The organism is Caballeronia sp. LZ032, from assembly GCF_031451315.1.
Classification (GTDB): Bacteria; Pseudomonadota; Gammaproteobacteria; order Burkholderiales; family Burkholderiaceae; genus Caballeronia.
This window is the reverse complement of record NZ_JARUXP010000010.1, coordinates 1-57,453: the sequence shown is the minus strand read 5'-3', so window position 1 is coordinate 57,453 and position 57,453 is coordinate 1. Positions and strand designations below refer to the sequence as shown.

Here is a 57,453-nt window from a genome sequence, read left to right as displayed (position 1 = left end):
CACAATCTCGGCCACTTTGGTTCCCGTCAAAACATTTAGTGGGAACCAAATTACCCCCGTTCACTGCTGCCCGGAGAACGGCCGACGTGAGACGCATACCCTCCGTCTCACTAAGCAACGGCTTATGCGTCCACTCGACGGCGATATCATCGGCCCGTCCTTTGAGCCGCGCATACCGCAGAAGTTTGCTGCCATCCTCTTCCGATGACAGCGGCCGTGCCGGCAGAGTCAGTACTTCGCCGATTCGCAGTCCGGTGCATACCATCAGCGTCGCAATCAACACGACGATCCGGTCCGCGCTTGCCGGGTCTGTCGGAGGTAGGCCACGGGGAATGCGTTGATACAGCGTGCCGATGGCCTGTATTGTGTGCTCATCCGGGAGAAGGCCGCGTCGCTTGACGTTGCCGCCGTCACCTTTGCGTCGTCCGTCGCTAGCAAAGCAAGGACGAACTTTCCGACGGTAGCGCCAATCAAGGCGCTGTCGGCAAAGGCCGTTGCGGTCAAGCATATCGGCGAACTCTTCTATGTGGCCGACCACTTTGTAAGCGGACGATTCGCGCTCGCGCTCGAACAGGGCGGCCACTGCCGCGTCGAGATGATCGCCGGTTAGCTCCCCGATCTCATGGGCGCGGTCAGCCAAGGCCTCATAGACGTAGCGCGTGGCGCGGACGAACACCATATGACTGACCGCAGACTGACCGCGTTGCTGATGCCGCACACAAACAAACGACTTCACCACATCGCCGAATGCGCCGGCCAGTGCCGCGCCCAACTCTCGTGGTCGAACACCATGTTGCGTAAACAACAGTCGCTGCACCGGCGCGTCCGCCTTGTAGCTACGCATTCGGTGCCGGTATGCATCTGATACATTCCAGACCGGGCTCTTCCACTCGACACCCGCGAACGGATTAGCAGCTTGGGCGCGTGCGATCAGCGTCGCACGATTGACCAGCCAATTCTTGGAGAGCACCCCCACTACGCAGTACGGTGCCGCCATCGACTTACGCGTTCGTGCCAGCTCCATCGACGTTGCCCTCCACCGCATCGACGACCTGCGCTACTGCGTAGATCACCTCGTCGAGTTGCACAGCAACGCGTGTCCCGAGTTGCTGCATGCGCTGCTCACGGCCTATCAACAGCGCATCGAGCACAGCACGATGATCGGCTTGGCGATACGGCTGGAACTTCGGGCAGACGTAGCATGAGAATGGCGGGTCCAGCGCGCATAAGCCGCTCTTGCCGCATGTGCCGACCTCCACCGGCGCTATCGCCGTTATGTCGCCAGCGAAAGCAACACGTTTGTCGGGGCGCTCGCCGTTAGTCGCCTGATCGTTTGATGGGACGATTTTGCCCTTGAACAGATCCATCAACGGCCCGAGCTTCAGGGCTGCGGCGCGATCGAGGATGCGCGTCATGCGCCGTCCCTTGAGCGCGTAATAGACGTGGACGTGTTGCGTATCGGAGTGGTCAAGCATCGTTGCCAGCATGCCTCTGGAAACGCCAAGCTCCACCATCGTCGTCGCGAACGTATAGCGCAATCGACGCGGCGCGATTCGAATGCGACGCAAGGTGCGCGGCGAGACAAGCGACATTCGTTGCGCGAAGCCCTTCACTAGGTCGGAGAACTGGTAGGAAGTTATATGGTAGGCAAACTCACCCATGTCAGTGTCCTGGCGCCACTTGTCTACCCGGTTGCGCATGAAGAGGGGTCTGGGGTAGCGGCCGCAATCGACTGTCTTGTTGACCTGGAGTAACTGCTGCAACAGCGTCAACAATTCTTCACTTACTCGCTCTTCGACGAACGCTTGTCGTGGACCGACGCCACGCTTCTTGATTCTGGGAATAGACAGCATCCATTGCGCGGGCACCGCGAATCCCTCTAGCGAATTGCGCAGGTCGGTCTCGCGCAACAGGCAGAAGTTGGCTGGATTGCGCCCGTAGGCGAGGCTGAGCGCCGTCGCCACGCGCTGCATGACGTCGACGCGCTGCATGGAGGTGTCATCGTTCAACGCTCGACGCAGCAATGTCACCTCTACATCCCACAACGGACCGCAATCTTCGTCTTCGAGGTCTACAGCCAGTTTTGACGGTCGTGCCGGGATTCGTATCTCATCAAGATCCTGTGCGAACGACTTGTCGAATCCAAGGCCAGTGAGCATTTCGGCGCACCAGACGTACCACTGACGGATCACGTAGAAGCTGGCAAGTTGTTTCGACTCGCGCAGCGTTTGGATCGAGCTTTCTACTACCGCACGCAATGCCGGGCGAAGATCCTGAGGATGGCCTATGTCGCCGAGTTCCTTCCAGAGACTCGCCCGACGCGACGAGACGACTCTTCGACTTTCTATTGCCCTCCCAGCAAGCACGCTCGCTATTGTCTTTACAGCTTGCCCGACACTAGCTCCGGATTTTTGCGTCGTGAGCATGATGGCCCAGCGACGGAGCGCGTAATTCACGATGACGTTGCTTACTTCTAGACGCGGCCAATTGATGGCCACGTGAGCGGTTGCAGCGTTACATCGCCAGCTAACGCCACTCAGATCCACTCGTCTACCATCTCGGTCGATCTCGCCTTCGGGCAATCGAGGCAGTCCATAACGCCACAGGTGTGTAGCCATTGCCCGATTCACTTCGTCGTTGGTCATGATTTCCCCTCCGATCGCGCGAACAAGGTGACCTGATAGCGCAGCCCGATTTCGTACGCCTCTCGTCGCACGGCCGCGTCGATATACGGCTTAACTGAGTCCGCTGAGCGCCATCCAAAGAAGTACATCATGTTTCTCGTCACGCGTTCGTCGTCGAGACCATTAGCGAACCCGGCTGCCCTAAATTCGGTGGCACATGTGCTTCTCAACTGATGGGGGTGGAGATGCTCGAACTCGGGATGAGACGCGGTAACTTGGCTCAGAATCCCATTGACACGTACAAGGCTCAACGGGCCGCCGTTGCGATTCAAGAACAAGAAGGGCGTGCGCGAAGCACCGGCTATTCGCCGACGAGAGCCACAAATGTAGTCGTTGAGTATCCGTGCCAGAGACCGGTCGCACGGTACGTGTCTTGGCTCTGTTTTGACTTGGGGCTCGGCCACCCGCGGATCCGTAGGATCATCGGGTGCCCGCACAATACGCACGGTGGGCGCATCGCCGGACAGCAAACAGTCTGAAACCCGGAGCTTGAGCAATTCTCCTCGCCGCACACCAAGCATCGCTAAGAGCAGAACAATGAGGTAGTTGCGCTGCCGATATGGTGGCTTCCAGGGATTTTCGGGAGAGTCTGGATGGCAGAGCTTGATGAGTCTGTCCAACTGCTGCGACGATAAGGAAGCGGCATGCTCGGCAGAGGTTCGTCCGGCTTGGGCAAGCGTCGCGAAGCAACGCTGCGTAAAACTCACCCTCGACTGGATGTCCGCGATCTCGGGCGCGCCGACCGGCAAGGCTGACATCGCGCATTCGAGGTGCCAGGTGATGCATTTCGCGACGACATTGAGTCGAAAGGCGACGGTGCTCGGCGCGACGACGAGCCTAGTCACTTTGCCCGAGCTCTGGAAGCTACGCCGCAACCACGGGTACAGGCGGCTCACGATTTCATCCTGACTCAAGCCTTGGCCAGAAACGAGTCGCGCTTGCAGCGGGAAGCGCTCGGATATCGACCAGGCCCACAACTGTCCGAGCACGTACAGCGTCTTGACCAAGCTATTCGTTGATAGCCGCAGGCGCAGGCGCTTGATCAGGTAGACGTTGATCCATGGGACGGGTTGTCGATCACCGTCGACCAATGCGGGCAGGCGCTCCCCGCCTGGATGCCGAATCACGATGATGTGAAATCGTGCACTCATGGAGGCCTCCGCTCACGCGTGCCAATCCAAGGTAGGCAATGTTTACGCCATTTTCAATGAAAAGGCGCAATAAGGCCGCCCGGCTTGGGTCGGCGAGCGAAGTGGACCATCGTGGCTTACGAGAACAAAAAACCGGGAGCCGCGGTACCCCTTCGTTTACTGTTGCAAACTGTCAACTTCCCGCAGGCCCTTGTAGAAAAAGAAAAACCCCGCACTAAGGCGGGGCTGATCTTTACACTCTCGGTTGCGGAACTTCAGAACGGAATATCATCGTCCATGTCCCCGAAGCCACCGCCTCCGCCATATGAAGTTGATTGCGGTTCGCGGTTCGCCGACGCGGGATTGCTCGGTCGCGGTTGCTGAGACCGTTCCTGACGCGCGGGGCGCTGACTTTCGAAGCCGTCGTTCGACGAACGGTCGCCAGGGGCCCGGCCGCCGAGCATCTGCATCTGCTCAGCCACGATCTCGGTCGAATACCGCTCTTGCCCGGCTTGGTCCGTCCACTTGCGCGTGCGGATTCTGCCTTCGATGTACACCGACGAGCCCTTTTTCAGGTACTCGTTGACGATCTCAGCCAATCGGCCGAAGAACGAAACACGATGCCATTCGGTTTGCTCCTTCATCTCGCCCGAGGACTTGTCCTTGTAGCGATCTGTCGTTGCTAGTCGGATATTTGCGACCGCATCGCCGCTCGGCAGATGACGCGTTTCGGGGTCGGCTCCGAGGTTGCCCACGAGAATCACCTTGTTTACTGATGCCATAAAAAGCTCCTTTAAGATTTCTTGGAAATCGCCCAAAGCCACTTGTCCCAGAGCACTTGCGCGCCGCTGGAATCGAGCTTTGGTCGACCACGTTTATCGACGGCAGGTACCTTGATCTTGCCAAGGCGCCTGACCTCTATGCGATCGCCGACTTTGCAATGTGCCTCTGCAATCGCGTCGCGAAGACCCTCGCCTTGCAGCACGTCCACACCTGTACGGTGCTCAAGTGTGATGCAGAAGGATTCGTAGGTCCGCCCCGGTCGCTTGCCGTCCGGGAACTCCCTCTCGCCCCACTCTTTCAGCACGCCATATCGCGCGCGCTCACTGGGTCGATGCGATGGCTCGGCGGCCCGCGCTGGCGACGACGCTACGGTCTCGACGATTTGCTTTGTCGGTCGCGCGTCGCTCGCGGCGGCTGGGCGGGTTGGTGCAACCGAACGCTCGGAAGGCGCCTCTGTCGGCTGAACGTCCCGGACGGCAGCCGCAATCGCTTCTGTGAGCGGACCCTGGTGCTCTCGCAGCACTTCCCAGTGCGGAGCGAGCGCCGGAATCAGCTTCATTCCGACTGCAGTTGGCCGTAGCTCATAGTCGAACGCCGGGCGAAACTGCACCACGACATCGCCCTCGTCGCGAAAGAGCATCGGTTGACCAGCGATCGCGATGTGCCGCTCGTTCGCTCCGCCTTTTCCGACTTCGACGGGGGATGATTGCTTTGCGGGGTAGCTATTCCGGGCCTGCGTCGCCGACTGCACTCCGAAGAGCGTTCCCAGCAGCCGGCCGAATGTTGATGTGCTCATAGTCGACCTCCTAGAGCAGCGTGCCGAAGCACTCGCTACGCACTTCTTCCATGTCGCGTTTGAGCAAAGGGTTGCTCAAGATGACGTCCTGCAGGATCTCAGGATCGACGCCGTTGATCTGGCACACGAACCGATACGGCAAGGCGCCCATCCAGAACTCCATGACCCATCCGAGCGTGGCCCGGTAGTCTTCGAGTTCCATCTTTTTTCGGTTTTTGAGTCGCTCGCTGAACAACGCAGCGCAGTCCATTAACGACTCGGGCATGTTGTCGCCGCGTCTGCTGTCAGTCGCGAGACTGATCAACGCGTCGACCATCTTGTCTTTAACGGCCCCGCTCCACAGGTGCGGATCGGGCAGCGGATCGGGCTTGGCCTGGACGCGTGTGATCGGTGCTTCGGGAGCGCCGAACATGTCCAGTTGCCATGCGGCTACTTCTGCTTGCATGGGAATCTCCGAATGAACGGGAACCCATGCCCGCAACGGGATGGTTTCCCGTTGGGGTGAGGGGTCAAGACCGCCCGTGCGGGCAGTCTTGACATTCAGGCGTAGCGACTAGTTGTCGGTGCCTGTCTTAAGTGGAACGACCACTGCGGACTTGGCGTACTGACGTTTGATGGGCGTGACGTTGGCGTCGGCGGGAGCCGGAGCGACAACGGCGTGCGCGGGCGCCTTCGAATCCTCAGCTTTCTCCTCTTTCAGCGCCGCCTTGATGGATCTCTTGATCCATACAGCGACGGTGGCAGAGACAAACAGAAAGGCGAAGAACGAATGCGCCGCAAACCACAGGGCAAAGCAAACAGCGACCAACCAGCCGGGCGACTTCATCGCCTTCATAACCAACTGCTTCGGCATTTTTCTCTCCAGAAAAAGACGCACTAAGGGATGTCCAGCCAACACAGCGCTGGATGATTTTCGATGCTCGGGTGAGCAGGGAAAAACGGCGCGCGGAGAGACGCTTTCGTCACGGCTCGAATGAAGGCGTGGCGGAAGCAGCTCAAAGCAGGGGAAAGTGGATGCGAGCGCGCGGCCTATCGGTATGCGCAACTCGGGTCGATGCGTCGTGGACGCGGGGATAGATGCGAATTTACGCCCTGCCAGCGAGGTGCGTGCCTTCGAAAGCTCCCGATTTCATACCGCCTTTTGCTTTTTTCGACACATCTGTGACTGCGAGCGGGCGGCCTTGACTTCGCGCATGCCCTGCCATGCTTGGAGCATACATACCAGGGAGCCAGCACATGCTTATCAAATTACTGATCGCCGTCGGCGGCTACTACCTATATAGACGGTCTAAAGCACGGCGTCGCCCGCGCACTTCGCATTCGGCGCGGACAGTGCCACGTTCGGCGGACGCGATCGGCGCTGCGGGCGAGGCTGCGACGCAGGCGAAGCTGCGCAAGACCCTCCGCTGCCTGTGCGGCGAGGAGTTTTATCTGCACGATGGTCCGTTGGTGATCGAACACGCACCGGGGACGGCCTTTCCAACGGCAGAAATCGACCACCTTGCGGTCACGCCCTTCGGGATTTTCGTTTTTGAGACGAAAAATTGGTCCGGGCACATTGCGCCGTCAGCGATGCCCGGGAATCTCACCCGAACTTCGCACAACGGTGAAACGGACGATAGGCGCTCCCCGATAGCGCAGAACCGGACCAAGCTCCGATTTCTTCGTGAACAACTGCCAGGCATGTGGCCGGTTGCCGGTGCCGGCATTTTCACATCGCCCACGGCCGTGCTTCACCGGGACCTGTCGACCGATCTGCTCTCGCTGGAGGAGTTGCCCTACTGGCTGCGACTCAAGCGCGATTCGTTCAAAGAAAGATCGCCGGTGGACGTCCGTCGCGCCACGGCGGCCGTACTGATGTACGCCGACACCTCAGCAAAGGCGCTTACTGCCCACAAGGCGCGGGTGGTCGCGTAACCAGAACTTTCGACCGAAATCAAGCCCTGAATTAGGAAAGGTCTTCCACATAATCGTTAAAGTGTTACATATGTGAACCGTTAAACGATTGCTTACTCGCGCCTGTGCGGCTTTTGTCTGCAAGAGCTTGCGCGAAAGAGGGGGTGAAATATGCGTCTTTTCACCCTCGGAACGTGTAACAAAGAATTTACGATCGGTTACTTAGCCGATCGGTCGTTCGATAGGTTGTGGGGATGACAGCCCCGCGCATGCAGGGCAGCGCCGTCAGCGCTGCACACAACGGAGAGAAGAAATGCTGTCAGGCGAGACGTCCGGAAACGTTCCGAATAAGTTCAATCCCAATCTACCGGTTCCGTTCGGTGACGATTCCATGTCCGATTTCATCGTTCCGCGCGACGATAACAAAGGGATCACCCGAACCACCATCGAAAAAGCCGCTAAAGACGCTTTTGGCGCAGAGGACGAGCTCGTCGCCAGACTGACGGACTCCATGATGGCCGTTTCCGAGTCCCGGGAACGCATCTCCGCAGAGATGATCGCGCTCGGCAATCAACTTTTTCACGCCCACTACCTCATTCGTAACAATCTGGTGGCGAAGGGCGGCGACACGGTCTCGATTCACCGCAAAGCGGCGCGCATGGCGTACGACTTCTTCGAGAACTCGCTGAAGATCAAGGAGTCGGCAGCCCGCCAGTACATGCGATGCTGGGAACGCTTTGGTAACAACGAGGAGGCTATCCGCATCTTCAATGTGGGCGAGCTCGACATGCTGGCCTCCTCCACCGTCAGCGACGCGCACATTACTGAACTAATGGCTCAGAAGCAAGCCAAGCCTGATATGACGCGCGCAGACGTGAAAAAGCTGCTCGACGCGCTGCAGAAGCAAGAAAAGGCGCTTGTCGATAGTCAGAAGCAAGTAGACAACGTCACGTCCGTACTTGAGGACACGAAGACCGCACTCGACCTTGCGCAGCGCGAGGCACAGCATCTCAAGGATGAACTCGACACCAAGGCCCGGGCACTGACCGCAAAGCAGCAGCAACTGGACGGCTTGGATGACCTCTACAACCGTCGTACTGCAGGGATGAGCGACATGCAGAAAGACCTTGCAGACAAAGACAGGGAGATCAAGCGTCTGCTTGACGCGCTCGAGAACAAGAAGCCCGAAGTACAAGTGAAAGAGGTGCTTGTTACGCCTCCCGGCTTCACCTCGCTGGTCGAAGCGCTTGAAGAGAAAACAGCCGAATTTAAGAAGACGACGCAAGCCTTGGACGCACTGAAGCAAGAAGTAACCGAGGTTGAGAAGAACCGCGAGAAAGCCAAGGCTGCGCTCGCTGCCGCAGAAAAAGTGCATAAGACGATGGAAGGCGTTTCCGCCGCGTTCGAGTCCTTCGCTGGAAAGCTCACCGCCGCGCAACTGGCCGTCCAGGCATGCGACAGCCCTGCCGAGCATCGCACGATGCTGGAGACGTTGTCCGCGATGATGCGCAAATCGCAGAGCGAACTCGACGCATGGCTCGCTAAGTAAAAAGGGCTAAGACCGACCACGTGGCTGTGCGCCGTGAGGCGCACAGGAACAAAAATAATGAAAACGACAATGTCGAAGAATACTCTGGACGCGATTGAGACCAACATCGCCTTACCGGCTTTCTTGGCCGAAAAGATCCAGCGCGAAAACTATTCGCTTACTGACGCCATGCACAAGGTGCTTGCGCGGTATCCCGACGCGGAAGGCGTGCTGGGCCTATCGCTGGACAACATGGAACTGTTCGACACGCACGCCGATCCGAAGGCGACGCTGATGAACATGCCGTTCCTAGCGTTGTCCCCTACCCTGCCGGACCCCAGAGACTGGGATACGTTCGTCAACGGCGTCCTGCGTTCGCGAAAGGTGGAAGAGCTGACGGATAAGATGCCCGAAGTCGATGGCATGACCGGCCGGGACATATTTCACAACAACAGCTCCTATGTGACGCTGCTTAAGGACGTGCTGCACATGAACGTTCTGGCGGCACCGCTGCTAGGTCTCTCGCTCGAACTCGCGCACTACCTCAAGGGCCTGCCGATGCGTCGCATCCAATCAGCGATCGGCGAGATCAAGTTCCCGCTCTATAGATGGCGGTTCGACGACAACATGTTCTGGACAGAATACCGCACGGGATGGCTGTCAAACGAGGCGGTCGCCCATTACCTCATGCGTACGGCGCAGCTCCCGCCGTCCACCTTGCCATTCAAGCACGCGTGGTCGGACCTTCGGCTGGACCGGGCTCAACGCGATGTCTACGCGCGGGCGCTTATGACACAAGGCTGCCGCGCTGCGACTGCGACCAATCTGTTCACACTGAACGCAACAAAAGCACGGAACACCTACAGGGAGATCCACGGCGTCAGTTCACCGTGCGGCTGCAACCCGACGTCGCTCATCTGGTACGTCGAGCACCCGACACATCGCCTGCAGGGAACGTTCTTGGCATGGCTTTATCGCGCGGCGCTGGCCAACGGAGGCAACATCCCTGAGGCGCTTATCGCCTCTATCGACGTCGCCGAGAAGATGTTCGGCAAAGAGTTGGTCATTAGCCCCGACCGAGCGATCCACCTCACCCGAGCAATGGCGATCCACTCCCGGCTAACGATGACACCGTGCCGGACCTGTAAGACCGAGTACATCCTCTCCAACGAGCAAGGAAGGATCGAACTGGCGAAAGACTTCTTCTGTCCGGGCTGCAGCTACAGTCTGAAGTCACGCTCCGCCAAAAAGCAGGCGAAGTCGAAGACCGAGTAACGATAACCACAACGGAGGGAGTTCGATCAATGTCCGAACAGTTTAGCGTTGAAGCTGGACTCGTCGTTTTCTCACGCGACGGCCGCGTGCAGTTTGGCTGGCTGGACCTTCAAACCGGCGCGTACTACGGCGAGGCCGATGGTCTGTGCATTGCCGATGCGATCGGCGCGATCGAATTTCACTCTGACGTGACGCACTGAGCCATGCAGGACTTCGCTTACCTCTTTCCAGACAGTGTCGCCGCGTGGCTCGAAGGCCGCGGCGACGCGAGGTTCCAACGGTATGAGAGGCACTACCGCGCCGATCGGGCGACGGCACAACCGAACGAAGCATTCGACCTTGAGCGAAGCAATGTTCGTTTCGCCCAACAGTTCGGCTCAGGCCGGCGGCAATTCGCGGCAATGTCGAAAAGCAAACCGTTCGGCGCGCTCGCGACTTTTCTCATTCTCCTTTGGGGCGGCACTGCACTCCTCTCTTCGGTAGGCGCGACACAGCCCGTCGCCGTTGCTGTGGTGCTCGGCGTCGTCTTTATCGCCTTGCGAGTAAAACACTTTCGAGCCCGCGGACAGCAGCGATAGCAAACGGTTGCGACCAAACAACGGTGCCAAATTCCAACCCCTTTACCGGGTATTACAATGCCTGCGCCGCCAATGGCCAACGGCAATTTCCCAACGAGGAAAGCGGTTTCGCGGCGGACTTCCGAGTCGCCTTGACTTCGAACACCGCTGGATAAGATGAAAGTAAGCAGATCGCGGGGGCGACTGCAACAACTAGGTCGGAAACAACAAATGACGATTCAGAAAAACTTCAAACTTTCGATGGCCGCGATCGCTGCATCGCTGCTGGTGGCTGCTTGCGGCGGCGGCGGTGGTGGCAGCACTTCCGCAGGCACGGCCGCGCCCGCGAGTTCGCCAGACGCAGGGAGTTCGCCGGCCGGCACGCCGAGCGGCGCAAGCACGCCGACCGGAACGACGCCGAGCACTGGCGTTGCGCCCGCAACGACGGTCCCGGCCGCGACTTACGACGGCAGCAGCTTCCAAGCGGCGGCATTCGCTTTGGTCAACAATTATCGTGCGTCGATGGGTGTGGGTACGCTCAAGCAAGACCCTGTGTTGGACACGGCTGCACAGGCCCATGCGCTCTATTTGTTCTCGAACCTGAAAGCGCGCACGATTCCGACCCTCGACCATAACGAAATTGCGGGCAACCTAAATTACTACGCGGATACCCCGCTCGCACGCGCTCAGAAGGCGGGCGCTCCGACGACGGAATACATCGGCGAGAGCATTGCGGCCAATGTTTCGCAACTGACGACGGCGGCGGCAGCAGCAGACTGTATCGGCCAGAACCTTGCCTCGGTGTATCACTTGGCAGGGCTGACATTCACACAAGAGACGGTCGGCATTGGCTACATGCCCGGCGATTCGACGTGGGCTCAGTACACTTGCTCGCTCGAATACGGGACGCTTACCGGCGTCAGCGGTGCGCCTTTGGCGAACGCCAATTCCTACTCGGGCGGCCAGCAGATCGCGACGAACGCCGTCGTGCATTCGCCGTTCACGAACGAGGCTGGCGTGCGGACTGCAATGGTGCCCGAAGCGCCAAATCCGGCGTCAGATCTCACCGCTCCTGGTCGCCCGATCATGGTTCGCGTGAATGCGGAAAACCGCGATACGCTTTCGGTGTCGCAATTTACACTGACGGATGCGGCGGGAACTCAGGTTGCCGCACGAATCTTGGTTCCGGCTTCCGCGCAAGCGAGCTCCACCGCAACGACGGTCGCCGATCCGAACAATGCGCTTCCGAACGGTACTGCTATCCTCCTGCCGCTTTCGCCGCTCCGGGCTAATACCACTTATACGGTGACGTTCAACGGCGCGCGGGACGGTGTTGCGCTGCCTGCGACGACATGGAGCTTCACGACTGCCGCGCAGTAATTGATCGGTTCGTGCTGTAGGACGTACGCCCCTTTCAAGGGGCGTTTTTGTTTTTGCCGTCATTTTGCGTCGCATCCGGGCACGTGAAGTCGTGCGATGCTCGATACCGCTTTCCAACGCTTTTCACGCACTGAAAAAAAACAGCGCCCCGAAGGGCGCTAGTTGCGGTGATGATGGCGCAAATGATTTCGACCGCCTTAACCGCCACAAGTGATGTTCTCCGGTTGCGGCGCAGCGTCCACATGATCTAGAGCACCGCCTGAATTTATAAAGCAGTAAGCAATGTAGGACGTAGTTGTGTCGCCGCAACCGTTGATGGTGACGCGTGGACCCTTGGCGTACCAAGTATTGATCTGTTTGTACGGCGCGGGATTCTGGACCGCCTGGTACCTTGTTAGGCTCGAATATCCGGCGTTTGTTACCGCGGTCATACAGATCGCTATGGGATCGCCGGGGCCGCCACCGCCACCGCCACCGCCACCGCCACCGCCACCGCCCGGCGGAGTACCGCCGACCGGCGCTGGAGCGAGACACGTATAAACTCCCGTGCTCGCACGTTGCCACGTCAGCCCACTAGGGCAGTCCGGCGATATAGGGTTAGGCGTACCAGCGCAGCCCGCGCACGAGGCCGATTGCGCGGACACGGATGCGTTAACGCTGGCCGCGACTAAAAACGCAGCCGTCGTCCACTTCGTGTGCGCGGCGAGTGCAAGAACCGACTTCTTCATGTTGATGTGCTAGTGTTGTTTATCGCTAATGCCGATGTCTTAGTAGCCGGGCGCTGCGCCATTCCCGTACTGACACTGCACGATGGCCGTAGCGGTAAGGCCAAGATCGTTTCCGGTTTCGCCTGCTCCTGTGCCAGCCTGGATCAACGTGATCTGAGGAACCCAATAGCTTCCTCCATCGTTCATGCGGTACACGACGGATTCATAGGGAGGTCCAGCGGTCACGTTCACTCCCGTCGTCTGCGGAACTATGTCGACAACTGGCGTTCCACCGGGACAAGACGGTTTGCTGACCCACGGATAGGTATCGTGGACAATCGTCTTGTAGACAGTCGCGAAGTTGCTAAGCGTCTGAGTCAACGGTGTCATGTAGCCTTCGTAATTGCACACGTAGCCGTTGTTGTTGACGTCTGTATAGAACGAGCCAGCCGGAGCGCAGGCAGCGCCGGGCGCAGCGTTGTTGTTCGCAGAACCGATTGGCTGCCAACGTCCATAGCTACAAAGCAGTAGGGAGCTCCACGTCTGCGCATTTCGGACGATCGCCGCGTCTGGCGAGCAGGCTTGCCCTTGCACCCCGTTGCCTACAACCTGCATGTAGCCGTTAACGGTCGCGTTGCCATTCACCGTGCCACTTCCGTTGACAGTCGTGTTTCCGTTGAAAGTGCCTCCACCGGCGTTAATTGGCGCAGCACCGGACCCGTTATAGTTTTGAACGTAAAAAGCGCCTTTTGTCCGCACTGCCGCGTTTTGCGGGTCGCCGTAGTAACTTGCGCCGTCACCGATCTGCAGCGGGTTAACGCTACCGCCCACCATCTTCAAGACCTTGTTCGCGCCAAGCGTCACGTTGCCGACGTTCTGCATGTCCTGATTGTTTGCGTTCATCGTTCCGGTCAGCGGTAATGCGCCATCCCGCCGGTAGTACGGCGAATTTCCGTCCGCTCCGAAGCCGTTAATCGCGAGCACCATTCCTGGCTTGCTTCCAGCAGGATTTGGAAACGACCACTGTCCGTGGATGCCGGTAATGGTGGCAGGCGTGCGGTTGGTCGAGTAGCCGAACTGCGCGCCTCCTGCAGCAGCCAGCACGCCCGCACCGGCAATGTCAGCAGTTTTGTCCTTCATGCTGATGAGCGGCAAGCTCGGATAAATCTGCGAGGCGATATGGCAATTGCCCGCTGCGGTCGAACAGTTGTCGGGTACAACGGACAGGGCGATCTGGTAAGCGCCGCCCCAGAACGGCCCGTTCTTGAACGCGACCTTGTTGTTTGATTGCGCGCTCAATTGATCGAGTGTCGGTGCAGTAATCGCAGTGGAGGTCGTCTGCGAAAAACCCGCTGGAATAAGCAACGCGTAGTTATTGGTAATGAAGCTGCCAAGCGCCGAGTTGATCGACGCTATGTTCTGCCCTTCGACCTGGAGTAGGTTCTGGCGCTTAGCAGAAATGTCTTCCTTGATTCCCTGTACCGTCAGCAACGCCGCGCCGATCAGGACGATCAACATCTCGAGAATGCTTCCCATATCGGCGCCCCGCGATTACGTGCGAGTGGTCCACAGCGCCATCGACGCCATTGCGCCGTTGGACGCGCACGCGGTCGCGACCGTTGCGGGATTGAACGTCGTCGTCGGCGAGAAAATCGTCGTGCCGTTCACCGTTACCTGGGTGTAGACGGTCACCAGCGCTGCGGCACTCAGCGAGCAAACCGTCGAAGTGACGGGGTAGGTGAGAATCAATGAATCATTGGAGGTAACGAGCGTGCCAACGGCAGCCGTCACGGTGCCATTGAACATGCCCTTAACCGACGATTTGTCCGATGCCACGCGCGAACCGGCCGAATCGAAGGCGTGGTTCTGCGCGAGCACGGTGAGCGTCTCTGCGGAAAAATCGGCGTCGTTCTGCGTCGCGTTCAACAGGCCCGTGTGGAACATCTGCGCTTCGCTCTTGAACTGGGACGCGTGAATCAGATCGAGCACGTACTTGCCGCCCGCGTAGACAGCCAGCGCGAGCAACGCGGCACCAGCCATCACCGCCCCTGCTTCAATCATGGACAACTCGCCTGACTGCTTAGTCGCACGCGCCATCTTGAGCATCCGTGCGCGGCGCGCCTTAATCGGGTTCATCTCAATCGGGTCGGTCTGGACTGCTTGCGTGTTTTCGTTGGTCATTTTGTGTTTTCCTTAGTAGCTAGATGCGGCGGGATTCCCCGATGTCAGGTTGACGGCACCCGTCACGACGTATGAGCCGATGCCGAGGGTCAGGAACAGTGCAGCGGCAAAGCCGAGCAGCATGAAGTGCGTCATTCGGGCGTTGCGCTTGACTGCTTCAACGACGCGATCAAGCGACTCGCGGCCAAGGCTCTTGATCGCGGCTTCAAACTGATCGCGGCCCGCGGCGTCGGTGATCGTGTCGACGATCGTCACCGAGAAGATGCCGGTGTCGAGCGCGCGCATCGGCTCGTCCGAGCGAGCCGTTAGGCGTCGATCCATGATCTTCAGATGCCAGCGCAGCCACGGATCGGCAGTCTTCAACAGCCGCTCGAGCGCCGCGCGCAGTGTCAGATTTGAATCGAACAGACCGGCCAGCGAGACGATCAACAGTGCAGCTCGCAGGTCGCGGCGATTGCGCCAAAGAAGCGGCATGCGGTCGAACTTGTCCCGCAGAGGCCCGGACCAACGCTTCAGGCTCGAGAAGTAAGCGAGCACGAGGCCGATGATCGCCGTGAGCGTGAGCCACCAGTACTCGTAGCAAAACGTGTCGACGTGATAGAGAAACCGGCCAAGATCCGGCCATTGGTCGAGCGGCCGGACATCGAGCACCTGCGGGAAGATGACGCCGCCAAACAGCATGCAGTATGCGTACATGTAGACCAGCAGCAACGCTGGGTAGGCCATCTGCACCGAAGTCGTCGACGACAGCACGCGCTTAGCCTTCGCCGCCATTTCCGCCAGTTCGAAGCCACGGACGACCGAGTCTTCGCGTGATGATTCATCGGCAATGTCCAGCAGCGCGTACTCGTCGCCAGGGATGAATGGCTTGATAGCGAGCGAAAAGCTCTCACCGCGCTGCATCGTTTCCCGGATGCTGGCAAACACGCGCCACTCGATCTTGCCGCGCGTGCGGCTGCGCTTTTCGTACGTTTCAAGCCGGTCGAACAGCGTCTCGGTGTTGCGCAGGCCCTTTGCGGCGATATCGAGACGCGTCTCGCGGTAAAAGTCCTCGCGGACTTTCTGAAACCGCCAGCGCGCGACGACCAACTGCTGCCGCTTGGGCAACATCTTTGCGAACGTGGTGAACATGGGAGACCAGGGTTAGACCATCAAACCATCGACGCCGGGCATTACGCGGTACTGCGCGAACGACTGCATCGAGCGATTAATGAATTGTGGGTCAATCAAACCGCGCGAAGCCTTGAAAAGAGCGTGTTCATATAGCGTCTTTCCATTCATATCCGCGTTATCGAACCCGGTACGCCGCGCACCGCGCCAAACTTTGCGGGCACCGGCCCAGTCGCGCTCGGCTACGCGCTCTAGAAACTCGGGCGTCGGACGATAGAGTTCGGCAGCCAACGAGGGGCGCGTGGTACCACCCGCTGCTTTCCCATTGCGCGTGAACAGCCCTTTCAGCCGGCAGTGCTCGCAGCCGTCGTAGTTGCGGCACGCCATCGTCGACGTATCGAGGCCAAACTTCGTGCGCAGCAAATCGAGGTCGGCTTTCGGCATCACGTCTTCGGCCGGCAGCTTGCAGTGCTCGCAAAGCGTCGGAATCAGCTTCTGGTTACCGACCGCATTGATAAACCCTTCCGAAGCCAGCTCGTCGATCGGCAGTTGCAGCCGCCCGCCCGCCATACGCATGACGGCCGCGATGATGTCGCCGGCGTGCAGCGAGAAACGCACCGGGTGCCCGGTCAACGCCAGTTCGGCCACCAGCCCCATCACAACGCGGTCACGCACTTCGCCGATGGTCAAGTCGTCCGGGTCCTGCCGCATCAGCGTGCGGATCACTTCTGCGTACTTGCGGTTCGCTTCGTCGTCAGTCTCGTCCGGGCGGCGAATGATCGAGTAGTCCGACAGCCACGGCATCGGATACTCGGACGGCTCGTTCACCGCGAACTGCTTCTTAAGTTCACGATCCGGCAGCATGTATGAGAGCGCGCGCAGCGTCGTCGTCTTGCCCGATCCGGTTTCGCCAGTGAGCGCCGTAATGCCGCCGCTCACATAGTTGAGCGTCTCGATCAGCTCAAGCTGGCTCTTCTCGAATCCCATGTCCTTCGGCAACAGAACCGAATAGTTCTTGAAGTTGCCGTCGAGCAGACGCAGCGTCACGTCGTAGCCGCCTACCAGCGGCGACGACTGCCAGCGCAAGTTGACCGTGTCGGTCTTGACGACCAGCGGGATCATTGCCGACTGCGGCGCGCTCGGCTGAAAGCTGTTGCCGGAGTTGGTGTTGCGCTGAACAAGATCGCTGTACGCCGCAAACAACGCGCGACGCACGATCGCCTTTGGCATGCGGCTGAACGTGTACATGTCGCCGTTCACACGGAACCGAATTTCGACCTCGTTGTGAAATTCGCGCGGTTCGAAATGGATGTCGCTCGCGCCGTATGCGTGTGCGGCCTCGACGATATCGCGGAAGTTGCCGATCGCACGGCTGGCTTCGCGGACTGTGGAGTTGGCAGACACCGCGGCCTTACCGGAGTAGATGGCGACAATCACTGCTTCCGTCGCGATCATCTCCTCACGTACGAGGATGTCGTTGTTGCCGAGATCCTTGATGAACGTTGCGTATTGCGCCTTCTCCGCAAACCGTGCGGTGGCCACCGCGATCGCCACGCCCGGTTGCAATTCGACGGCGACGAACTCCTTGCGTGCTGCCGCCGGAATGCGCAGCGCGGCGTCGTCGTCCGCGACAGTGAGAACGCGCTTGAAGTCAGGAAGCGAGTCGGGCGACACCAGTTCTGGCCGACCGGAAGCCAGTCCACCGCCCTCGTTCTGCGCGTCGTCGTCCGGTGCGTGTTCCTGCGCAGCCATCGTCGGCGTGGAGGCGGCGTTACGTTCGCTGGGACTTGCTGGTCGTTGTGGCGCGGGTTCCGGTTGCTCAGGGAACCGCTCCGCACTAGCGTCGCTGCCGGCGACACTCGCGTCCTTGCTCAATTCAACTGGCGCAGCCGCCGAATGTGGCTGCGGCTGCGGGTGCGGCTGTTCAGTGTGCAGATTGGCCCGCGCTTCAGATCGTCGTTGCGCACCAGACGGCGCCGCTTGCGCCGTCACGGCTTCGTCGTTCACCGGCTGACCGCCATCCCTAGCCGCCATCGCAGCGGACATGCTCGCGTAGCTCGGGCGCTCAAAGCTCGGCGGAACGAACGGGCGATAGGCCGGCTCCTCGTCGGCCGCGTCACCTTCAGGCTCCGACTGCGTCGGCACATGCTGCACCGGCGCGCGCCAGTCATCGTCGAGCTCAGTGCTCTCGACGTCTTCGACATCCCCGCCCGATAGTGCGCGACCAAGAAACATGACTTGGGGATTCACCGCACGCGTGCTCAGCGGCGACTCATCACTCGTCGGTTCTACAGACGCTCTGCCTGCCGCTTTTCTCTTCGCCGCAACCGCCTCCGGAGCGGGGAATTTCGGCTCCGCACTACTGCCCGGCTCGATGAAGCTTGAGCGCGGCGCGCGAAAGCGCTTCAGGAAGCCACCGCGGGGGGCGTCTGGCGCGCCCTGTTCTTCTTGTGCAAACAGACCCATTGCTTATTTCCCGAACGGTACAAAGGTGGACGCCGTCGATGAGACGCCGCCCGGAGGAAGCGGAGAGGACAAATCTGTAATCGCCCTGACGGCCGGCGAATCCTGACGCGGGACGGCGGGCACGTCGGCAGGCGCTACGATGGTCTCGGTCCACTTTTGCTTGCCGTCGGCCAGATTGACCGTGAAGCCGTCGATGGACGCGACCGTCCAACCGTTCAGCAGTCGACTGCCTTGGCGTGCCGTGTAGGTCGTGCCTTGGTAGTCATAGAGCACGTAGGTGCCGGACATGTCGGAGTACGCCCCAACGAAGGTCGCGGGAATGACGCGCCTGGGCGGCGCACTGACCCTACGCTCTACTTTGGGCGCTGCGGTTGCCGCGGCGGTCACCGGCACCGGCGCAGGCGTCGGCGCACCAAGCGGCGAAGCGAGGCCGACGCCGTTGCCCGGTGCCGCTGGTCCGCCTTGGCCACCTTGACCACCCTGCGGACCGCGCATCGAGTCGACAAGCTTTGCTCGCGCGAGCTTGTCAATGTCGTCCAGCGTGAGATGACTTTCCTGCGAGATTGCCGCGCCCGCCACAAACATGAGCACACCGAAGCAGGCGGCTCGTGCAGGCCACTTAGTTGAGAACATAGTATTTACCCTTCGCAGTGAAATGCACCCCGGTACCGTCCTCTTTTAACTCGACGTCGAGGGTGTCCAGTGCCATGTTGTCCGGCAGGCGCGCGAGGAGCGCGCTTTGCCATTTGTATCCGTCGATCTGCCACGTTCCGCGCTGTACGAGCGGCCCCTGCACTTCGCCAGCCATCGGCTGTCGAGGAAGAAGGCGCTCGGCGGGCTTGATATCGACGACGTAGCCGTGGCTATCGAGCGTGTCCGGCTTGGTAGACAGCTTTTGTGGGTCGGTTTGCAAGGCCTTGATGAGCGCCTGCTGAGTCGGCCACGTCTTTTGCTCAGCGAGCGCGACCCGTTCCGCAACCGTGACCTCAGGCCCACGCGCGCTCAGATGCCAACCGTCCGGGTTGAAGACGACCGGACGCAGCGACTCCGGCGCGCGTGCGTCAAACTCCTTGAAGGTGCCGCCCTGTCGCTTGTAGGTCGCGATGCACGGACCCGCGATCGAGCAGGACGCTTTCTGAAACTGCCATCCGGCGACGTTCGTTTCCTGCGCGCCGAAACTAGCCAGCAGCTTCGGGACAAGCTGGCTAGCGAGGGGAGCGGGCGCAGCGAGAATTCTCGCCACGGCCGACTGGTACTCCTGCATGAACGTCGGCGGAGGCGGCGACGGTGGAGGCGGCGGGTTCAGTACGCCAATCAACTGCTTACCGCCAAAGAACACCGCCGCGAGGATGACGAGCAACGGGACCGTCGTGGGCACGGCGACCGGGATCTTCTTGATGAGGCCGACCTTGCGCGCAACGATCAGCTCGCGCAGATCAAATACCTCATCGACCGCATGGAGCTGCGCACCGTGGCCGAGCGTCGCCAGTTCAAGCCCCGCCTTCGCACAGGTGTCCTCGATTGCTTCGCGCTTGTCGGCGAGCGCGTTAAGCGCGACCGCCTCGTCAAGCGCCACCGCGCCGCGTTGCACCAGCACCAGATGCACGAGTTCATCGTTCTGGATGAGGACAAGCACGGCGGGCCGGCGCCAGACTCGCTCAAGCGACGCGATGCGCGCGGCGGCGGAATACAGCTTGCCGCCCTTGCGCTGCGTTGATTCAAGCTCGCAGAAGCCGACGATGGTCTCGCCCTTCGCCTTGAACTCGGCGTAGTGCGTCGCGCCAGTCTCCTCGACGTAATGACGACGTTCGGCGCGGGCACCCTTGGCGGAGTAGGCGCGCCAGTCCAGCCCGAAGACGAGCTTGGCGCCCTTTTCTCCCGGTATGGATTCGAAGTGCAAAGGCATTTTTACCCCGCGCTCACATCGACGGGACGACGGTTGCCGTCAGCATGATCACTTGGAACGTACGACCCTTATTCCACGCGCCCGAAAGACCACCGATGCCGTTGTTGCTGCTGCCGTCATAGCGATTGCCCACTGCGCCGTACAGCACAACCGTCTGTCCATCAGACAGTGCAATGGTCTGGTCGTCCTTGTTGCCGATGATGTCGGGCAACTGGATCTGCTGCAGCGTGTCGCCGGAACCGGTGCTGATGGTTGTGAACGGACCATTCAGCTTCGAGCTATCGCTCCAGTACGACAGGATGATCTGGTTGTGGTCATTGACCGACGGCAGGATGTTCACGAAGTCACCGACCGTCACCGACCCCGGTTGCAGACCCGGCACGCCAGCAGTACCGCCCGAGATGGAACCAAGGCTAGGCGTTGTTGCAGCGAGGTAGCCCTTTGTCTCGAAGGATCCGATCGAAACCGGCAAGCCATTGAGCGTCATCTTCGTTTGGGTGTTGTCCTGAACCGTTTTGCCGAAGGCGTTAAGGCCGCTGATGACTGCGTTGGTGCCTTCCATAGGCGAACCCGGCTTCAAGACGGACAGGCCCACGGTGCCGCCAATTGCAGTTGCCAACGACGTGGGCGAAGCAACCGAGATTGAGTAGCGCTTCAGGCCGTCCGAGATGCGGTTGAAGACGATGTCGGCGCTCACGCCGGCTTGCGACGAATTGCTCAGATCGACCTGCAGGGTACGGACTCGCAGAGCGACTTGACGGGTCGAGATCGCGTTTTCACGCGCGAGCAACGCGCCCATGCGATCGACGGCTTCCTTGGTGTCGTGAACCATCACCAGGCGGCTTTGTGGATTGACCACGACTTCGCCGAGCGGCGACTTCAGCTTTTCCAGCTCCGACTGGATGATCGCAATCTGATCAAACGTGCCATCGCGTCCGGTCGAAGTGATCGACGAGAAAGACCCGGTATTGCCCGACGTGCCGCCCGTGGTGCCACCGGATGCCTGGTTGCCGGTCGACGTATCCGTGCCCTTCGACATGGTGGACTTGATGGACACCTTGCCCGGGATCGCCGCGATCGTGAACGTCTTGGTGACGAACCGGCTGATGGATATGGTGCTGCCATCGAACGTCCAGTCGAGGCCAAGGTTTTCCGTCACGCCACGCAGATATGCGCCTACCTTGCAGTTACACGCCTGCGCGTACACCGGCTCAACGTTGGACTTTGCCATCGCTTGCGGCTGCATCGGGGCGCTCTGCCCGTTCCCGCCGTTGGTCTTCGGAATCAGCGCGTCGCGCGGAATGAACACATCCGGGCTCAGATGCACCGGATAACCGGTAGCCGTCGAAACGAGCGTGGCGATTTTGGACAGCGGCAGGTTGCCCGGAAAGACGACCGACTTTTCGCGGAAGATCGCGGGAAGTGTCGCTTCATAGGCGACCGGTACCAACCGGTCGCCGAGGAACGCGGTCGGCACTTCCTCAACGAGCGACATCGACTCTGGGCCATTGCCCATCGCGCGCGTGGCTTCAGCATTGGTCGCGTCATACGCATGGTTCACGTCCGATTGCGAGACGGCGCAGCCGGTCAGCGATGCAGCCACGAGAATGGCAACGGCAGATTTGATTTTCGTGAGACGCATGGCGGTTACTCTTGGCAGTTGGCTGCGCGTGCGACGACGCGGATAACGTTATTGGTGTGCTTGCAGACGCGCGTGGGCGTGCGCATGTGATTGGTCGCCTGCATCACTTGCGTGAGCACCGATTTGAAGTCCCCGGTGAACGTCGCGTTGAACTCGAGTGGCAGGTCGTCATCGATCTTCCAGGCGAGTTGCCAGCCCTGCTGCTGCAGCCAGCGATCGAGCGCGTTGCGCATGTTGATGTCTTGCGGCGTGATGGAAAAGGTCAAAAGTCCACCGGGGGCCGGTGCACCGCCTTGGGACGGCACAACTACCGGAGCGACGTCCAATGAGCCGACGGGTGATGGGGCGGCAGCGCCCGTAAGCGCCGATTGCGCAGCGCCACCCATCGCTGCCTTCAGCGCTGCAGGAGAGGCAGGAGCAGCGGGAACAACCGGGGCCGCGGCAGCCACGTGCGTAGCAGGTGCCACCATAGCGAGTTGTGTCACCGGCGCCTTTGCGACCGGCGCGGCGAGCAGTTGCCAGCCGTCACCGGGCGGCGGCGCAAGGCGCGACTGATCAGGTTCCGCTGCGGCAAGACCCGATACGGTCGTCAGTGCAAGACACGCGAACAAGTGGGCCATCATGCGCGCGGTGCGATGCGTTTGAAGAGAAAAAGTAGGCGTCATGTGGTCAGTTCGCGCGTTGCAGGCGGCGGTAAATGTTGTTGGCGTAGATGAGCTGCTTGTTCGAGGAAACGGCGTTATAGGCACCGACCGCTTTCCATGTCGGGCCGAACTGCTTGATGTTCGAAGCCAGGATCCAGGTCCCCACATAGGCGTTCACGCAGGCATCGAACAGGTGTTGCCGGGTGATGCCGAAGCGCCCCAGTTTTGGAAGCCAGGACGAGTTGATCTGCATCAACCCAATGTCCTCGCTTCCATCGGTATTGCGGTTCGTCACATACGGGCGCATACCTGACTCCTGCTGCGCGATGGCGCGTACCACTTGAACGCTGACGCTGTGATAGCGCGCGGCATCGTCAAGACAGTCGGCACGCGCATGCACGGAGACGGCCGCGTAAAGCAGCGTCGAGATGTGAATCAAAGTCCGGTTCATGACGCGGGCCGATCAAAGAACCGCACATCGTGCTTGCGCAGCACGTTGACGACGTTGCCGTCGGCGTTGACGATGAACTGGTCGGCCGTGCCGTTGAATTTGAAAAAGCGGCCCTTCTGCTCGCCCGAGCCCATGTGCGCCACGTCCGCGACCGTTACCTTGCCGACGGTGTCAGCGAACTTGAAAAACGTCGAGCCGTTTTCATCAAACACGCTTTGCAAGGCAGCCTTGTTCGCAGTGTCGAACTCATAGACGGTTCCGGCGACACGGGCGACTTCGACCTTGTCGGTGCCGTTGGAAATCGTGAAACGCTCCGCGCGGTTGAAGGTCACCACGTCAGTCGCGTCATCCCACTTCGGACGCAGCGACTTGCCGTCTTGCCCGGTCACCTTCAACTCAGTAGTGGGCTTGGCGGAGAACTTGATTTGAATGTGGCTGTCGTCACCGTCGCGGATCGCTAGCGCGCCGAGCTTCGCGGCCAGGACGGACCCCGATGCGGCGGGCGCGTCTGTGTCGGTCTTCTTCGCGATATCGGCAATCGGGTCCGTGGCCGGAGTGACACTCGATGACGCGGTGGCGGGATTTGCTGCGGCCTGCGATACAGGCGCAACGTAGTTGACGGCCACCGACTGCGGAGCCGAGCGGCGAAGTGTTACATGGTGAGAGTTGAAATCGACGTCGGCGTACAGGTCGGACGCGGCCACCAACCGATCGAGCGACTGCATCCAGTTCTCGCCATCACGTGTGCCGAAGCTCGCCGAGGTCGTCAGATCGATGTCTTTCTGTGCCGATCCCGTCCAGCCCTGCGGCACCAGCGCTTTAACCAGTTGCGCGAGCGGCAGCGTGGCGTTCAAAGGCCGCGTACTTTCGAGGCTGCTACGCGGCCCGATGAGCGCAAGGCGGCCAGAGAAGCCAGAGAAACCGGAGGGCGTGTCGCTCCGCGCCTTGTCGCCAATGAAGCGATTGGCCTTCTTCCAGTAAGCGGTGGCGCTCGAGCCGCCCGCCGAGTAACGGATCACCTCGGGCGTGCCCGGCACAACGATGTACGGTCCTTGACTATGTCCCCCGTCCACGCGCAGCGATTGACCGGCACGCGGCTGGAAATAGGTGTCGTTGCCATCGTTGAAAACGAGTGCCGGTCGCTCAAGCACATTGCCCGCGATCTCATAGTCAAAGTCGAGCGGGTCGGTGCCAGCGGCCACCGCATTGAGGGTGACTGCCGCAAGCGCAAGAGTGAGAAGAGAGAGCGTGTGCTTCATAGACCGCGTTCGATTTGAGAGAGGTGCTTCACGAAGCGCGCGAGGTATTCGCGGCCCGGTGCGGGATTGGCGCTGTGGTAGTAGGCGACCGCCTTCACCGCGGAGTGCGTGAGCCGGTAGTTCTCGTTGAGGATGTCTTCGGCGACGCGGATGTTGGTCGCCGGCGCAAGGGCATCCCAGGCACTCGCGAAGCGCTTGCCGTGGTATCCCCAGTTCACTTGCATGATGCCGACGTCAAAGTTCGACCGGCCCTTGCTGATCAAGTAGCTGACCGCGCGATACGCGTCTTCGCGAGTGCGGAAGAAGAAGCCGCGACCCGCGACATTCAACGTCCACGGCCATGCACGACCGTTGTAGGCCGACTCATTGAGTGCGATGCCAGCGAGAATTTTCGGATCGACGGAGGTGTGCATCGCGTCGAACGGCGCCTGCGCAGATGCGCACGACCATCCGCCACGCCGCTCAGTGATGCTCGCTTGGGCCTCATCGGTCAGGGACGCGGGGCGCAGCCAGCCCGCCTTCACGAACAGGCTTTCGAGGCTGACAGCCGATCCGTCGATGCTGATTCCAACACCGCTAGCCGTGGCCTCAACCGATTGGCCCTCAAAGCGGTTAGCCCACGCCAGAAACGGCTTAAGTCCACATGCGTACACCGGCTCGCCCGGTAGCTCAACAATTGCGCGTTTCGTGCCGTCATCGACCACGATGCGCGTGGGGCTGATGATCGAATCGATCGTCGCCGCGTGTGCGCCGAACGCTATCGCAGACAGACAGGCAGCCGCCCATGCCTTAGTCATGGTACGGCTCCATGACGATGTCCTGCGTCACCTGCACCAGGAACTTCTGGCCCGGTTCAACGGTGATCGTCGGCGGGATATTCTGGTTGCGCTGCATGACGGTTTGGGCCGTCGCTGCCGCTACCTGCCCCGCCGTGTCACCGTAGGTAGTAACGCCATTCGGGGTCGCCGTCGTCGCCGTCTGCGAACTGCTGTCGAACGCCTTCAGCAAAATCGCCGTAATAAAGCCCGCGCCGAAGATTTTCAGGAAGTGGTTGTTCACATCGCCCGAGAACCCGGCGTAGCCGTTTTGGTCGGCACCCTGCATGCCGTTGAGTGGCACGCTCTTACCATTGGGCAGACGCAGACTGGTCGAAGCGACCAGCAGGCGCTCTTGGCCAACTTTGACGTCCGCGCTGTACATGCCATTGATGAACGCGCCCTTCGGGATCATCAAACAGTCGCCGCGCAGGCTGTCGTAGATGTCCTCGTCCACCATCAACGACACGCGACCCGGCTTGTCCGAGTTCAGCCCCTCCACCGTCTTGACGTGGATGACGTGCGGCGGCGTCAACGTGCAACCCGTCGACCGGCCGTTGAAGGTTGTGCGTTCGATGCCGCCTTGCGAAGCCGCATCGCGCAGGAAGGCGCGGTCGCGATTTTCCGGTGCTTGGCCCTGCTTGGCCAAGGCGATCGCCATCGCATCGGGGGTGTTGGCTCCCGCAGCGTTACGGGCAGCTCGTACCTCGTCCAACGAAGGGACGCCAGCGGGCAGTACGCCGTTCGCTTGGTTCGCCGAACGCGACGCGCCGGCCTGCTTGAAAACTGACGACGTGTAGATCGCGTCTTGCGCCGCTTGGCGGGAAAGCTCGCGCGTGTCCGTGCCCGAGCCTGCGACTTCTTCCTTGAAGTCCGCGCCAGTTAGCATCGGTTTGACGGCGGGCTTCGGCGCCGCTGCCTCAGAAGCTGCGCGCGCGGCAGCCTCCGACGCCGCTGCGTCGCGCTGCTGACGGATCATCTGGTCGATGTCGTTGTTGTTCGCAGCAGTGGGCGTTTCCGTACTCGACTTGAGCGCGGTCGCCTTCTTGATGCGCGCCTCTTCGTCTGCCTTATTCGTCGCCTGTAGTTGATAGTAGAAGCCCAGGCCTCCAATGACGACAGCCGCCAGAATGCCGATGCTCATGATCGCATTGCGCGGCGTCTTGCCTTTGACGAGGGTTTCTTGCTCCGCGGTAGGCGTAGCCGAGTCCGGTTTCTTGGCCACGATCAGAACACCCCAAGCAAGCGGCGGCGGCCGCGCGTCACCTTGACCTCGTCCTTGCCGGAACGTAAAACGATCTCGTCGGCCAGACGCTGAAGGACGAGGAAGTCTCCGCGGCGAATGAAGTTTGCAACGACGCGATCGCCGTGGTCGAGAATGAACGGAACCGGCCACTCCTGAGCCTTGCCAGGCATGCGCATCCAGACCGCATGGCCGTCGTCAAAGACCGTCTCCGGTGTGAACTCGGCGCGGCCATCGACGCTGTAGTCCCAGTTCAGCTTGTCCGGCGCAACGCTGATGCTTCCGGAGTCGCTACCACTGCGACCTCCGTTCGCCGTCGCGTCCTCGCGGGCGCTAACGCGAGCCATCGGCGCGCGCGGATATTGGAAACGCACCGTCTGATAGAACATGCCGCCCGCCGGTGAGGCGATGAGCGTGAAGTCGTATTCGCGAAGATTCGTAGTCAAGTGCAGCGTGTTGACGAGGTCCGCCTTGTGGGGCTTGATGAACACATGGTTCATCTTGTCGTCGTCGATCTCCCACTGGACGCTGTCGCCCATCGCCGGGTCAGCGATCAACTTCTCTCCCTTCTCCAGCTCGATTGTCGTGAGCTTCAGCGGTGCGGTCAGCACGCGGTAGATCTGGTCACAACTGTACGGAAACACGCCGATGCGAGCGTCGCCGGGCATCGTCAATGGATCAGCGCCGCCGTTGAACGGATTGATCGGGCTCATCGGGTCGCCCGCGACCATCGCGGCATTAAACGACGAATCGCTGACGGCTTTCTTCGCCGCAGCCGGTTGAGCAAGGAACGCTGCACATGCAGCGAGAACGCACATGCCGATGACCGGCCGTTTGTTGAGAATGGTTGCGGTCATGCTTATGCGGTCCGCTCGAGGCGGAAGAACGGAATGAAGATGCCGAAGGGGTTCGTCGTCAACGCCTGCTCAGCAGTAGGCGCGACGATTTGATAGCGCAACGTGAGCGCGTACGACTTCACGTCCGGCTTGCCGGTCGCGCCAGCCTGCGAGGTCGTCGTCGTGAACTCAACGAGAACCGTCGAGTCTTCGAGCAACGCGATATTGCGCACGTCTACTTCGCGGATTAGCTTCGGGTTGGCAGTGATCTGCTGGAACGGGGTGTCGGCCTTCAACCAGTCGCGGAACTGACCGGCTGCCGCGCCGATCATCTGCGCCTTCACTGCGTTGATGTTAGCGGTCATGCGCGAAGTCTCGAGCCGGTCCGTTAGCACGGGCTCGATCGTGAACCAACGAACCGCCATATCTTTGACGGTCGTGCGCACAGCTTGCGAGTCTGGCTTGTAGGCGACGAGCTCTGTCACGATCGGATGGCCGCCGGTGTCGGCAGAGACGCCCACAACGCGAGTGACCGACGGCGGAGGTTGCCGCGTCCAGACAGCACCGGCCGCGACGATGGCGAGGCCGAACGAAATCAGCATCCAGCGGTTAGCTTCGAGCGTGAGCCTCGTGCTCGTCTCGAAAATCACCTTGCTCGGATCTTCATCGGCATATGAGCCGGGGGCCGTGGACAGCGCGGCCCGACGCTTGTTCTTGAAAAGACGCATGGCAACCCTTTGGAATGGTCACCATTGAAACAGCGCGAGCGTCCTTTTTTTAGCGGAAAGGCGGGTAGTTTTGTGCGTCATTGCACTGTGCGCCCTAACGTTGCCTGTTAAGGCATCACCGCGGACAGATGCGACTTATCATGATGAAATGCGTTTGCCAGAAAGACGCCGTTCTTATGCGTCTTTTCGCCTAATGTCGGAGGTTCGTTGGGGTAGGCCTCCGGTCGGTCGCATCGTCTAAACTGTTACATTTAGCGTAAGTTTGCCAAATGTAACAGTTTCTCCCGACGGTTTTCCCTTTGAGATTCAGCCACTTAGGTTGAACCGATCACTTCGAGGTGACATATCAGTGATATGGCGCGCGCTCTGTGGCGCTGACGAATGCGGCAACTGGACATCGCAGACGACGACTAGGAAGCGGACGGCTCACCCTCTTCCAACTTCCATCTTGTGATGCTGTGCTGGTCAAACAACCACTGACCGAACATCAGCTTTTCTTTGATCGCGCGAAACCGTCCCGAACTGTACGACGAGACGCCACCGCCGCTTTCCGCATACGAGGTCACTAGCGCATCCAACTCGCGCCGTCGGAAAACCTTCAGTTCAATTGCTGGATCTTCCTGCGTGGGGCCGGCCTGTGTCTGGGCCGTCGGCAATTGCTCGCGCTTCGAGACGTCGACGTCGGTCACGTCATTGCCGCTTTCCCAAACGGCTCGCATATACCCACCGGCGTTCTTGATGTTTCGCTTGTTCCTAACCTGTCTTTCGACGTAGTCAACAGCGCGTGCTACCTTGTCCTGGTCTTCTTGCAACCACGCAACCGCGAGGCGATCAGCAATGTTCAGCGCGCGAAGTCGTGCGTAGAGTTCCGACTCCTTCAATCGTTGAACATCTTCCGAGTCGGCATTGTCGTACATTGATTTCTGCGGGTTCTCTTCCACTAGGAATCGAATCTTCGCCACCCTCCTGCTCTCTCGCTGATACTCAGGCTGCACAAGGATGTTTGAAACAGTATTCACCTCGCTGACTGCTCGACCGATGACGTCGCGGTTGAAGTGCTTGAAAGTGTCGTATACCCCGGCCTCCGCATTGAGCAGCTTCCGCCAAACCTCCACCGGGATCCAACCTGTCGAGCCCGTCTTCTTGAATCGCAGGCAGTTCTCCCATAAGGCCAATCCGAACTTTCCGTTGAAGCGCTTCTGCATCCCAACGTTAACGATCAGATACACGTCCGGATTAGCTAGTCGTTCAGAGAGCGCGCGGCTGTACTCATAAGTACAAATGCCGTCGCGAATGTCTGCAGCACTCAGCATGGTCGTTACGCCCCATGGAGAGTCATCGACGGCGTTCAAAAGGTCGAACTCAACCGGCGTCGTCGCGATCTGCTTCAGTGACTTTTTCAATGCGGCGGTGTTCTTCGAGTCGAACCCGAGCATTTCGCTCAGCAACGCCACTGGGATACGGTGAACCTGTTCCTTAAGTAGGTTGTCGTACGCGTTAGCCAGCAAGACGTTCACCAACTTGCGGTCCAAGAGACCGAGTGCGCCGCCTACGTGCACCGTGCCGACGTGCTTGCGCAGCTCCAGCGGAAGGGCCTGCCTTTCGGCAAGAATGTTCAAAGTCTTGGGGAGTCGCTTCCTAGTGTGAATGGTCGGCACGATGTGTCGCATTTACGTTTTGTACGTCCGTGATTCTAGAACGGAAAGGTCGAGATCTCAAACAACGATTCCCGACCTTTCAACGACGTAAATGGTTTCGATACCTATCGGATGATGAGCGTCGTGTCGAAGATGCTTAGGTCGGGGTTTGTGGGGCGAGCACCGCTCTTTGCTGCCCGCGATGCGGATGTTGTCATGGGATCGACATCGGACAAGGACGAAACACCCCCATAAACACCGACCTTTCCGGCCCTTTGTCCAGGGTAACGTGTGCTAGCTCCCCATAAACCCCGACCTTATGAGGCGTTCATGTCCCGAGGACTCGTGGCTTGCCCACAAACACCGACTTAGAGCGCCGCTCGGGCTCTAACGGGCATGCAAAAGTCTAAAGGCCGTCGTCCAAACTACGATGCCCCCCATAAACCCCGACCTTTCGGTCTCCGGCCATTGGTGCCCTTGAACACCCCCATAAACCCCGACTTTTCGCAGTCCGCCCGTCGATGCCCCTGAACGCCCCATAAACCCCGACTTTTCAGACGACGATGGCATACGTCAGCCGGCCCTGTCGTCGTGGCTGGCGCCTAAACGGATGCCGCTCCCCACAAACCCCGACCTTTCCCGACAAATCCCGATTTTTTTGGGACGCGGCTCGCTGGGTCGAACCGGGTCCTCAGTCGCAAATCGTCCCTCGTCAAGGGGCCGCTACCGCGCGTCCGTTAAACCAAAGCGTCGCCCCACAAACACCGACCTTTGCCCCATAACTTCCGACCTTCGAACGTAAGGACTTGTGCCGAGCGATGAAACACCTTACCGCACAAGGCTAGGTGGACATTGGCAGCCCCCAAGGTGGTCGCCCCATAGACGCCGACCTCTCCCCATAAAGTCCGACCATTTGGTCGATTGCGGCCCCATAAGTCCCGACCTCACGCCCCACAAAGCCCGACCATATCTCCGGAAAACCCACGCCCGTAGGGGCTCAAGCGCGGCCAAAGGTTTACAAGGTGTTGTTTTATTAAACAACACCATTGTTGGCTTTTGATAAATTGCTTTTCGTCACACCATCTTGTCGCCCATTTTTTCGATGGCTCGGAACCCGCTGTCAACTCGTCGAGGCTTGTTCGCTTCATGCAGCGAATTTAATGCTGCGTGTCACACGCGATCGAGAACTCACTGGCAACGAATTCTCTGACGACCATTTCGAGCTTCGCAACGATGAGGGCTTGCTGCTGCTCCGAGAGACCGCTTAGTTTGAGTTCAGTTCGCCCATCCCGATACTGCTTCAACGCTCCTATTTCACGCCCGTCGGGAGCTTGGAAAGGCACGTTTCCACTGTAGTGGGTCTTCTTAGCAGTTCTGGGTGGTGAGGTGCTGTCGAGCTTTTTGACATGCTCTTCTAAGCGCCGAACAGACATCTCACCGGCCAAAACCAGTTCAAGGATTCGCTCGGCTGCGGCGTTGCCAGCCTTGTCAACGATGAGTTTGATGTTGTAAGCGTGAGCCAAACCTACACCTTCTTTCGCTGCCATTCGTTCCAGGAACGCCTTGGGCAGTTTGGCAATATGCAACGTCTTTGAAACCGTCGACTTCGTTACTCCAAGGCTCTCGGCGAGCGCGTCTTGGCTCTCGAAGACGGACTGAGCAAGGACTCTCTCCCATGCCACTGCGTCGTCGAACACCGTTTGTTCGGCGCGATTCCTATTAATGCTGCTCGCACGTATGTATAGGTCTTGATCAGTTAGCTCTTCTACAAGTTCACAGTCGATCGTTGTCTCACCAAGGCTCTTCTTGGCCCGGAACCTCCTCTCCCCGTCAACAATGACGTACTTTCCCGGGAAGCGCGCGTTTTTTGTGACAACAATCGGGACGTGTTGACCTTCGCGACGCAACAAGACAGCGAGTTCGTCGATGTCGGATGAGTTGTAAAACTCTCGGGGATTGAAGGGGTTTGAGACCAACTCCTCGAGCGCGACGTGTAGCCTTGGGACCTTCGAAATATCCGCGGGTGAACCAGTTGCGCTGGTGTGGGCTGCGAGGCCATCCGAGCCATTCAGATTGGGCGATTTTTCCCCGGTCGTTGCGCTGAGGCGCCCGTCCACGTCAAGTTTCTCGCTCGCCATACCTTTGCGAATCGAAGCACCCAGACCTAGCTTCGGCGCGACAATTTTTTCCTTGTGTGCCACCTACGCCTCCATTAGTCCTTTGATGGTGAGGATCTCTTTCGCAACGGCCAGTATCTCCTGCTTCGCTACCTTCGCGGTTCGCTGTCCCTTAACGGTGAACACCGTGGCGCCTACACCGATCGCTGTTTTATAGATTTCACGCTGGGCGATAGTGCTTCGCAGAATGGGATAAGGATTGTCTTCCTCCATGGCCGCGCGCACCTCACCGTAGCCAGTCGTCTTCGTGTTGACCTTATTGAAAACCACCCCACAAGCGGTCGCATCGCTCCCAACCTTTCGGCGGACCAGTTGAAGCATCCCTACCGTGCTCCATGCGTCTAAGGCTGACGCATCCATGGGGACAAGAACGAAGTCGGATGCCGCGATCGCGACCTCCGTATTCTTGTCATGCACGCTCGGAGGACAGTCGACGACGATCAGGTCATAGTTTTCCGCCATCCTCTTGACTTCGCGTCCGAGGTTCGATCCGGCGGCAGCTAGGTTGACGACAGTAAACGGATATGGCTCGTTACTAGCGCTTGTTGCTCTCATGGAAGAATTTTGAGAGTCGGCGTCTATAACGAGTACCCGCAGGCTTGGGTCATCATCGCAATAGGCTCCAGCCAGATTTAAGGCAATCGTCGTCTTACCGCTTCCACCTTTTTGGTTCGCTACGGCTATGACTAGGCTCATGGCTTGACTCTTCGCAAAAGTTGAAAAGATATTATATCTGTGGCACAAGGCAATTCAACATCGCGAGAGCGTCCCCGCACTGCGGTTTCCACGTGGAAACCTAAAGGCGAAGGTAGTTTCGCCGACAAACAGTGAGGAGGTAACTACTTTGGAACACTATGTAGGGAAGCAGCTGGCACATAACCCGTTGGCACTTGCCGGCCTGTATCGCGACGGCTTGGGGCGGCAATGGAAGAACCAGACGGAGGCCGCGCGTGCGTTGGCGAAGCTAGGGGTCCGGCGGGAGCACGTCAACAGAGCGGCGCGGATCGGATCAATGCCACCGGAGATTCTCACGCTTTTCCGAGACGCGGGCATGTTCGACAAGACGGCTCGAGAACTTCTCTCACTCCAGAGAACCGACGGCCTTGAGGTTTTGGTGCAGCGAGCTCAGTCAATTTCGCCTGAAGGTAAGTCATGTGCCGATATCGTCCAACTGCTCAGCGGACAGCCGCGTAGAGTTCGACAGCGGCAGCGTTCCTCGGTCGGTGCATCGTCGTCGCCATTATTGCGCGCCGCGCGATATGCCGAGGGCGTCGCGAGCAAGGAGTGGTCGACGCAAGCGGCTGCTTCGGAGTTAGCGGGATGGAACGAAGGCCGCCTCTCAACGGCAACTTCTGTCGCGCGGCTTCCAGGCGTCATAACGGAGCTTTTTGACGCTAAGCGTTTCACTACCCAGCATGCCTTGGATCTGCTCGCGATCGTGAAGTTACTGGGCGTTTCCAAAGTAGTGAAAAATGCGAACCTGCTTCATGAACGGCCGAGCCGTCGATCGTCAAAAGAAATCCTCAATCTCTTGGTGGCGGGAGACAGCGCGCCTGATTGCGAAGTGAGTTCATCCCGAAAAGGTACCAAGCTCACAATCTCTTTTAGTTTCGATGTCAGTCCTGCCCGGAGCTGCCTTGTGGACGTCAAACAATTGAAGATGTTGGCAGCGTCCGCCCTGAAGAATTCGGTTGAACTTTCAAGTTGAACGTGCGGGTCAAGGCGAGTTTGCTTTTTAGTGAAGCCAAAGCACTCGCGTCCGACGTTAGTAGGCAAGCTGCAGGCGGCAACTTGAGCCCACCGGCCGGGGGCGGTCTGGACACGGACACAGCGGTGCCGCGAACCATGTCGCGCGGCCGCGGCAAGATGGGTGAAGGCGCATTCTTGGTTTCCAGGTCGAAACCATCCTTTGCGGGATTTGACGACCTCACCTACGACACCGTTCCAATTTCAGCCCCGCTATCACGATGAGCGCGAGCCTTATCCAATGCACCGGCAGGCTAACGATGACGTTGGCATACCGTATGTTCGTCTCTTTGCGCTCCAGGGCACCGGGCACGAGGAGTTTAAACCCGGGTAGCCGCCAGTCAGTTTCCACGTGGAAACCGGCTTTGGACACATCGCTGCCCGGTTGAATCAGCCGCCTGGCATGGTTCGTTGACACTGAAGACCCGACGCTGGCGAGGTCCCCAACTCCCAAGTCGCATCATGGGTGCCGCCTGGTTGGTTGCATCAGTATCTCACCGTTTTCCTCCCGATGACTGTCAGTTAGCCTCCAATGGGCATCACAGTGGCAGCAATTTTTGCGGTTGTGGTGACAAAAGTCACCGTTATCTGGCAGTTAAAGGGTAGGGCGATCGCGCAGACACAGGCCTATTTGGGGAGCCGCACGGCAGAGGCGTGAAGGAGAAGGCAGGGACGAAACGGCAGTCGCCACACCCCGTCACCGAATCATCACGCAACCCCGAGGAGTCGGTTCTCCAACAGAGACAGAGAGGGGGACGCTAGTCTGCCGAAGAAAAGCGAGTTTATAAAAATGCTCCTTGACCTGACATCGGGCGCGCGATGAATCGCAAGGAAAAATATTGGCTAACCAATTCAAGTAATTTCGTCTGTGCCTCGCTTCTATGGCTAAAAAGCGACTTTTGATACTTGGCTACTTGCGGTACTTTGCGCCGCCTCTTCGGCGGAGGCCGCCTTCTACTCGTCGCTCCTTGCAAAAGTCTGGCCGGCCTTTTTCGGAGCAGCGATGTCAGTGCCCGTTAGTCAGTGGGGCCTCGTGGCTTGGGTGTTCGTGGTTTCAATGACCTTCCGTTCGGCAAAGTCGATATACTGAATAAGAGCCCCGCCGGCAAGAATCAGCGGCATGTGTGTGCGCGGCGCCGTGACCTTGCGGCAAAATGCGGGTACGATACTGTATATATATACAGTGGCTGCCCGTTACCATGTCTCTTCCAGCGTTCCTCCCTGTCAGCTACCACGAACTTAGGCTGCTTTGGAGTCGCTACCGGGGGCGCGACGCTGATGTACAGCGTCTGGTTCTGGAGGTACAGCGGTTCCGCGGAGTAGTCGACGAGGCATACCAGCTTCAGCAGGTGATTGAAAAATGCTGGCGGGAGGAAGGTCATGGCCAGCTTGTAGCGCTAGAAAAACTTCGCTTGCTGCTAAACAACGAGCGCACGCGGTAACGGATTAGCCGCCGTCTACGTTTCCACGTGGAAACCGGCCAAACGCATCCTTACGTCAGTCTCGACTCTCAAGGATCCTTGATGCCAAAAGCAGTAGGTGTTCCGGCGCGTCGGGCGACGCGCGCAGGGTGTCAAAATCATCTCTTGCGCCCTGAAAGTCACCAAGCTCCCACTTTGCAACGCCGCGAGCGAAGATAGGGTTCGCGGAAGTTGCATCCCTTACATCGATCAGATCGATCGCTGCCGAAAAGTCTTCGATAGCGTCACGCAAGTGACGGTTTCTTGCTTTGACCGTGCCGCGGTTGGTGTAACACTGAATTCGGACGTCCTTTGTCGCGCCCGGTAGCGCTATCGCCGAGGACAAGTCCTGGACGGCGCCCTTGCTGTCGCCTAAGTGCGCTTTACTCGTTCCACGGCCTTGGTACGCGCGCGCTACTTTTTCGCCGGGTGCCCCGGGCAGCTCGATGATTGCTGTGTAGTCGGCAATGGCTTTGTCGTGAGCACCCCGGCTCGCGAACATTGCGGCGCGGCCGACTAGCGCCTTCGCAACTTGTACAAGAGGCGCATCTGCGAGATCGATTGTCGCAGTGAAATCGCGAAGTGCGTCAGCGTAGTCACCGATTTGCTGCTTGGTCGTCGCCCGTTCGAACAGTGCCATCGCCATTTGCGGGGCAGGTGCATCAATGACTTCGATCGCTGATGAGAAGTCGACAATCGCCGGATTCGGTTCACCGCCGTTTCGCTTTCTGATACCGCGATTGATGAGTGCCTGCGTCACTTGTTCAACCGGGGCTCCAGCTAGTTCAATGACGGCGCTGTAGTCGGCGACCGCCCCCTCGTCGTCGTGGAGCCGGCCTTTTGCGTGACCGCGGTTGTGTAGAGCGAGCGCCCGAAGCTCTGCGGGGGTATCCGGATCCTCGGCCACAACGGTGAAATCACCGATCGCTTGGTGGATATTGCCTTCGCTGTCTTCGAGACACGCGCGATTGTAGCGGGCAATAGCGGACTGTCTTACCGGCAGGGCCGGCAGATCGATCGCGCTGGAGAAGTCGTTGATGGCTCCATTGTTGTCCCCGAGTTCTGCTCTGTTCATGCCTCGGTTGATGAGCGCCATGGCTATCAATGGGCTGATCGAGACATTTGCTCGGATAGCCTTCGTGTACGATCCGTCAAACTTTTCGTCGTTCACCCCCTCGAAGTCGCCAGACGTGGTTCGAGCCGCATCGATCAGACACACACACCTTGCATTGACTCCAATCTCGCGTGCACTCGGCAAACAGTGAATAAGCGCTTCGAGGAAAGGCTCGTCGTGCGCTTGGACGCCGGTGATGCACGATGCTGTCGCTTCAATGACCTCCTCGGACGCGCGACGAAATGCGGGAAGCTGGTTCCTGATGAACCACTGCTGTGCGGCCGCGCTACGCGTGTCGTGACCGTATGTCGGGAAACGTTCATCGGCCAACACTCCCAAGTCGATCAACTCGTTCACAGTGCTTCCTTCGTGTCCGGCAAGCAATATGCCTCGGAACAGCTCCCATGTCTCACTTTCCAGGCGCTGGAAAAACGCGATGCGTAATGCCAAGGCTTTGGACGATCTGTCCGGCAGCTTGGACAATAGTCGCTCCAGTTCGATATAGCGGAGCTCCTGAGCGTCGCGTGCTATCAAGCGAAGGTCTTCGCGCGTGCGAATAGTCCCGTGTTTTGCTTCACTCGACCAAAACGACAACACCCCCGGATAGCCATCGATCAATTCGAAGATGCGTTGTTCGGTTTCTGGAGCAGCTGCCGGCAATTGGCGCTTAACAAACGATATAAGCCGGTTGCGCTCCTCCTGCGTACTGGGGTCGATAACATCGAGCGGGAAGAGCAGGGCAGCACGATCAATCCGACACAGATCGCTAGCGTAGCGATACGCCGCCTCTGGCTCCCGTGAAGAATTGAGGTCAGGGTACCTGATCGCGACGAATATATGGACATGCGGCCAATGCTCGATGTGCTTCAAGAATGCTTCGAGGGTCGCGTGCTCGAATCGAACCGAAGGTGACTTTTCCCATGCATCAAGGAATAGCGCGATGCGGCGGCCGCTCATCTTGGCCACCAACTCTGTAAGTGCGAATGCTTCCTCGTATGGAAGCGGGGCAAGCTGAACACCACCGCTTAGCAGGTCCTTTTGAGCTTCGGCCAGACCGTCAAACGCTGCACGGACGATGCTTGCCACGCCTTCCGGCCCCCCTTTTGGCGCGAGTTTCTCGAAAAGGAGGCCAACCATTTTCCCGATCCGAGGAACGAGCTCACTGCTGTGGCGCTCCCAAAGACTAATCGCTTGCTCCCGCATCGTGGCGTCTGCCAACCAACGCGCGTAAAGGTCGGACACTGCATACAGAAGATGGCTCGTTTCGGAACCTTTAGACTCGTGATACCCAACGAGGAACTGGTCCTCATCGATGAGTGTCCGCGCGACTTCAGTCAAGGTCCAAGTCTTTCCCATCAGCGGTCTGCCTACCACAGCTGTAATTCCGCGCCGCGTCCCGTTGTAGCGAAGGCGACGAATATCGCGCGTCCGACCAAAGATTTGCTCACGGCGGTCAGGAAAAATCTCAGCCATTTTTAAAGTCTCGTTCTGCCGCTCTGAAGTTGGGAAAGTGTGAGGTTTCGGACGACGACAAAACGACGCGGTCAACGCAACAGCGAGTGCGTCGACGTACCGGCAAGCAACATACCAACTTAAGCGCGTAATTGAAAAGTGCTGGCGACCAAATAGGGCTTGGATCTTCGCGCGTTCGGCCGCCGCGGCGGTTCGATCGGCGTCAGTCAGCGCGTCGATCTCTGCAAGCCGCTGATGATCCCTAAGCGGCCGACCCGGCGCATGAAGCACAACACCGCGACTGGTCCCTCAAGTGGGCGGTCGTAATTTCGGAGCATAAAAAAGCCCGCTCACTAGGGCGGGCTAATTCCATGTCCGAGGGGTAGAACCATGGAGGAGGAGACGCTCCTCCAGTCGCAATCGTCGTACCTATCAGCCGTCTCAAGCTCAGTAGCCATAGTACGCGCGTCGACGTTCGTATTCTTGGCGCTCCCGCCATTCGCGACGCTCGCGCCATTCATGTTCACGCCACTCGCGTTGCCGCCAGTCCTCGCCATAGACGACCGGTGCGGGCGCTGTTTGATAGACAACGGCCGGCGGGGGCGGCGGGGCGTAATGAAGCGGCGGCGGAGGCGCGGTGTAGACGGGCGGAGGCGGCGGCACATAAACCGGCGGCGGCGCATAAACGGGTGCCGCGACAAAGCCAATGTCGACGCTGACATGCGCCGATGCACTGACGGACGCACTGGCAAGCACGATGCCGATCGCCGTGGCGACCAACCCGGTGAAACTGATCGCGCGACCGGTTGAGCGCGTCTTGGTGTTGCTGCTGACCATCTCGGCTCCTCGTGGTGACACCGTCTTTAACGCTTCGCCAAGGTTCCCGTGCACAAACGGAGGAGCGAAAGGGGCCTCGGAGTGCGAGAGACCGGTAAATACGACGACTTCATGCGTCGCTCCTTCAGGCGAGCATTAAGAAACGAGGGCGGCTGCCGCTAACACATCAGAGAACTTTGCCTCCGGAAACCTACGATGGTACGAAAAGAAATTGCGACGGTTGACCTCGTCGGAGTCCCCTTCGTTGTTGACGCATATGAGCTCGGGGAGGTCATCGCCCAGCATGAGAAAACGACCCAGCATCTCGAATCGACGAACAATCTTCGAGGTGACCTCGCAAGTGTCACGCTCGTCTCTAATCGCGCGCAGACGATCTGGCTACGGCGAGATGATGGAAAGGAATTCAGGCTGGTAGTGGGTGGCGTGACGATCCCCCATAGGACTGGACACCGACTTAAGGCCTTTTACGCCACTCGCCGAGGTGCCGACAAGGCAACACTGATCGCGGTGCAGAACCTGACGACTGGCGAGACTTTCGATACGGTGAATGAGCACCAACAACTGCCCGCCTTAGGTTTCATGGCGGTACCGCTGGTTGCACGGCTGGGGGCAGGTCTGATCGTCATCGGTACCGGCTGCGTTGCGTTGTTCGTCGGCTTTGTTTTCGCTGTGGCAAGTGGGGCGAGCCTTATGACCACCGCAGCGGTGATCTTCTTCGGGATTAATGCGCTGATCCTGAAGCAGAGCTTTACAGCGACTCGCCGGCTCAACGACGGAATTAAGGCGCTCGCTTCGATCGTGCGTGGTCATGCTCGCGCGGCGGCCTGACCGGCGTGATGTAGTAGCCGGCGATGGTAGGGTTATCCCGAATAGAGCAACGATTTGTTGCCTAATCCCTCATTAATCTTACGCGGACGCTTACCTATACTGAGATCACTGAAACGCAAACAGGGCTGTTTGCGAAGAACAAAGATCTGGAGGTAAGCATCATGAAACTCGCAACTCTTATCGTCGCCGCTGCACTCGCTGTTCCGGCAGTCTCGTCCTTCGCGCAGAGCGAACCGGTCACCCGCGCTCAAGTGAAGGCAGAACTGGTTCAGCTTGAACGCGCTGGATACAACCCGAGCATGGATCGCACGACGTACCCGGCGCAGCTCCAAGCTGCCGAAGCCAAGGTCGCTGCACAGAACGGCCAGAATAGTTACGGTGGCGTCGCCGACACTGCATCGGCATCGGGCGGCCCGGCTCACACCGGTAATAGCATCGCTCCGGTCTATTTCGGTCACTAATTGACCGAGCGGGCTAAGTAGCTCGCGCTAGGTACTAGAGAACTGGCCGCTGCCGGGATACCGCAGACGGCCAGTTTCCTTATTAGCACCTCCGCCACCGGCGTAGCCGATGGCTTGCCCAGCACCAACGGTCCTGGGCTTTTTTCTTTTGTGCTACGGAAAAAAGTGGTGAACGCATAATGTCGTGCGTCTCTGGAAGACGCTCGCTTGGGCACGACAATTCGAACGGACGAATAGACGCCCCTAAGGTCTCAACAGCCGGCCCGCCCCGTACGCCTTCAATACGCACAATTGACGCCGTCCGATGTTGTATGTACACTTTGAAGGCGTACAAATGCTTAAGGGGTCTGCTATGCCACGCACTACGGTTGAAGATAACCAGCGAATGAATCTACGGGTGCCCCCTGAGGTGAAGTCGCGTCTCGCACGAGCGGCGAGCCTTAATCATCTCGATCTGACTAGCTTCGTGACCCAAGCCGCGCTGCGCGAGGCGGATGCGGTGATCGCGGCGGCGGAGAAGATCAAGCTTTCAGAGGACAGCTATTTACGGGTCCTGTCTCTCTTAGAGAATCCGCCTGAACCAAACGAGAAGCTGCTTGCCGCCGCGAAGGCGATGCCGAAATCGGTATGACTTTTCCGGCGTGGCATGAGGAAGCGATAGCGAAACAACACGATCGGGGCGCTTTCGACTGCGCCGAAGAGGAGCTTAACGGCTATCTGAAGAAATACGCGCGACAGAACCATGAGAACGGCGGCGCTAAGACGTTTCTCGCCGTTGAGGACTCAACCGGCCGCATCCTTGGCTATTACACTTTGGCACCCTGTTCGGCCCTGTACGAAGAAACTCCCGAATCGGCTCGAAAGGGCTTGCCTCGCCATCCGGTGCCTGGCTTCCGCTTGGCGCGTCTCGCCGTAGATAAAACCGTTGGCGGGCGGGGCCTCGGTACTCAGTTGATACTAGCGGCCGGGCGTCGCTGCATCAGGGTCGCCGGCGAAGTCGGCGGTGTCGCACTGTTTATCGACGCAAAGAGCGAAAGTGTGGCCGAGTGGTACGCGGCTAGGGGGGCATTGCGTCTAGTGGGCGTACCGGAAGGCCTTCCGATACCGATGGTGATCCCGCTCAAGACAATCGCGGCCGCTTTGAGAGTTGCGGATCAGCTTTGATGGCGGAACGCATGGAACTGGGGCCGCCGGAGTACCGCAGACGGCCACTTTCCTTATTAGCTCCGCCACCGGCGTAGCCGATGGCTTGCCCAGCACTTAACTCGTCCGGGGCTTTTTTCGTTCCTGTTGATATGCGCCTTCGATCAGTGCCTGTTTGTTCGCCGCATCATCGGCAATCGGCTGTTGCGGCTTTAGCTCGTGGCTGATTGACTGTGCCGCCGCCGCACGACTTGAGTACCATCGCGCGTATCTGTTCAGGTTTCATTTGTTTCATCTCGCCGTTCTGATAGACGCCCTCGATTTAAAATGTGCCATACGAGCCTTCTCGAAACGCTTACGACAGTCGCGCGGCTCGTCTCGAGTTTCAATCGCCAATTTCAGACGGTTGGTGGGCATATCTGACACTTGTCCGGCCGTTGCAGGGGCGGGCGGTGTGGATTACCGGCGCACTGTACTTTGGACAGCGTGCATAGATGCATCAGCCAATGTGCCGACGTTACTTTTTGAGCCTCAGGCCAATAAAGCCGCGCAGACCAGTGCCTCCCTGTTTCTTTCGCTGGTACCCGAGTCGATGCAATCGCACCACCATCGCCTTAATAGTTGACGGTTCGACCGTGTCCGACGACCTCTGTGCAAGCCAGTGGTCGAACAAGGCAGTACTTGAAATGAAAGCAGCACTTGGAGAAGTCCGTCTGCGCACCCATTCTGCGAACTCATCGTCCAAAATGGCTGAAATAAGAGGTTCGATGCTTAGGGCAGCGGGTCTTTCGTAGAGGAGCTCGTCGCCGGCAACTTGGCGAATGATCGCTGCCGCTTCCCCGGCTTCGCAACGGAAGAATTCCTTCGCCTCGTGGCATATGGCCAAGCGACGATGCGCTTCCAGTTCTACTCGGGCGTAGTCCGAGACCAGAGCCCGGTACACGACTTCGTATTCGTACGGTACGCCCGTAGACGACAGGCCGTGAGCACGGGCATTAGGTATGTCACGGGTGCGCCCGACTTTTACAAGTTCGTGCAACCGTAAGCGCTAATTTGAGCGCACCGGCGCGCGCATGAATTTCGCCGAGCGCCGCAAATCTGTTGGCGTGGAAGCGTGACGTTTGCGTGTGATTTTCTTTGCTCAGCCGACGTCGATCGGAACCTGAGACTGCATGAACCGAAATGGCAGTAGGTCGCTTATGTCGGCGTCTTGTGCTCGTTGAGGCAGTTGGGTCAGTACGTGAAGCAGGTACGCGTATGGCTCGACGTTGCACGCGCGGCATGTAAGCACGAGACTGTAGATGACGGCGCTGGCTTTTGCTCCGGCGACCGTGTCGCTGAAGAGCCAAACCTTTCTGCTGGTGGCAAACGGGCGAATGTCCCGTTCCGCGATGTTGTTGTCCACTGGGGCTTGCCCGTCGCCGACGTAACGGCTGAGATACTCCCATTGGTTAAGCGTGTAGTTGATCGCATCGCCCAGCGCGCTTTCGGGTGGCACTTGAGGTGCTTGCTCATCCAGCCAAGCTTTGAATGCCTCAAACAGCGCAACGCTGTGCTGCTGTCGCAGTCGTAAGGTATAGCTAGCACGCGTTTCCCCGCTCGGAGGTTTCTCGCGCGCGAGTGCTTCGACGCGGTAAAGTCGCTGGAAGAATTCGAGTGCTTGCTGCGCGCGTTTGCCTAATTTCTTCTGCGTCTTCAGAGCATCTACGAATCCGCGTCGCGCATGAGCAAGGCAGCCGAAGTGGGTCACACCTTTGACTGTTCGCCAGGCGCTATAACCGTCGGACATCACCGCGCCTTTGTAGTCCGCGAGAAACGCCTGAGGGTATTGCTTGCCGCGTCCAGGTTGATAGTCGAACAACACTACAGGCTCTTCGCTATCCTGCCCGCTGCGGTACAGCCACATGTAAGACTGGCTTTGTGCGGCCTTACCCGGTTCCTTCAGCACCTGAACGGTCGTCTCGTCGCCATGAATCAGCGGCTGCGACAGCAACGTCTTGCGTAACTCCCGGTACAGGCGGTCGAGATGCAATTGCGTTGGCTTGATGACCCAGTGCCCCAGCGTGCCTCGGCCCACCGGAATGTTCGCACGCCCGAGCGCCTCTTCCATCCGATATAGCGGCGTGCCGTCGACGTATTTACCCGTCATCACCGTGGCGATCATGGCCGCGCTCGCCCGACTGCCTGGCAATGGTTGGGCCGGCATCGGCGCGGTAAGAATCGGCGTACGTTCAGCGACACGCTCGCAATGACGGCACGCATATTTGAAACGAACATGCTGCAGGACTGAAGCCTTCACTTCGATATGCAGTTGTTCGCTGATTTCCTCGCCCATACGATGCATTGCGTTGCTGCAGCAGGGGCAGATCTTCTGCTCCTCGGGCAAGTCGTACTCGATTCGCTGACGCGGAAGATCTGCAGGCAGAGGCTTGCGTCCTCGTTTGCGGCGAACAGGCTCGGCCGCCTCCGGCAGACCCGTGTCTGGTAAGTCGAGTTCGTCTACGTCCTCATCAAGGTCCTCAATGGCGATCTGCTCGGCCTCGTCGAACACCCGATCTTGGAGCTTCTCGCTGCTTGGCGCGAAGCGCTTGTGTTGCGCGAGCCGGAATTGTTCCTCGAGATGGCGAACGCGTTCGCCCAACTGGCGGTTGCTGGCCTCGAGCTCGCGTATGTAAGCCTGCGCGGCAGGAGGCAATTGGGAGAATTCGCGTTCATCCATGGTACCCACAGTAGCGAATGGCAACGCTCGATGGGTTTACGGAAATTTGTAACAGCTATTGGGACCGTCGCTTGCACGAGGCGCGCCGCATCAGCTCGTATGATGGTACTGCCGGGCCGGATGACGTCGGACAGCGTCGATGTCGATGCCGTCTAAAAGCCAATGCAGTTGCTCGGTCGTCAACTCGATCACGGGCTGCTTCCGGGATGGCCACACGAAATGGTCTGCCTCGAGGCGTTTCAACATCAGCCAGAAGCCCGAACGCTCGTACAACAAGAGCTTAACGCGGTTGCGCTTGCGATTATGGAACGCGAACACGGCGCGAGCGAAGGGGTCGAGCTGCATCGACTGCTCAACCAACGCCGTGAGGCTGTTGATTCCCGCCCTAAAGTCAATCGGTTCGCGATGCAAATAAACGCGGAGGTCGGAATCAAGGCGGAACATCAACGCTCTCCCAGCGCGGCGATCAAGGCCGTGACGAGCGGCGCATCGTGCCGTGAGCACTCAAGTTCGACTGTTACCCCGTTCGGGAGGTGCGCTGACAGGCGCGCCGTTGGTCGCGACGCAGTCGCAGGTTGCTTGGGACTCGATGACGCCGGCAACTTCGCGAGCTCGAGGGCGGGCTGCGTAGAGCCCGGTTCGATAGCAAGGACCGGGATGAAGGCCGCCGCTGACGGCTCAACCGTGTTTCGTGCTGCACGAGCAGAGTTGGCCTTCTCATGTAGCCTTATCCACTTGTGAAGCTGGTTTGCGTTTACCTGTGCCCTGAGTGCGAGTCCGGCAATTGACGCCCCCGGTCGCAAGCACGCCTGAATCAGTCGGCGCTTGCCTTCAGGGTCGTACCTTCGTTTGCCGTTGGAGCATTCTCGGATGACTCGGAGTGGCAGAAAGTCAAACTCATCGTCGCTCATGGTCTGCGTCCGCAATGTGGGTTGCGGACGCAATCGTCGCTCTTAACGCCTTTCGAAGAAAGGTGTGCTCGTTTTAGCGTTTACGTGCAACCTAGGGTTGGCGAATACGTAGACCCAACCCTCTTGCTTGGCTCGCTTTTCGATCTGCATCGATTTCATGCCTTTTAAGGTGCCGTCTGCTGTTGTCTTTTCTTTTCTCATTTCTGGTCCTTTAAGCAGTCAGCAGCTGTTCTACGGCGACAATCGCGGCTCGGTCTGTGCCCGATAGCACGGTTCAAGGGTTGACGGCCAATACCTGTGCAGCTGCGGCGGTTGTCCCCGCCTATCGGAGAGCGAGTCTCGGGCCTGTAACGCTCCGGGTCCATTTGCGGCTGACGACTTCGGGGGGGCGCTGCCAAAGTTTTGGACAGTCGGTAGCCGGCGTCAGTCGATTTGGGGCGAGTTATTAAAGAAATCGGCATCTCGGCCGTTATCGTCGGATTGACGAAGACCTGATCATCAAATATGCGTTCATTGTCCAAGACGGCGCTTCGCCGGATAACGCGCTTTGCGGCGGTCATCGGCGCAATCGCCTCGTTCAGCTGTGCGGCAGTCGGCGCCGAAAGGACCGCGGCACAGGAAGGCTGGATATCAGGCGCTCACGACGCTCCGAGCACGAAGGATTGGCAGCAACACGCCAACACAATGCAGATGTGCGCCGCTGAAGGCGCACACGCCGGAGCGGTTTGGCGGAACTTGAACGAGAGACGAGCGACCGGCGATGAGCAGATCCGGCTCTCGCCAAACAGTCTGAAGTCCGTCACTAGGCGAGCGGTGCGAGATTGGAGGTCCGTCGCAGCCGAAAGCATCTATGTTCGAGATCCGGTTTTTGAGGCAGCGCAGATTACCGCGGCGTGCATGGATGCAATGACACAATGAGCTTACCTCGCGACGGCCTCGCATTGCTGAATGCCGGCGTGATCTCAACATTGCTGCCGCTTCACGGCTTGAACGTAGATCGACTAGGATTTGGCTCTTCGACGTCGTGCCGGGAGGCTATCGACCATGCATCGCTACTCACGTTCGATCGATTCGAGATACGCATTGCTTGACGCATTGCCGAAATCGGCTAATGGTCGAACCACAATTCCTGTCCACTTCGTCGTCGCAACTCAGTGCCGCCCTCGTTGTTCCTACCAAGTTCCCCGTCTATCGGATCGATATCAACCTTAGCGCGCCGAAGTTTCAACCGTCTATCGACTGATCTTGCCAACGACGCACTAACCGGCGCGCGAGAGACGGACGTTGAACCGGCGAGGCAAGAGCGGGTAGGCGAGGGGCATGTCCGCAAGGCTCAGGCACTTGTCACGCAGCTCTTTCGCCGCTTCCCCAAACGCTCTCGTTGCTGATCTCTGAACCCGCAAACCTGTGGGCACCTCCGACGCAAGCCTCCGCGTCCTCGCCGGGCGGAGATAATTAATCACCGGCTACGGAGCCGAAGCCGACAGCAAGGCGTTGTGTCGGGCAGCAGAGCTAGGCACGCCGGTGGACATGCATCACAGCGCGCTACTCATGCTGGCCAAAGCTGCGCCCATTACAGAACGCATTCACGCCGCCGATAACCAGAACAGACGACAATAATCGGACCTAAGCGATGAATCGCAGCACCAAGGCAGCTATTACCATTCTAACCATCGCCGCAGCCGTCCAGACTCCTGCTAACGCCGGCACTGTCGCGTCAATACGCCTGGTCAATGATGGACATCTTGACCTTTCGGACGTAGCGTTCCCCGCCGTCGGCACGGACCTTGGTGCAGACGTGGTTCAGGCCTGCGGAGGCCAACGGATTGCCAAGGCGTGGGGAAACGGTAATGACCTCCATGGCTGTTGGACTGGAGACGGTGAAGGGCACGTGGTAGTCACCTGGACGCTCGGCCGCATAGTTCTCGGTAGCCACACTTACCCGATCGACAACAGCATGGTCACAGCCTATGGCCGTCAGCGTGGGTGGTCGGTCCGCTGAAGGAGGCAGTGCGGCAACAGCCGCAAATAGCATCACTGCGACTCGCCGGCTCAACGACGGATTGAAGTCGCCGGCAGCGCTCGCCCGCATCGTACCGGCGCGGTCCTTCGGCGGCATTCGGCGAGTCATTAAGGAAAGAGCGCCAGCGAAAACCGACCGATAGTGTGATACCTAGTTCGCGGGGACTAGATTGGATGTTCGTCGAGTTCAAGAGACGTCCGCTGCATCCAACCTTGAAATGATCTCGTCTTTTAAGCGAAGCCGATGGGTATGTCTGCGAGCCACGCTTAGGACCAAACAAACAACTGTTTTTTCAGATGATTAGTCGCCGGAGGGTCGATAGCAAATCGCGAGGTTCGTCCCGAAGTTTGTGCGGCGACCCACATAACGGTTCGTAAGTAAGCGATTACTATCCGCCCAAGGGCGCACAGCTTACCAATTCTTTCTAGTTCTCCAAGCGGTGTAGCAGACGTTCGTCCGTCGAAAAGTGATAAACAACGAAGCTATGTCCGGAGGGTTCAATGCGCAGCTTGCACCAGCGTTGCATCGGTTTCCCGCGTCCGTTTTTGGCCGTCACTCACGTGTCTCGTCGACCGCTTTCGCTGCTTGTACCGGTCGTGGTGGGTCTATGTGCGACAGGCTCTCATGCCGCACCGCCGCTCCCTCAAGGTGGCCAGTTCGTTGCGGGCAGCGGGTCCATCGGGGCAAAAGGATCGTCGCTGACGATCAACCAGAGCTCGACGCGCGGGATCATCGACTGGAACAGCTTTTCGATCGGCAACGGCCATACGGTGAACGTCAACAACGGCACTGGCGCTACGTTGTCCCGCGTCACAGGCACCGATCGTTCAGTCATTGACGGTAGTCTCAAGGCGACCGGCAGTTTCTATCTCATCAATCCGCAAGGCGTAGTGATCGGCTCGAACGGCGTCGTGACCACCGGTGGGCGTTTCGTCGCATCCGCCCTTGATGTAAATAACGACGCATTCATGGCGGGAGGCGATCTTACTTTCGCAGGCAAGGGCAACGGTTCCGTCATTAATCTGGGAAAGATCAGCTCGACGGGCGGCGATGTTTTGCTCATCGCGCCCGCCCTCGTTGAGAACGATGGTTCCATCAGCGCGCCCGGTGGATCGGCAGAGCTTGCGGCGGGTAATAAGGTGCTGGTCCGCGATTCATCCGCAGCGGCCCAGACCTATGTTGAAACGACGAGCCACGGCGATGCAGTGAACAAGGGCAACATCGCGGCGGCACAGATCGCTCTTCAGGCGGCCGATGGAAACGTGTACGCGCTTGCCGGTAAAAACGCGGCGTTGCGCGCGACCGGCACCGCCACACGCGACGGTCACGTATGGCTCGTGGCTCCAAAAGGCACGACGCACGTGCACACACCGATCTACGCGAGGAACGCGGACGGTAGTGGGGGCACTGTGGATACGACTGGCGCCGCGCTTCATCTTGACGACGCGGACGTCCACGCCGCGCAATGGAACCTGAATGCGCCCGTTTTCAACGTCGGGCCGAGCACCACCGCCACTTTGCTGAAGCAATTGAATCAGGGCACATCGGTCCAGCTGAGCGCGACGCAGGGCGACATCGTGCTCGAGCAGACGATGCGCTGGGAGGGCGATGCGTCGCTGACGGCCAACGCGAATCGCTCCGTTACGGTCGGTCCAATCGCGACACTCGCCAATTCTGGCAAGGGCAATCTCACGTTGCGCGCTGACGCCAGCGGTAGCGACAACGGCGGCAGTGTGACCAATCGCGGCACCATTGACTGGACGAAGAGCACGGGCATCGTGTCCGTTTTGTATGACATGACCGGCAAGTGGACCCCTGGCACGGTCCGGACCAATAACCGCTGGAGTGCGACTCCGTTCAGTGGACTCCAGACTCAGGTGACTGCATATCAACTGGTCAATTCATTCGACGACCTTCAAAAGGTTTCGCAAAACCTGACCGGCAACTATGCCCTAGGCCGTGACCTAGATCTTCAGGGCGCGCCCACGATCGCCGGCGGAATAGGGGTATCAAGCCAAACCGGCTTCGCAGGGCAGTTCGACGGCATGCGCCACACCATCAGTAACATGCGGGTGGATGATCCCGAACAAGGAGGCAACGGGTACAACGGTTTGTTCTCGGTTATTGGACTGACCGGAGTCGTGCGCAACCTGAGCATCGAGAACGGGAGCGCACAAGGAAATGGTGTCACGGTCGGCATGCTTGCGGGGTTGAATCGCGGCCTGGTGACTCACGTATCGACTTCGGGAGGTGTAGATGCCATTACCGCAGGGCTCGGGGCTGGCCTAGTCGGGGTCAACGAAGGCGTGATCGAGCGATCGTCGAGTAGCGCCGGTGCGTTCTCGAATAGCGCGGCAGCAGGATTCGTTGGCGTGAACTCCGGATCGATCATTCAGTCCTACTCGACCGGCTCTGCCAGTGGTGCGTATCGTTCCCAAGCAGGCAGTTTTGTTTTAACGAATCGCGGCACAATTACCCAATCCTACTCAACCGGTAGTGCGGACTCCGTCTACGTAGGGGGGCTTGCGACTGACAACTCCGGTACCATCCGCGAGTCCTTCGCTTCTGGACCGGTGACCGCCCTTTCTCCCGGGATGGGAACTCAGGCGGCAATTTCCTACAGCAACACTGGCCACATCGCTGACAACGTGTTCTGGGACGTAAAGGGCACAGGGAACACCGTTGGAGTCTTCACCGGCACTCCGGTGCCGGCCACTAATGGATTGACGCCTGCCCAAATGAGCACCGCCTCAAGCTTCGGCCCGACCTGGGACTTCAGCAAGAACGGCGTGTGGGTCATACCTCCAGGAGGCACGCATCCGATTCTGAGGTGGCAGACGGCTTCCCAGTGACGGAACCGCATCGCTCTGGTCTATTCGGTCACCGATCGATTGATCGAAGAGGCTCGCGATCAGATTCATCGAACTGGCCCTTGCCGGGATACCGTTGACGGCCAGTTCTCTTATCAGTACCTCCGCTAGCGGCAGATCGATGGCTTTCCCAGCACCGATCGGTCTGTGTTTTTCTCGTATGTGTCTAGGGGAAAAGGATAGCGGCGATGTCTCGGGCGCTGTGCAGGACGTGAAGTACGTCAATGCGCTCGGGGTGCCCGGTGACACGGTAGAAAATCTGGTAGCTGCCGTGAACGCGATGTCGCACGCCTCGATCTTCGTAACGCGGCACGAGCGGGTAGGCGAGGGGCATGTCTGCGAGGCTCATGCACTTGTCACGCAGCTCTCGAACGAAGCTCAAAGCACGTCGTGGATCGTCGCGGGCGATGTAGCCGCCGATGGCCTCAAGCTCCGCCTCGGCGTCAAGAAGGCCCAACGCCGCTGGATCGTGCACGACCACGCAACGATCCGAGGAGAAAAAGCCCGCTCACAAGGGGCGGGCTAATTCCGCGTCCGAGGGGGTAGGACGATGGAGAACACACTGTTCTCACCACAATCGTCGCACCTATAAGCCGATCAAGCTCGGTAGCCGTAGTACGCGCGGCGGCGCTCGTACTCTTGGCGCTCCTGCCATTCCCGTTATTTCTCGTTCGGCCTCCATGAACTATCTTATGCTGAAGTCCTAGACTTAGACCACCTTAGTAATTGACGCGCATGCATTTAACAATAAGGATCGGTTGACGGGGAAAGCGTTGGAGAACGGTTCAGTTAGGAGAAGTGGTGAAAAGCATCCGCCGCGTCTTGACTTTCATCGGCAGGCTGATTGAGCCAGTCAAGTACCTATGGCCTTGGTTTTTGGGCGATAGCATCCTGGCAATTTTCGTTACTTCGCCTCAGGGAGTCGCGATCTCCACAAGCCCTGCGTATGCTGGATCTTGGCTAGAAGTAGACCTCGTCATTTGTTTTGTCAGCTTAATCGCCGCCTTTTCGGCTGCAACCAACCTGGTCGTCGCCCGGGCCCGCCGAGATTTGCGTATAGACGACAGGAAACGTTTCGGGATTGCGGGGTTGATCATCGATGGCGTTTGGGTGACAGTGGTCGCTACACTGCCCAGCGTTCTGTTAGCGATATCAACGGGAATCCCGTTTGTCGTCGCGTCGTTGGCTCTGTTGGCGCTCACCGCCTCCTGCCTTACTTGGTTAGTTGTATCGGAGAACGATTCTCAGTCTGTCGCCCAAAGAACTCTTAGGGCCGCTAGACGACACAGATTTTGGTTTGCTGCTGTTATTGCCATTGTCGCGATGATTCCGCTATGGCTAGGTGCATTGATCGCGGCGAGGTGGCCGGCGGAACTTAGCGGGCTCGGCCCTTCTTTGACAATCCTCGTCGGAACCAGCTGTCTTGCGACGGTACTCGCATGTATCTTGATCGCCCTGCCGCTGATCATAGGTTTGCCGTGGTCGGGAATCGCTGTCGTCGGCCTCGCAGTTGCTTTCAATTTGAAAATGTCGCCTGTCTTCGATGCGCCGGGAACGGGAGCGCATGCGGAAAGCAAGGAATCACGGTCGCAATGTATGGAAGGGAAGGGTAGGCCTGGGGATCTAAGCGGGTTCAGAGAGAGTTTTGGACGGAGGGGACTGCGGATCAGCGCTTCCGAACCCGCGTATATGGTAAGTGCTGAAGGGGGAGGCATTAGGGCCGCATACTGGACTGCTACGACGCTCGCCCAGCTTGATTTAGAGACAGCCGACGCGTTCAGTCGACGCGTCTTCCTGCTGTCGGGCGTGTCTGGCGGAAGTCTCGGCGTCGCAACGTGGCTCGCTGCAAGAGAGAAGGCCGGTTCAGTGCCTAGCGAACGCATGAAGTTGATCACCAGTTTCCTTAGTTCGGACTTCCTGTCGCCCCTTATTGGGGGGTTCCTATATCTCGACGTCCCGCGTCTTATCTTCGGAAGACTGTGGTTCACTGCGCGAAGAGACCAAGCCTTTGAAAAGGCACTCGCGTCGCGTTGGCGGGAAGTTGGCGGCACTGATTTTTTCGACCGAGAATATTTTCGTCTATGCCTTAGGTCCTTTGGGGATAGCCCACCCGATGTTGTGTTCGGTTCTACCGACGCGCTGACCGGTACGCCCGTACAGCTTACAGCAGGCGACGATCGGAGCTTTGAAGGAACTACGATCGAGCATGCGTCCGTGGCCGAAGCAGTACACCTAAGCGCACGATTCCCGTTCCTCTCCCCCGCGGCGGAGGTCGGGACAAACGCCGGCAAACTTTGGAGGTCGTGGCATCCGTCCGACGGTCCGTCGTCACGGGAGATCTTCCAGAAGGGCTTTGACCAAGCAACAATTGATGCCACGAGCCTCCCAGAAGCTGAGGAACTGAGACGCTCTGGTCTGGGAGTCTATATTCGGACAGCCGTATTGGTGGACGGCGGATATGTTGACAATAGCGCGTTGGCGCCTGCACTCCGGATATTGCGAGACAGAAAGTTTTGGATCAAAACAAATTCCCCGGGAGCTAAAGCCGACGCGGATATCCCGATACGTCTGGTGCATATATCGAATGATCCGGGGCGCCTTTGCTTGCGAGAATCGCCAGGTGATCCCACCAAAGCAAGCCAGCGGGTAAAAAGGTTCCTCGACGTCAGCGGACAAAATCCACTTTGTCGGTACGATTACGACGAGCTGGAGGGCTCGCTTTCCGCTTTGCCGTTTGGATGGTTGACGACCCCCATCCAAACTTTGTTAGCCGTCCGCTCGCAACAAGGCGCTGCTAAGAGTGAGGCATTGGCCGAGCAAATCCTTGCCCCGGCAAAGAGCCCGGTAAAGAGCGTCGGTTCCGCGCCCTTGGTAGGCAATGAGCAATGGTCTGAATTCTCGGTAAAAACCTCCATATACGATGCCCTTAATTTGCCGGACTTTGGCGATCGAATGGCATCTCTGCCGACGATCAACCGTCAAGAGGTAGCAACGATTCGCTCTACCTTGTTTGCACAGGAAGCCCAGATGCGCCGACAAACGTCTGCTTACCAACGTACTGGCGCTCTGGAAGGAGCTGCACTAACCAAATATCTGCGGCAACTGGACGAATGGCATGCATCCATCAACGAAGTGTTCGCGACGGACAAGGGTTGCGATGCGGCAAAGAAGCCGGAGTCGCCTCCGCTAGGGTGGGTCCTGAGCCGACAAAACGCGAATGAGTTGAATTGCCTGAGAGCATTCGCCGCCCGTCGCAATCTCAACCTAGTGACACTCCCAGCCGTCCCGTCGACTGTACCTGTGAAGCCTTTGGACGCTGCCACGGCGCATTGAGCGGGGCACTGTCACGACAATGTGGTTGAAGTTGGACACCCGTTGGCGATCACGTCGAGCCGCAGATCTCACGCTGCAGAAGCGAAGGCAGCGGTTTTTAGTGAGAGAGGCGACATAAGACAAAAGCGCTTAATTAGTTTTTGCACGTTTCTCGTTCTATCAGACGAATCTATCGTGCGACGGGATCAAAATAAAGCATTTCCAATGAAGGGGGCGAGCAGGCGAACTGGAAAGAGCGAACCTTCGTCTATTGAGCATCATTCCGTGGAGTTGCTTCCTTTCGGACGACGGTAAAAGGTCGCGGCCTCACGCAGCATCCGCTGCTTCTCGGCTTGAACGTAGATCGACGTCGTCTGCAGCGACGCGTGTCCGAGGATCCTCTGAACCACGTCGAGCGGCACGTCCTCAGCCGCGGCGTGTGTGCCGAACGTATGGCGAAAGGCGTGTGGCGATGTGCCCGCCAGTAGCTTTATTTCCTCCACCGACAAGTCCGTGCTCATCTCGGCAATCAGCCGCTTCATCCCCCACTCGATCATCTTGTTGATGCCATCGACGTGGTAGGCGAGGGCGGTTCCGTCGGCGTACTTCTTTTGGCCTCGCATTGTCCGAGGAATAAAGAGCGTCGATAACAGCGGGCCGTCTTTCGCCGTTTCAAATTCCAGCCCGCGATCGCGCCAATGCGCCGTCAACGCCGCAATGGTCGCGGGGCTGACCGGAACTGTCCGTTGTTTGTTGCGCTTGCCCACGACGGACAGTTGCCAGATCGCTTCTTCGTCGTCGCCGTGATGCGTCGGGGACATCGCTTCGCGCCTCGCGTTGACCAGCTCTTCTCGACGCAGGCCCGAGTCGCCGCTCAGGAGCAGCGCAACCCGGATCGAGCGCCAATAGGCGCCGTCTACCCGGCCGCACTGCGCGTCGATGTGGGCGCGGATGCGCTGCCACAGCGCGGGCGTCAGGGCGCGTTCCACCTTGATCAGGTCTTCACGTTGTACAACGATCGGATCGGAGACGGCCGTCCACGGATTGCCGGCGAGGTAGCGCACGTTGACGAGCCACGTAAAAGCCGCGCGCAAGGCCCGCACCGCATACCTCTGGCTTTCTGGACTCAGTTCCGCGGTCGCGAATGGCTTCCAGCGGCCGCTGACGCGCGACGCGCGGGGACCCACGAAGTCGGGCGCGGGCGCGCGCAAGAAGTCTTTGTAGGCCTCGCAGTCGTCGGCCAGCAGCGAGCTTAGGGGTTTGCGTCTCACGGTGACCGACCAGAGCAGGAAACGCTCGAGTTCCTTGGTGTAAGCGCGGAGCGTCTTCGGTTGATCGCGGTAGTGATGGAGGTACGCCCGCACGGCGTCCAGATCGTGGCTCGCTCGGATGTACGGAAAGCTGCTATGGCGGTTTATGCCGTCGGCGCCGGCGAGTTCGTGCGCCAGGCTCAGCCGTTCAAGGGGCACAAGGGCGCGCGAATCCGTATCGATCGTTACGAGTTCCGCCTCGGACGCGCGGAGAGGATCGTCCAGCACGACGTCCGCTGCGACGTGCAGCCCGAGTTCGGCCTCATGCCGCCGCAGCCAAGAGACGACCCGCTGCGCGCGGCCCGGTCCGATGCGCGGCACCGCCCGCCACCAACTGCCGCCTCGGCGGTTACAGAAGTCCACCAGTTCGGCCAATGTGCCGATACCTGCGTCTTTCAGCCGTCGCGCGACCAGCGGCCGGAACCACATGCCCACGCCGTGCGTCGGTTCGGGCTTGGCAACGGCCAACAGCGCCGCCTGTTCGACCATCTTGAGCGTCACGGCCGTCAGCTTCGCGCTGCCGTGCGCTTTGGCCGAGGACTTCAGGTGATCGGCCAGTACCGACGAGCCGTGCTCGAGCGCCAGTTCGACCAACTCCGCCTGCATATGCCGCAGGAACGACTCGACCCAGCCGGGCGTCGCCTCGTTGCCATCGTCGTCCTCGGAGAAATACAGCCGCGTGATCGTCGCGGCAGGCACGCGCTGGACGAACGCCCGCAACGCGGCGAAGTGATTGCGCGTGTACGCGGCGCGGCTTTTCGTGACGGTTTGTGGCTTGTTGGCCATGGCGGCGGCTTCTTGTCGTGGTTCGGAGGCCCGTCGGGACGGGGCGTAGACGCCCTACCCACCGATTTTACCCATTAAACGTAATCCTGATAATACGAGTTATCAGGATTAGGCAGGGGTCGTAGTAGAATGTGAACTTCCTAAAAGCGCCGCGCCTCAATGTCACCGTCTAACCAAAACGATGCAACAAGCGTCTTCCTTGCGTGTATGCACGGCGAGCACGTGCTGGACGATGCGTTACGCGATATTCTGGCCCTCTCGGCTGAGTTCGCGGCCTTGACTTCCACGGATGACCGTTTCGAGGCACGTACCGATGCACCTGGTTACGTTTATATGCGTCGCGGCAGTGTTGGTTTTAGCGTGCCGTACTACCTTGCCCCGGTGTGGCCAAGCAACAAGACGCTTGCGGCGATTGAGGACGTGCTCCCTTTGGTTCGGATGAGCGACGGGAGTTGCTTTTGTTTAAGCGGAAGCTCAACCTTCCTAGGAGTTGTTAGCTCAATCAGTGACATTGATTGCTGCGAATATTTCCTAGGAGACGGCAACGCGCTGTTCACCGCGCTAGAACATACCAGCCGGAACACGACGGAAAGTTGCCTACTTGTCACTTACAAGATTAAGGGCAGGGACGAGGGGGTAAAGAAGCAGCGTCCCTTCGGCTTGAACGGAGGCATCGAGGTGTTCTTGGAGTCGAACGGAATCCAAAATTACGACGATCTACAGTCGCTGAAGCTAGACTTTGTTGCGTCCTTATCTGGCTTCGGAGTTTTGGCGGTTACCAACCTGGTTGTACCGATGTCCGACGCATTAGACGAACAAGGGAAGATTAGCTTCCAGTACCAGGAGGCAGTGGCCCACTGTGATACATCGGCGCCGCTTCGTGGACTCGTCCAACCAGCCGACCTCGGAAGGTACCTGTGTTTCTTGGTCGACGACGCGAAGTCATACATCAAACAAGCGCATGAGGCCGCTGGCGCTGGTCGCCACACGGACACGTTCACCTTCGCGGTCAAATCCCTTAAGCGGATGATGTCATGGCTTGTAATAATCGACCCGGACGGCAATTGGGGCGCAATCGCAGACGAGTTGAACAATCATCACGTTCAAGCATTCGCAAGCGCAAAACGCGCTGAAGAAGCGCGCTCCCTGCTTGATACAATAGGCGGTGAGATACATCCGGAATCGGTTCGTCGTCTGCGCCGCGAAATACCTACATTTGCCCTTTCGCGTATTAACGAAAAAGAGGCATCATTGATGCTAGGGCTGGCAGACGATACGTGGACTAAGGTGCAGGATATGTCAAGCCGTCCAAGGGGGGAAGCAACGTGAGCAAGGACGCAGAAAAGGCGAAGATCGATAAGATCATAGAATTAGCTTCGTCGTTGATTCCCGGGGGGGGCAATCTGACGCCTTTGGCCCTAGGGAAGGCGTCCCCCGAGGTCATCGACGGAACGCTAGCACGGCTGGTCGGTTTAACGAAAAAGTTGGAGCCGCACCGGACGCTGCTGGAAAACTACAGAATTCCGACCGAGCGGCTAGAAGTGCACCGCAGATCGATGGCCGACGCATTAAGCAACATCAGGCACGCACGTGCGTCAGAGGCGAACAAGGAGTTCCTGCAGACCGAAACTCGCGTCGCTAACCCTCCTTACTCACCGCATATCGTTAGTTATGGGGAGCACAGGGTTAAAGAGCTGGTAAGGGCAGTTACTCGCCCAATCCGGAAGCGGCCCGGTATCCAGCGACCATTCAATGTTGCATTACAGAAGAAAAGGCAGCTCCAATCGCTTTTGCTTGAAATACCGTCTAACGTATTGGCGTCAGTTATCTCGGACCAAACCGGAACGGCAGAGGCAGACGTTAAGCGGGTGATTGCCGCTATTACCGATGACAAGCAGCTACTAGGCGTGACCACCAAGGTCGCGAAAGTCAGCAGCGCGGCCGTCCCAACGAAAGGGATGCGCAAAAGTTCGCTCCGTCATCAGAAGCGGCCTACTCGGACCAGTCTCGGCGCTGGCACAACCGTGAAGCCCCTTCGAAACAAGGACCGCTGAGCGATTCACTCCCCTGGCGCGCGCTGATGACAGCCGCCCGTCAACTGCACGCTTGGGGAGACTTGCCGCACAATTCAGGTAATTCGACCTACCCCAACTGGCCGCTTTGGGCGCGTCAGCATGAGACTTTTGGCCCAGCGGCTTGACGCTTAGGGTGAATGTTGACCGGGCCTTCCCAATGCCTTTGTCATCCCAGGCTTCTCACTTCTTCTCTGTCGTAGAACGCAATAAAACTGTCAATCCGGAATCGAGGCGGCAGCGGGATCTACGGCTGGGAATTGACGAGTTTAATACCAATCCGAACGAAATAAAGTCGTCAATTCGCATAAGTCCGCATTAAATTCGCCAATTCGCGTCCTAGACTTCGAATTTTCTCCGTAAGTCACTGATCTTATGGACAAGATTCTGGAATATCAGCCGATCGCGCTGGACCGTCCCCGCGGCGCTCATCGTCTGGAAACGTTCAGCCTGAAGGCGAACCGACGGTTAACGCTTTGCCCCGATGGGCGGGCAAATTCCCCCACCTTTGGGCACCTCAAAATCCCCCACCTAGAGACACGCGGAGCATGATGCTGACGCGGTCTGGCAGGACGTTA

General features: G+C 58.9%; 47 protein-coding genes and 1 pseudogene. 15 read left to right on the top strand and 33 right to left on the bottom strand.

Annotation, left to right across the window (positions count from 1 at the left end; genetic code table 11):
• From QCE69_RS38235 to QCE69_RS38205, 7 genes and pseudogenes are all read right to left on the bottom strand, one after another.
• Positions 1–1,024, bottom strand: a pseudogene (locus QCE69_RS38235) (hypothetical protein); the annotation flags it as partial.
• Positions 1,002–2,645, bottom strand: coding sequence for a tyrosine-type recombinase/integrase (locus tag QCE69_RS38230; protein ID WP_309936005.1), 1,644 nt, complete (start codon positions 2,643–2,645; stop codon positions 1,002–1,004). The gene QCE69_RS38230 and the pseudogene QCE69_RS38235, both read right to left, overlap by 23 nt.
• Entirely contained in the window at positions 2,642–3,835 is a 1,194-nt protein-coding gene (locus tag QCE69_RS38225) for a site-specific integrase (RefSeq protein WP_309936004.1), read from the bottom strand. Before QCE69_RS38225 ends, QCE69_RS38230 begins: the two co-directional genes overlap by 4 nt.
• A 254-nt stretch (positions 3,836–4,089) precedes the next feature.
• Positions 4,090–4,596 (bottom strand): single-stranded DNA-binding protein, encoded by a 507-nt coding sequence (gene ssb / locus QCE69_RS38220; RefSeq protein ID WP_309936003.1) that lies wholly within the window; start codon positions 4,594–4,596, stop codon positions 4,090–4,092.
• An 11-nt stretch (positions 4,597–4,607) separates the two neighbouring features.
• On the bottom strand, positions 4,608–5,393 hold the full coding sequence (locus tag QCE69_RS38215) for a hypothetical protein (RefSeq protein WP_309936002.1): 786 nt from the start codon (positions 5,391–5,393) through the stop codon (positions 4,608–4,610).
• A gap of 10 nt (positions 5,394–5,403) precedes the next feature.
• The gene (locus QCE69_RS38210) at positions 5,404–5,838 is read right to left on the bottom strand and encodes a hypothetical protein (RefSeq protein ID WP_370653502.1); all 435 of its coding nucleotides are present in this window, start codon (positions 5,836–5,838) and stop codon (positions 5,404–5,406) included.
• A 108-nt stretch (positions 5,839–5,946) separates the two neighbouring features.
• On the bottom strand, positions 5,947–6,246 hold the full coding sequence (locus QCE69_RS38205; RefSeq protein ID WP_053572386.1) for a hypothetical protein: 300 nt from the start codon (positions 6,244–6,246) through the stop codon (positions 5,947–5,949).
• 383 nt (positions 6,247–6,629) lie between these two features.
• Here QCE69_RS38205 and QCE69_RS38200 point away from each other — a divergent pair, with 383 nt between their 5' ends.
• The 6 genes from QCE69_RS38200 (at position 6,630) to QCE69_RS38175 (ending at position 12,029) form a co-directional block, all read left to right on the top strand.
• Complete coding sequence (locus tag QCE69_RS38200) at positions 6,630–7,310, top strand: nuclease-related domain-containing protein (protein WP_309936001.1); 681 nt, start codon at positions 6,630–6,632, stop codon at positions 7,308–7,310.
• 292 nt (positions 7,311–7,602) lie between these two features.
• The gene (locus tag QCE69_RS38195; protein WP_008343116.1) at positions 7,603–8,838 is read left to right on the top strand and encodes a hypothetical protein; all 1,236 of its coding nucleotides are present in this window, start codon (positions 7,603–7,605) and stop codon (positions 8,836–8,838) included.
• Between the two features lie 69 nt (positions 8,839–8,907).
• Complete coding sequence (locus tag QCE69_RS38190) at positions 8,908–10,092, top strand: FlhC family transcriptional regulator (protein ID WP_309936000.1); 1,185 nt, start codon at positions 8,908–8,910, stop codon at positions 10,090–10,092.
• 29 nt (positions 10,093–10,121) lie between these two features.
• The gene (locus QCE69_RS38185) at positions 10,122–10,292 is read left to right on the top strand and encodes a hypothetical protein (RefSeq protein ID WP_244818499.1); all 171 of its coding nucleotides are present in this window, start codon (positions 10,122–10,124) and stop codon (positions 10,290–10,292) included.
• A gap of 3 nt (positions 10,293–10,295) precedes the next feature.
• Positions 10,296–10,670 carry a hypothetical protein gene (locus tag QCE69_RS38180; protein ID WP_309935998.1) on the top strand — a complete coding sequence of 125 codons (375 nt, stop codon included), beginning with the start codon at positions 10,296–10,298 and terminating at the stop codon, positions 10,668–10,670.
• Positions 10,671–10,880: 210 nt separating this feature from the next.
• Positions 10,881–12,029 carry a CAP domain-containing protein gene (locus tag QCE69_RS38175; protein ID WP_309935997.1) on the top strand — a complete coding sequence of 383 codons (1,149 nt, stop codon included), beginning with the start codon at positions 10,881–10,883 and terminating at the stop codon, positions 12,027–12,029.
• Positions 12,030–12,796: 767 nt separating this feature from the next.
• Here QCE69_RS38175 and QCE69_RS38170 read toward each other — a convergent pair.
• From QCE69_RS38170 to QCE69_RS38090, 17 genes are all read right to left on the bottom strand, one after another.
• Complete coding sequence (locus QCE69_RS38170) at positions 12,797–14,254, bottom strand: hypothetical protein (protein ID WP_309935996.1); 1,458 nt, start codon at positions 14,252–14,254, stop codon at positions 12,797–12,799.
• A 33-nt stretch (positions 14,255–14,287) separates the two neighbouring features.
• Positions 14,288–14,917, bottom strand: a complete 630-nt coding sequence (locus QCE69_RS38165) for a type 4 pilus major pilin (protein WP_309935995.1) — start codon at positions 14,915–14,917, stop codon at positions 14,288–14,290.
• 12 nt (positions 14,918–14,929) lie between these two features.
• Positions 14,930–16,048, bottom strand: coding sequence for a hypothetical protein (locus tag QCE69_RS38160; RefSeq protein WP_008343100.1), 1,119 nt, complete (start codon positions 16,046–16,048; stop codon positions 14,930–14,932).
• 12 nt (positions 16,049–16,060) lie between these two features.
• Positions 16,061–18,493, bottom strand: coding sequence for an ATPase, T2SS/T4P/T4SS family (locus QCE69_RS38155; RefSeq protein ID WP_409021280.1), 2,433 nt, complete (start codon positions 18,491–18,493; stop codon positions 16,061–16,063).
• A 3-nt stretch (positions 18,494–18,496) separates the two neighbouring features.
• Entirely contained in the window at positions 18,497–19,078 is a 582-nt protein-coding gene (locus QCE69_RS38150) for a hypothetical protein (RefSeq protein ID WP_309935994.1), read from the bottom strand.
• 34 nt (positions 19,079–19,112) lie between these two features.
• Positions 19,113–20,399, bottom strand: a complete 1,287-nt coding sequence (locus tag QCE69_RS38145) for a hypothetical protein (protein ID WP_309935993.1) — start codon at positions 20,397–20,399, stop codon at positions 19,113–19,115.
• A gap of 13 nt (positions 20,400–20,412) precedes the next feature.
• On the bottom strand, positions 20,413–22,041 hold the full coding sequence (locus tag QCE69_RS38140) for a type II secretory pathway protein (protein WP_309935992.1): 1,629 nt from the start codon (positions 22,039–22,041) through the stop codon (positions 20,413–20,415).
• A 5-nt stretch (positions 22,042–22,046) separates the two neighbouring features.
• Complete coding sequence (locus QCE69_RS38135) at positions 22,047–22,706, bottom strand: toxin co-regulated pilus biosynthesis Q family protein (RefSeq protein ID WP_309935991.1); 660 nt, start codon at positions 22,704–22,706, stop codon at positions 22,047–22,049.
• Between the two features lie 4 nt (positions 22,707–22,710).
• Positions 22,711–23,136, bottom strand: a complete 426-nt coding sequence (locus tag QCE69_RS38130; protein WP_309935990.1) for a lytic transglycosylase domain-containing protein — start codon at positions 23,134–23,136, stop codon at positions 22,711–22,713.
• Positions 23,133–24,395, bottom strand: coding sequence for a TrbG/VirB9 family P-type conjugative transfer protein (locus QCE69_RS38125; RefSeq protein WP_309935989.1), 1,263 nt, complete (start codon positions 24,393–24,395; stop codon positions 23,133–23,135). The genes QCE69_RS38130 and QCE69_RS38125 overlap by 4 nt, the downstream gene beginning before the upstream one ends.
• A complete protein-coding gene (locus tag QCE69_RS38120; RefSeq protein ID WP_309935988.1) occupies positions 24,392–25,192 on the bottom strand; it encodes a transglycosylase SLT domain-containing protein in 801 nt (266 codons plus the stop codon). The genes QCE69_RS38125 and QCE69_RS38120 overlap by 4 nt, the downstream gene beginning before the upstream one ends.
• On the bottom strand, positions 25,185–26,435 hold the full coding sequence (locus tag QCE69_RS38115) for a TrbI/VirB10 family protein (RefSeq protein WP_309935987.1): 1,251 nt from the start codon (positions 26,433–26,435) through the stop codon (positions 25,185–25,187). Before QCE69_RS38115 ends, QCE69_RS38120 begins: the two co-directional genes overlap by 8 nt.
• A gap of 2 nt (positions 26,436–26,437) precedes the next feature.
• Positions 26,438–27,310 (bottom strand): TrbG/VirB9 family P-type conjugative transfer protein, encoded by an 873-nt coding sequence (locus tag QCE69_RS38110; RefSeq protein ID WP_309935986.1) that lies wholly within the window; start codon positions 27,308–27,310, stop codon positions 26,438–26,440.
• A gap of 2 nt (positions 27,311–27,312) precedes the next feature.
• Entirely contained in the window at positions 27,313–28,017 is a 705-nt protein-coding gene (locus QCE69_RS38105; RefSeq protein ID WP_309935985.1) for a type IV secretion system protein, read from the bottom strand.
• A gap of 410 nt (positions 28,018–28,427) precedes the next feature.
• Entirely contained in the window at positions 28,428–29,687 is a 1,260-nt protein-coding gene (locus QCE69_RS38100; protein WP_309935984.1) for a replication initiation protein, read from the bottom strand.
• Between the two features lie 1,124 nt (positions 29,688–30,811).
• Entirely contained in the window at positions 30,812–31,855 is a 1,044-nt protein-coding gene (locus QCE69_RS38095; protein WP_309935983.1) for a ParB/RepB/Spo0J family partition protein, read from the bottom strand.
• Positions 31,856–32,527 carry a ParA family protein gene (locus QCE69_RS38090; protein WP_309935982.1) on the bottom strand — a complete coding sequence of 224 codons (672 nt, stop codon included), beginning with the start codon at positions 32,525–32,527 and terminating at the stop codon, positions 31,856–31,858.
• Between the two features lie 148 nt (positions 32,528–32,675).
• On the opposite strand from QCE69_RS38090, the gene QCE69_RS38085 reads away from it, so the two are divergent.
• Positions 32,676–33,539 (top strand): hypothetical protein, encoded by an 864-nt coding sequence (locus tag QCE69_RS38085; RefSeq protein ID WP_309935981.1) that lies wholly within the window; start codon positions 32,676–32,678, stop codon positions 33,537–33,539.
• Positions 33,540–35,074: 1,535 nt separating this feature from the next.
• Here the strand turns inward: QCE69_RS38085 and QCE69_RS38080 are convergent.
• Positions 35,075–37,624 (bottom strand): tetratricopeptide repeat protein, encoded by a 2,550-nt coding sequence (locus tag QCE69_RS38080; protein ID WP_309935980.1) that lies wholly within the window; start codon positions 37,622–37,624, stop codon positions 35,075–35,077.
• Positions 37,625–38,050: 426 nt separating this feature from the next.
• Positions 38,051–38,440: a hypothetical protein gene (locus tag QCE69_RS38075; RefSeq protein ID WP_309935979.1), complete on the bottom strand. Its 390-nt coding sequence runs from the start codon at positions 38,438–38,440 to the stop codon at positions 38,051–38,053.
• Between the two features lie 195 nt (positions 38,441–38,635).
• Here QCE69_RS38075 and QCE69_RS38070 point away from each other — a divergent pair, with 195 nt between their 5' ends.
• The 4 genes from QCE69_RS38070 (at position 38,636) to QCE69_RS38055 (ending at position 40,893) form a co-directional block, all read left to right on the top strand.
• The gene (locus tag QCE69_RS38070; protein ID WP_309935978.1) at positions 38,636–39,268 is read left to right on the top strand and encodes a hypothetical protein; all 633 of its coding nucleotides are present in this window, start codon (positions 38,636–38,638) and stop codon (positions 39,266–39,268) included.
• A 161-nt stretch (positions 39,269–39,429) separates the two neighbouring features.
• On the top strand, positions 39,430–39,729 hold the full coding sequence (locus QCE69_RS38065) for a DUF4148 domain-containing protein (RefSeq protein WP_309935977.1): 300 nt from the start codon (positions 39,430–39,432) through the stop codon (positions 39,727–39,729).
• Positions 39,730–40,081: 352 nt separating this feature from the next.
• Complete coding sequence (locus QCE69_RS38060; protein WP_309935976.1) at positions 40,082–40,360, top strand: DUF1778 domain-containing protein; 279 nt, start codon at positions 40,082–40,084, stop codon at positions 40,358–40,360.
• A complete protein-coding gene (locus QCE69_RS38055) occupies positions 40,357–40,893 on the top strand; it encodes a GNAT family N-acetyltransferase (RefSeq protein WP_309935975.1) in 537 nt (178 codons plus the stop codon). Before QCE69_RS38060 ends, QCE69_RS38055 begins: the two co-directional genes overlap by 4 nt.
• A 496-nt stretch (positions 40,894–41,389) precedes the next feature.
• Here the strand turns inward: QCE69_RS38055 and QCE69_RS38050 are convergent, their stop codons facing one another.
• The 5 genes from QCE69_RS38050 to QCE69_RS38030 form a co-directional block, all read right to left on the bottom strand.
• A complete protein-coding gene (locus QCE69_RS38050) occupies positions 41,390–41,911 on the bottom strand; it encodes a GIY-YIG nuclease family protein (RefSeq protein ID WP_309935974.1) in 522 nt (173 codons plus the stop codon).
• A gap of 102 nt (positions 41,912–42,013) precedes the next feature.
• Entirely contained in the window at positions 42,014–43,591 is a 1,578-nt protein-coding gene (tnpC, locus tag QCE69_RS38045) for an IS66 family transposase (protein ID WP_309935973.1), read from the bottom strand.
• A gap of 90 nt (positions 43,592–43,681) precedes the next feature.
• Positions 43,682–44,035, bottom strand: coding sequence for an IS66 family insertion sequence element accessory protein TnpB (gene tnpB / locus QCE69_RS38040; protein ID WP_008348826.1), 354 nt, complete (start codon positions 44,033–44,035; stop codon positions 43,682–43,684).
• Entirely contained in the window at positions 44,035–44,502 is a 468-nt protein-coding gene (gene tnpA, locus QCE69_RS38035) for an IS66-like element accessory protein TnpA (protein WP_244815365.1), read from the bottom strand. Before tnpA ends, tnpB begins: the two co-directional genes overlap by 1 nt.
• Positions 44,503–46,219: 1,717 nt before the next feature.
• Positions 46,220–46,621 (bottom strand): hypothetical protein, encoded by a 402-nt coding sequence (locus QCE69_RS38030; RefSeq protein WP_309935972.1) that lies wholly within the window; start codon positions 46,619–46,621, stop codon positions 46,220–46,222.
• Between the two features lie 404 nt (positions 46,622–47,025).
• On the opposite strand from QCE69_RS38030, the gene QCE69_RS38025 reads away from it, so the two are divergent.
• On the top strand, positions 47,026–49,377 hold the full coding sequence (locus tag QCE69_RS38025) for a filamentous hemagglutinin N-terminal domain-containing protein (protein WP_309935971.1): 2,352 nt from the start codon (positions 47,026–47,028) through the stop codon (positions 49,375–49,377).
• Positions 49,378–49,561: 184 nt separating this feature from the next.
• Here the strand turns inward: QCE69_RS38025 and QCE69_RS38020 are convergent, their stop codons facing one another.
• Positions 49,562–49,852: a type II toxin-antitoxin system RelE/ParE family toxin gene (locus QCE69_RS38020; protein WP_309936006.1), complete on the bottom strand. Its 291-nt coding sequence runs from the start codon at positions 49,850–49,852 to the stop codon at positions 49,562–49,564.
• A gap of 344 nt (positions 49,853–50,196) precedes the next feature.
• Here QCE69_RS38020 and QCE69_RS38015 point away from each other — a divergent pair, with 344 nt between their 5' ends.
• A complete protein-coding gene (locus QCE69_RS38015; protein ID WP_309935970.1) occupies positions 50,197–52,728 on the top strand; it encodes a patatin-like phospholipase family protein in 2,532 nt (843 codons plus the stop codon).
• Positions 52,729–52,985: 257 nt separating this feature from the next.
• Here QCE69_RS38015 and QCE69_RS38010 read toward each other — a convergent pair whose 3' ends face one another.
• On the bottom strand, positions 52,986–54,803 hold the full coding sequence (locus QCE69_RS38010; RefSeq protein WP_309935969.1) for a site-specific integrase: 1,818 nt from the start codon (positions 54,801–54,803) through the stop codon (positions 52,986–52,988).
• Positions 54,804–55,025: 222 nt separating this feature from the next.
• Here QCE69_RS38010 and QCE69_RS38005 point away from each other — a divergent pair, with 222 nt between their 5' ends.
• Together QCE69_RS38005 and QCE69_RS38000 are read left to right on the top strand one after the other, a co-directional pair.
• Complete coding sequence (locus tag QCE69_RS38005) at positions 55,026–56,132, top strand: hypothetical protein (protein ID WP_309935968.1); 1,107 nt, start codon at positions 55,026–55,028, stop codon at positions 56,130–56,132.
• A complete protein-coding gene (locus QCE69_RS38000; RefSeq protein WP_309935967.1) occupies positions 56,129–56,857 on the top strand; it encodes a hypothetical protein in 729 nt (242 codons plus the stop codon). The genes QCE69_RS38005 and QCE69_RS38000 overlap by 4 nt, the downstream gene beginning before the upstream one ends.
• Positions 56,858–57,453 lie beyond the last annotated feature (596 nt).

Bases quoted from the DNA above. Each gene is read 5' to 3' on its own strand.
- QCE69_RS38230 (WP_309936005.1), bottom strand. From the start codon at position 2,645: ATGACCAACGACGAAGTGAATCGGGCAATGGCTACACACCTGTGGCGT.
- QCE69_RS38225 (WP_309936004.1), bottom strand. From the start codon at position 3,835: ATGAGTGCACGATTTCACATCATCGTGATTCGGCATCCAGGCGGGGAG.
- ssb (WP_309936003.1), bottom strand. From the start codon at position 4,596: ATGGCATCAGTAAACAAGGTGATTCTCGTGGGCAACCTCGGAGCCGAC.
- QCE69_RS38215 (WP_309936002.1), bottom strand. From the start codon at position 5,393: ATGAGCACATCAACATTCGGCCGGCTGCTGGGAACGCTCTTCGGAGTG.
- QCE69_RS38210 (WP_370653502.1), bottom strand. From the start codon at position 5,838: ATGCAAGCAGAAGTAGCCGCATGGCAACTGGACATGTTCGGCGCTCCC.
- QCE69_RS38205 (WP_053572386.1), bottom strand. From the start codon at position 6,246: ATGCCGAAGCAGTTGGTTATGAAGGCGATGAAGTCGCCCGGCTGGTTG.
- QCE69_RS38200 (WP_309936001.1), top strand. From the start codon at position 6,630: ATGCTTATCAAATTACTGATCGCCGTCGGCGGCTACTACCTATATAGA.
- QCE69_RS38195 (WP_008343116.1), top strand. From the start codon at position 7,603: ATGCTGTCAGGCGAGACGTCCGGAAACGTTCCGAATAAGTTCAATCCC.
- QCE69_RS38190 (WP_309936000.1), top strand. From the start codon at position 8,908: ATGTCGAAGAATACTCTGGACGCGATTGAGACCAACATCGCCTTACCG.
- QCE69_RS38185 (WP_244818499.1), top strand. From the start codon at position 10,122: ATGTCCGAACAGTTTAGCGTTGAAGCTGGACTCGTCGTTTTCTCACGC.
- QCE69_RS38180 (WP_309935998.1), top strand. From the start codon at position 10,296: ATGCAGGACTTCGCTTACCTCTTTCCAGACAGTGTCGCCGCGTGGCTC.
- QCE69_RS38175 (WP_309935997.1), top strand. From the start codon at position 10,881: ATGACGATTCAGAAAAACTTCAAACTTTCGATGGCCGCGATCGCTGCA.
- QCE69_RS38170 (WP_309935996.1), bottom strand. From the start codon at position 14,254: ATGTTGATCGTCCTGATCGGCGCGGCGTTGCTGACGGTACAGGGAATC.
- QCE69_RS38165 (WP_309935995.1), bottom strand. From the start codon at position 14,917: ATGACCAACGAAAACACGCAAGCAGTCCAGACCGACCCGATTGAGATG.
- QCE69_RS38160 (WP_008343100.1), bottom strand. From the start codon at position 16,048: ATGTTCACCACGTTCGCAAAGATGTTGCCCAAGCGGCAGCAGTTGGTC.
- QCE69_RS38155 (WP_409021280.1), bottom strand. From the start codon at position 18,493: ATGGGTCTGTTTGCACAAGAAGAACAGGGCGCGCCAGACGCCCCCCGC.
- QCE69_RS38150 (WP_309935994.1), bottom strand. From the start codon at position 19,078: ATGTTTGTGGCGGGCGCGGCAATCTCGCAGGAAAGTCATCTCACGCTG.
- QCE69_RS38145 (WP_309935993.1), bottom strand. From the start codon at position 20,399: ATGCCTTTGCACTTCGAATCCATACCGGGAGAAAAGGGCGCCAAGCTC.
- QCE69_RS38140 (WP_309935992.1), bottom strand. From the start codon at position 22,041: ATGCGTCTCACGAAAATCAAATCTGCCGTTGCCATTCTCGTGGCTGCA.
- QCE69_RS38135 (WP_309935991.1), bottom strand. From the start codon at position 22,706: ATGACGCCTACTTTTTCTCTTCAAACGCATCGCACCGCGCGCATGATG.
- QCE69_RS38130 (WP_309935990.1), bottom strand. From the start codon at position 23,136: ATGAACCGGACTTTGATTCACATCTCGACGCTGCTTTACGCGGCCGTC.
- QCE69_RS38125 (WP_309935989.1), bottom strand. From the start codon at position 24,395: ATGAAGCACACGCTCTCTCTTCTCACTCTTGCGCTTGCGGCAGTCACC.
- QCE69_RS38120 (WP_309935988.1), bottom strand. From the start codon at position 25,192: ATGACTAAGGCATGGGCGGCTGCCTGTCTGTCTGCGATAGCGTTCGGC.
- QCE69_RS38110 (WP_309935986.1), bottom strand. From the start codon at position 27,310: ATGACCGCAACCATTCTCAACAAACGGCCGGTCATCGGCATGTGCGTT.
- QCE69_RS38105 (WP_309935985.1), bottom strand. From the start codon at position 28,017: ATGCGTCTTTTCAAGAACAAGCGTCGGGCCGCGCTGTCCACGGCCCCC.
- QCE69_RS38100 (WP_309935984.1), bottom strand. From the start codon at position 29,687: ATGCGACACATCGTGCCGACCATTCACACTAGGAAGCGACTCCCCAAG.
- QCE69_RS38090 (WP_309935982.1), bottom strand. From the start codon at position 32,527: ATGAGCCTAGTCATAGCCGTAGCGAACCAAAAAGGTGGAAGCGGTAAG.
- QCE69_RS38080 (WP_309935980.1), bottom strand. From the start codon at position 37,624: ATGGCTGAGATTTTTCCTGACCGCCGTGAGCAAATCTTTGGTCGGACG.
- QCE69_RS38075 (WP_309935979.1), bottom strand. From the start codon at position 38,440: ATGGTCAGCAGCAACACCAAGACGCGCTCAACCGGTCGCGCGATCAGT.
- QCE69_RS38070 (WP_309935978.1), top strand. From the start codon at position 38,636: ATGGTACGAAAAGAAATTGCGACGGTTGACCTCGTCGGAGTCCCCTTC.
- QCE69_RS38065 (WP_309935977.1), top strand. From the start codon at position 39,430: ATGAAACTCGCAACTCTTATCGTCGCCGCTGCACTCGCTGTTCCGGCA.
- QCE69_RS38060 (WP_309935976.1), top strand. From the start codon at position 40,082: ATGCCACGCACTACGGTTGAAGATAACCAGCGAATGAATCTACGGGTG.
- QCE69_RS38055 (WP_309935975.1), top strand. From the start codon at position 40,357: ATGACTTTTCCGGCGTGGCATGAGGAAGCGATAGCGAAACAACACGAT.
- tnpC (WP_309935973.1), bottom strand. From the start codon at position 43,591: ATGGATGAACGCGAATTCTCCCAATTGCCTCCTGCCGCGCAGGCTTAC.
- tnpB (WP_008348826.1), bottom strand. From the start codon at position 44,035: ATGTTCCGCCTTGATTCCGACCTCCGCGTTTATTTGCATCGCGAACCG.
- tnpA (WP_244815365.1), bottom strand. From the start codon at position 44,502: ATGAGCGACGATGAGTTTGACTTTCTGCCACTCCGAGTCATCCGAGAA.
- QCE69_RS38030 (WP_309935972.1), bottom strand. From the start codon at position 46,621: ATGCCGCCGAAGGACCGCGCCGGTACGATGCGGGCGAGCGCTGCCGGC.
- QCE69_RS38025 (WP_309935971.1), top strand. From the start codon at position 47,026: ATGCGCAGCTTGCACCAGCGTTGCATCGGTTTCCCGCGTCCGTTTTTG.
- QCE69_RS38010 (WP_309935969.1), bottom strand. From the start codon at position 54,803: ATGGCCAACAAGCCACAAACCGTCACGAAAAGCCGCGCCGCGTACACG.